The 50,580-nt window shown below is 72.8% G+C and carries 42 protein-coding genes (1 of these 42 cut by a window edge); 17 read left to right on the forward strand and 25 right to left on the reverse strand.

Annotated features, from left to right (window positions below; genetic code table 11):
* A protein-coding gene (locus MRBLMG1_RS18105; protein WP_367825083.1) for a PIG-L family deacetylase crosses the window boundary here: on the reverse strand, positions 1-579 show its 5' end (the start). It extends 1,530 nt beyond the left edge of the window; only the first 579 of its 2,109 coding nucleotides appear in the window; it begins with the start codon at positions 577-579; its stop codon lies beyond the left edge, outside the window.
* A 371-nt stretch (positions 580-950) separates the two neighbouring features.
* On the opposite strand from MRBLMG1_RS18105, the gene MRBLMG1_RS18110 reads away from it, so the two are divergent.
* Entirely contained in the window at positions 951-3,938 is a 2,988-nt protein-coding gene (locus MRBLMG1_RS18110) for a bifunctional [glutamine synthetase] adenylyltransferase/[glutamine synthetase]-adenylyl-L-tyrosine phosphorylase (RefSeq protein ID WP_367825084.1), read from the forward strand.
* 18 nt (positions 3,939-3,956) lie between these two features.
* Here MRBLMG1_RS18110 and MRBLMG1_RS18115 read toward each other — a convergent pair whose 3' ends face one another.
* From MRBLMG1_RS18115 to MRBLMG1_RS18125, 3 genes are all read right to left on the reverse strand, one after another.
* The gene (locus MRBLMG1_RS18115) at positions 3,957-4,778 is read right to left on the reverse strand and encodes a DUF4344 domain-containing metallopeptidase (RefSeq protein ID WP_367825085.1); all 822 of its coding nucleotides are present in this window, start codon (positions 4,776-4,778) and stop codon (positions 3,957-3,959) included.
* A 99-nt stretch (positions 4,779-4,877) separates the two neighbouring features.
* Positions 4,878-5,783 carry a phosphatase PAP2 family protein gene (locus MRBLMG1_RS18120; RefSeq protein WP_367825086.1) on the reverse strand — a complete coding sequence of 302 codons (906 nt, stop codon included), beginning with the start codon at positions 5,781-5,783 and terminating at the stop codon, positions 4,878-4,880.
* 75 nt (positions 5,784-5,858) lie between these two features.
* Positions 5,859-6,893, reverse strand: a complete 1,035-nt coding sequence (locus tag MRBLMG1_RS18125; protein WP_367825087.1) for a LacI family DNA-binding transcriptional regulator — start codon at positions 6,891-6,893, stop codon at positions 5,859-5,861.
* A gap of 367 nt (positions 6,894-7,260) precedes the next feature.
* On the opposite strand from MRBLMG1_RS18125, the gene MRBLMG1_RS18130 reads away from it, so the two are divergent.
* The 7 genes from MRBLMG1_RS18130 to pulA all read left to right on the forward strand — a co-directional run bounded on the left by MRBLMG1_RS18130 (position 7,261) and on the right by pulA (position 20,469).
* Complete coding sequence (locus MRBLMG1_RS18130; RefSeq protein ID WP_367825088.1) at positions 7,261-8,538, forward strand: extracellular solute-binding protein; 1,278 nt, start codon at positions 7,261-7,263, stop codon at positions 8,536-8,538.
* A gap of 46 nt (positions 8,539-8,584) precedes the next feature.
* Positions 8,585-9,595 carry a carbohydrate ABC transporter permease gene (locus tag MRBLMG1_RS18135; protein WP_367825089.1) on the forward strand — a complete coding sequence of 337 codons (1,011 nt, stop codon included), beginning with the start codon at positions 8,585-8,587 and terminating at the stop codon, positions 9,593-9,595.
* On the forward strand, positions 9,592-10,464 hold the full coding sequence (locus MRBLMG1_RS18140) for a sugar ABC transporter permease (RefSeq protein WP_367825090.1): 873 nt from the start codon (positions 9,592-9,594) through the stop codon (positions 10,462-10,464). The genes MRBLMG1_RS18135 and MRBLMG1_RS18140 overlap by 4 nt, the downstream gene beginning before the upstream one ends.
* Before the next feature lie 50 nt (positions 10,465-10,514).
* The gene (locus tag MRBLMG1_RS18145) at positions 10,515-12,194 is read left to right on the forward strand and encodes a glycoside hydrolase family 13 protein (RefSeq protein ID WP_367825091.1); all 1,680 of its coding nucleotides are present in this window, start codon (positions 10,515-10,517) and stop codon (positions 12,192-12,194) included.
* Positions 12,182-13,258: a LacI family DNA-binding transcriptional regulator gene (locus tag MRBLMG1_RS18150; protein ID WP_367825092.1), complete on the forward strand. Its 1,077-nt coding sequence runs from the start codon at positions 12,182-12,184 to the stop codon at positions 13,256-13,258. Before MRBLMG1_RS18145 ends, MRBLMG1_RS18150 begins: the two co-directional genes overlap by 13 nt.
* Positions 13,259-13,381: 123 nt before the next feature.
* Positions 13,382-15,103 (forward strand): carbohydrate-binding module family 20 domain-containing protein, encoded by a 1,722-nt coding sequence (locus MRBLMG1_RS18155; RefSeq protein ID WP_367825093.1) that lies wholly within the window; start codon positions 13,382-13,384, stop codon positions 15,101-15,103.
* Positions 15,104-15,174: 71 nt separating this feature from the next.
* Positions 15,175-20,469, forward strand: a complete 5,295-nt coding sequence (gene pulA, locus MRBLMG1_RS18160; RefSeq protein ID WP_367825094.1) for a pullulanase-type alpha-1,6-glucosidase — start codon at positions 15,175-15,177, stop codon at positions 20,467-20,469.
* Between the two features lie 36 nt (positions 20,470-20,505).
* Here the strand turns inward: pulA and MRBLMG1_RS18165 are convergent, their stop codons facing one another.
* Entirely contained in the window at positions 20,506-21,018 is a 513-nt protein-coding gene (locus tag MRBLMG1_RS18165; RefSeq protein WP_367825095.1) for a GNAT family N-acetyltransferase, read from the reverse strand.
* A gap of 66 nt (positions 21,019-21,084) precedes the next feature.
* Here MRBLMG1_RS18165 and MRBLMG1_RS18170 point away from each other — a divergent pair, with 66 nt between their 5' ends.
* The gene (locus MRBLMG1_RS18170) at positions 21,085-21,417 is read left to right on the forward strand and encodes a 5-carboxymethyl-2-hydroxymuconate Delta-isomerase (protein WP_367825096.1); all 333 of its coding nucleotides are present in this window, start codon (positions 21,085-21,087) and stop codon (positions 21,415-21,417) included.
* Here the strand turns inward: MRBLMG1_RS18170 and MRBLMG1_RS18175 are convergent.
* Positions 21,402-22,133 (reverse strand): TetR/AcrR family transcriptional regulator, encoded by a 732-nt coding sequence (locus MRBLMG1_RS18175; RefSeq protein WP_367825097.1) that lies wholly within the window; start codon positions 22,131-22,133, stop codon positions 21,402-21,404. The two genes, MRBLMG1_RS18170 and MRBLMG1_RS18175, sit on opposite strands and share 16 nt — an antisense overlap.
* 37 nt (positions 22,134-22,170) lie before the next feature.
* On the opposite strand from MRBLMG1_RS18175, the gene MRBLMG1_RS18180 reads away from it, so the two are divergent.
* Positions 22,171-22,635, forward strand: coding sequence for a hypothetical protein (locus tag MRBLMG1_RS18180; RefSeq protein WP_367825098.1), 465 nt, complete (start codon positions 22,171-22,173; stop codon positions 22,633-22,635).
* A gap of 26 nt (positions 22,636-22,661) precedes the next feature.
* Here the strand turns inward: MRBLMG1_RS18180 and MRBLMG1_RS18185 are convergent, their stop codons facing one another.
* The 5 genes from MRBLMG1_RS18185 to MRBLMG1_RS18205 form a co-directional block, all read right to left on the reverse strand.
* On the reverse strand, positions 22,662-23,723 hold the full coding sequence (locus tag MRBLMG1_RS18185) for a PDR/VanB family oxidoreductase (protein ID WP_367825099.1): 1,062 nt from the start codon (positions 23,721-23,723) through the stop codon (positions 22,662-22,664).
* Positions 23,723-24,607, reverse strand: coding sequence for a metal-dependent hydrolase (locus MRBLMG1_RS18190; protein WP_367825100.1), 885 nt, complete (start codon positions 24,605-24,607; stop codon positions 23,723-23,725). Before MRBLMG1_RS18190 ends, MRBLMG1_RS18185 begins: the two co-directional genes overlap by 1 nt.
* Before the next feature lie 144 nt (positions 24,608-24,751).
* Positions 24,752-27,025, reverse strand: a complete 2,274-nt coding sequence (locus tag MRBLMG1_RS18195) for a hypothetical protein (protein WP_367825101.1) — start codon at positions 27,023-27,025, stop codon at positions 24,752-24,754.
* Between the two features lie 190 nt (positions 27,026-27,215).
* On the reverse strand, positions 27,216-28,016 hold the full coding sequence (locus tag MRBLMG1_RS18200; RefSeq protein WP_367825102.1) for a tyrosine-protein phosphatase: 801 nt from the start codon (positions 28,014-28,016) through the stop codon (positions 27,216-27,218).
* A 191-nt stretch (positions 28,017-28,207) separates the two neighbouring features.
* Complete coding sequence (locus MRBLMG1_RS18205; protein ID WP_367825103.1) at positions 28,208-29,212, reverse strand: NAD-dependent epimerase/dehydratase family protein; 1,005 nt, start codon at positions 29,210-29,212, stop codon at positions 28,208-28,210.
* A gap of 220 nt (positions 29,213-29,432) precedes the next feature.
* On the opposite strand from MRBLMG1_RS18205, the gene MRBLMG1_RS18210 reads away from it, so the two are divergent.
* Both MRBLMG1_RS18210 and MRBLMG1_RS18215 read left to right on the forward strand, forming a co-directional pair.
* Positions 29,433-30,086, forward strand: a complete 654-nt coding sequence (locus MRBLMG1_RS18210) for a hypothetical protein (protein ID WP_367825104.1) — start codon at positions 29,433-29,435, stop codon at positions 30,084-30,086.
* Positions 30,087-30,136: 50 nt separating this feature from the next.
* Positions 30,137-31,570, forward strand: coding sequence for a PepSY-associated TM helix domain-containing protein (locus MRBLMG1_RS18215; RefSeq protein WP_367825105.1), 1,434 nt, complete (start codon positions 30,137-30,139; stop codon positions 31,568-31,570).
* Here MRBLMG1_RS18215 and MRBLMG1_RS18220 read toward each other — a convergent pair whose 3' ends face one another.
* The 5 genes from MRBLMG1_RS18220 to MRBLMG1_RS18240 all read right to left on the reverse strand — a co-directional run bounded on the left by MRBLMG1_RS18220 (position 31,571) and on the right by MRBLMG1_RS18240 (position 36,299).
* Positions 31,571-32,146, reverse strand: coding sequence for a winged helix-turn-helix domain-containing protein (locus MRBLMG1_RS18220; protein WP_367825106.1), 576 nt, complete (start codon positions 32,144-32,146; stop codon positions 31,571-31,573).
* Between the two features lie 104 nt (positions 32,147-32,250).
* On the reverse strand, positions 32,251-32,373 hold the full coding sequence (locus tag MRBLMG1_RS18225) for a hypothetical protein (RefSeq protein ID WP_402461756.1): 123 nt from the start codon (positions 32,371-32,373) through the stop codon (positions 32,251-32,253).
* Positions 32,374-32,535: 162 nt separating this feature from the next.
* Positions 32,536-33,567: a glutamine synthetase gene (gene glnII / locus MRBLMG1_RS18230; protein WP_367825108.1), complete on the reverse strand. Its 1,032-nt coding sequence runs from the start codon at positions 33,565-33,567 to the stop codon at positions 32,536-32,538.
* A gap of 156 nt (positions 33,568-33,723) precedes the next feature.
* Positions 33,724-34,893: an ARPP-2 domain-containing protein gene (locus tag MRBLMG1_RS18235; protein ID WP_367825109.1), complete on the reverse strand. Its 1,170-nt coding sequence runs from the start codon at positions 34,891-34,893 to the stop codon at positions 33,724-33,726.
* Positions 34,890-36,299 (reverse strand): hypothetical protein, encoded by a 1,410-nt coding sequence (locus tag MRBLMG1_RS18240; protein WP_367825110.1) that lies wholly within the window; start codon positions 36,297-36,299, stop codon positions 34,890-34,892. The genes MRBLMG1_RS18235 and MRBLMG1_RS18240 overlap by 4 nt, the downstream gene beginning before the upstream one ends.
* Positions 36,300-36,750: 451 nt before the next feature.
* Here MRBLMG1_RS18240 and MRBLMG1_RS18245 point away from each other — a divergent pair, with 451 nt between their 5' ends.
* Positions 36,751-37,659: a Gfo/Idh/MocA family protein gene (locus tag MRBLMG1_RS18245; RefSeq protein ID WP_367825111.1), complete on the forward strand. Its 909-nt coding sequence runs from the start codon at positions 36,751-36,753 to the stop codon at positions 37,657-37,659.
* Between the two features lie 160 nt (positions 37,660-37,819).
* Positions 37,820-38,329: a GNAT family N-acetyltransferase gene (locus MRBLMG1_RS18250; RefSeq protein ID WP_367825126.1), complete on the forward strand. Its 510-nt coding sequence runs from the start codon at positions 37,820-37,822 to the stop codon at positions 38,327-38,329.
* A 150-nt stretch (positions 38,330-38,479) separates the two neighbouring features.
* On the opposite strand, the gene MRBLMG1_RS18255 is transcribed toward MRBLMG1_RS18250, so the two are convergent.
* Positions 38,480-40,030, reverse strand: a complete 1,551-nt coding sequence (locus tag MRBLMG1_RS18255) for a PLP-dependent aminotransferase family protein (protein ID WP_367825112.1) — start codon at positions 40,028-40,030, stop codon at positions 38,480-38,482.
* Positions 40,031-40,047: 17 nt separating this feature from the next.
* Positions 40,048-40,407 carry an arsenate reductase family protein gene (locus MRBLMG1_RS18260; protein ID WP_367825113.1) on the reverse strand — a complete coding sequence of 120 codons (360 nt, stop codon included), beginning with the start codon at positions 40,405-40,407 and terminating at the stop codon, positions 40,048-40,050.
* A gap of 149 nt (positions 40,408-40,556) precedes the next feature.
* On the opposite strand from MRBLMG1_RS18260, the gene MRBLMG1_RS18265 reads away from it, so the two are divergent.
* On the forward strand, positions 40,557-40,832 hold the full coding sequence (locus MRBLMG1_RS18265; RefSeq protein ID WP_367825114.1) for a hypothetical protein: 276 nt from the start codon (positions 40,557-40,559) through the stop codon (positions 40,830-40,832).
* A gap of 56 nt (positions 40,833-40,888) precedes the next feature.
* Here the strand turns inward: MRBLMG1_RS18265 and MRBLMG1_RS18270 are convergent, their stop codons facing one another.
* The 3 genes from MRBLMG1_RS18270 to glnA all read right to left on the reverse strand — a co-directional run bounded on the left by MRBLMG1_RS18270 (position 40,889) and on the right by glnA (position 44,468).
* Positions 40,889-42,082 carry a cytochrome P450 gene (locus tag MRBLMG1_RS18270; protein WP_367825115.1) on the reverse strand — a complete coding sequence of 398 codons (1,194 nt, stop codon included), beginning with the start codon at positions 42,080-42,082 and terminating at the stop codon, positions 40,889-40,891.
* Entirely contained in the window at positions 42,079-42,813 is a 735-nt protein-coding gene (locus MRBLMG1_RS18275) for a tRNA-dependent cyclodipeptide synthase (RefSeq protein ID WP_367825116.1), read from the reverse strand. Before MRBLMG1_RS18275 ends, MRBLMG1_RS18270 begins: the two co-directional genes overlap by 4 nt.
* A 230-nt stretch (positions 42,814-43,043) precedes the next feature.
* Positions 43,044-44,468 carry a type I glutamate--ammonia ligase gene (gene glnA / locus MRBLMG1_RS18280; RefSeq protein WP_367825117.1) on the reverse strand — a complete coding sequence of 475 codons (1,425 nt, stop codon included), beginning with the start codon at positions 44,466-44,468 and terminating at the stop codon, positions 43,044-43,046.
* Positions 44,469-44,689: 221 nt separating this feature from the next.
* Here glnA and MRBLMG1_RS18285 point away from each other — a divergent pair, with 221 nt between their 5' ends.
* Positions 44,690-45,157, forward strand: a complete 468-nt coding sequence (locus tag MRBLMG1_RS18285; RefSeq protein ID WP_367825118.1) for an RDD family protein — start codon at positions 44,690-44,692, stop codon at positions 45,155-45,157.
* Positions 45,158-45,231: 74 nt separating this feature from the next.
* On the opposite strand, the gene MRBLMG1_RS18290 is transcribed toward MRBLMG1_RS18285, so the two are convergent.
* From MRBLMG1_RS18290 to lipB, 4 genes are all read right to left on the reverse strand, one after another.
* Positions 45,232-45,936 carry a DUF4191 domain-containing protein gene (locus MRBLMG1_RS18290; protein ID WP_367825119.1) on the reverse strand — a complete coding sequence of 235 codons (705 nt, stop codon included), beginning with the start codon at positions 45,934-45,936 and terminating at the stop codon, positions 45,232-45,234.
* A 10-nt stretch (positions 45,937-45,946) separates the two neighbouring features.
* Positions 45,947-46,162, reverse strand: a complete 216-nt coding sequence (locus MRBLMG1_RS18295; protein ID WP_367825120.1) for a hypothetical protein — start codon at positions 46,160-46,162, stop codon at positions 45,947-45,949.
* A gap of 329 nt (positions 46,163-46,491) precedes the next feature.
* Positions 46,492-47,460: a lipoyl synthase gene (lipA, locus tag MRBLMG1_RS18300; protein WP_367825121.1), complete on the reverse strand. Its 969-nt coding sequence runs from the start codon at positions 47,458-47,460 to the stop codon at positions 46,492-46,494.
* 113 nt (positions 47,461-47,573) lie between these two features.
* The gene (gene lipB / locus MRBLMG1_RS18305) at positions 47,574-48,383 is read right to left on the reverse strand and encodes a lipoyl(octanoyl) transferase LipB (protein WP_367825122.1); all 810 of its coding nucleotides are present in this window, start codon (positions 48,381-48,383) and stop codon (positions 47,574-47,576) included.
* A 288-nt stretch (positions 48,384-48,671) separates the two neighbouring features.
* On the opposite strand from lipB, the gene MRBLMG1_RS18310 reads away from it, so the two are divergent.
* Entirely contained in the window at positions 48,672-50,147 is a 1,476-nt protein-coding gene (locus tag MRBLMG1_RS18310) for a regulator (RefSeq protein WP_367825123.1), read from the forward strand.
* Positions 50,148-50,580: the final 433 nt, after the last annotated feature.

Genomic DNA, 50,580 nt, shown 5'->3' on the forward strand with positions numbered 1-50,580 from the left:
GAGGCTCTGCGGGCGGTCGCCGCTGATCGAGCCGGCCTCGCGCAGCTGGAGCCACACCAGCTTGACCTGGGGCTTCGCGCGCAGGGTGTCCATCTCGGCCGCGGCGCCGCCGGCGGTGGGGAGGGCGACCCGGTCCCAGACGCCGGTCCGGCTGCCGGTCGCCATCTCGGCGTACGCGGCGCGTATGCCGTTCTGCCGGGCCTCGGCGTAGCCCGCCTTGTCGGGCGCGGCGCCGGCGGCGTCGCGCGGGCGGGCGTTGACGCCGTCCGACTCGCCGGCGGTGAGGTAGACGGAGGTCAGGGGGCTGCCGGAGCGCAGCGACTGCGAGACGTCCGGGTTCATGAAGAACAGGTCGTCGTCCGGGTGCGCCACGACCTGCATCACCGACGTGGCGGCGTGCGGGGTCCGTACGGGCTTGGCCGGCGCCTTGGCCTCGTGGGCCGGCGGCCGTACGGGGGGTGTCGCCGGCCTCGCCGTCGTCACCGAGAGGAGCCCGGCGAAGGTGCCGCCGACCAGAAGGGTCGCGACGGTCGCAGAAACGATTCTGCGACGGGAGGGACGGCGGAGGCGGACAGGCATGTTCGGCGACGCTTTCACTGACGGGCGGGGCGGGGCGGGGCGGGGCGGAGCAGGGCTGGGCGGGGCATGACGGGCGGGGTGCTGCGGGACGGGGTACTGCAAGGTGCTCTCGGCCGTGTGGGGGCGTCCCGCGCGCGACGAGCGGGGGGCGCCCCGCGCACAACAAGACGGATCTTCTAGATTTACGGTTCATTCGCCCCGAAAGGGATCTTTGTGCCGGATCTCACGTGCGAGGGGGCGTGTGATGCGCCACCCCCGCGCCGGATCGAGCAGCCGTCCGGCACGACGTGATCGCCGGGCGGGGCCCCCGCGGCCCCCGCGCCGGATAGGCTCGGGCCCTTGGGGCTGACCTGCTCGGAGGGAGCGGCGGAATGACGGTGCCGGGACGCAGGAGCAGTACGTTCTCACGTCTGCTGCGGCACGGGTTCACCGACCCCTCGGGGGCCGAAAGACTCCTCGACGTACCGGAGCTGTCCGAGCTGCGGGACGACTCCGTCCTCCTGGACGCCCTCGGCGCCACCGCCGATCCGGACCTCGCCCTGCGCGGCCTGGTCCGCCTGGCCGAGGCGCAGGCCGAGACCGAGCGGCAGACGTTCACGGCCACGCTGCTCTCCGCCAAACCGTTCCGTGACCGGCTCCTGGGCGTGCTCGGCGCCTCCGAGGCCCTCGCCGACCACCTGGCCCGGCACCCCCGCGACTGGGAGTCCCTCGTCACGTACGAGGCCGCCGACCTGCACCCGGGCGTCGCCGAGTTCGAGCAGGGCCTCGCCGAGGCCACCGACGCGGACTCGCTGCGGGTCGCCTACCGCCGCTGCCTGCTCGCCATCGCCGCCCGTGACGTGTGCGGCACCACCGACGTCGCCCAGGCCGCCGCCGAGCTCGCCGACCTGGCGACGGCGACCCTGCGCGCCGCGCTCGCCATCGCCCGTACGGCCGCCCCCGCCGACGCCGCCATGTGCCGGCTCGCCGTCATCGCGATGGGCAAGTGCGGCGGCCACGAGCTCAACTACGTCTCCGACGTGGACGTCATCTTCGTCGGGGAGCCGGTCGAGGGCGCCGACGAGGGGAAGGCGATCCAGGCGGCGACCCGGCTCGCCTCGCACCTCATGCGGATCTGCTCGGAGACCACGGTCGAGGGCACCATCTGGCCGGTCGACGCCAACCTCCGCCCCGAGGGCCGCAACGGCCCCCTCGTCCGCACCCTCTCCTCGCACCTCGCCTACTACCAGCGCTGGGCGAAGACCTGGGAGTTCCAGGCCCTCCTCAAGGCCCGCGCGGTGGCCGGCGACCCGGAACTAGGCGCCCAGTACATCGACGCCGTCTCCCCGCTCGTCTGGCAGGCCGCCGAGCGCGAGAACTTCGTCCCCGACGTACAGAAGATGCGCCGCCGCGTCGTCGACAACATCCCCGTCGCCCAGGTCGAGCGCGAACTCAAGCTCGGCCCCGGCGGCCTGCGCGACGTCGAGTTCGCCGTCCAGCTCCTCCAGCTGGTGCACGGCCGCAGCGACGCCGGACTGCACAGCGGCACCACCCTCGACGCGCTGGCCGCGCTCGCCGCCGGCGGCTACGTCGGCCGCGCCGACGCCGCCCAGCTCGACGAGGCCTACCGCTTCCTGCGGGCCATGGAGCACCGCATCCAGTTGTACCGGCTGCGCCGCACCCACCTCGTCCCCGAGGACGAGGCCGACCTGCGCCGCCTCGGCCGCTCGCTCGGACTGCGCACCGACCCCGTCGCCGAGCTCAACAAGGAGTGGAAGCGGCACGCGGCCGTGGTCCGGCGGCTGCACGAGAAGCTCTTCTACCGGCCGCTGCTCGACGCGGTCGCCCAGCTCGCCCCCGGCGAGATCCGGCTCAGCCCCAAGGCGGCCGGACAGCGCCTCGAAGCGCTCGGTTACGACGACCCCGCCGCCGCCCTGCGCCACCTGGAGGCACTGGCCTCCGGGGTGAGCCGCAAGGCCGCGATCCAGCGGACGCTGCTCCCGGTGCTGCTCGGCTGGTTCGCCGACTCGGCCGACCCGGACGCCGGCCTGCTCGGCTTCCGCAAGGTCTCGGACGCCCTCGGCAAGACCCCCTGGTACCTGCGGCTCCTCCGCGACGAGGGCGCCGCCGCCGAGAACCTCGCCCGGGTGCTCTCCGCCGGCCGCCTCGCCCCCGACCTGCTGCTCCGCGCCCCCGAGGCAGTCGCGCTCCTCGGCGACCCGGAGGGGCTCAGGCCGCGCGACCGCGACCACCTGGAGCAGGAGGTCGTGGCGGCGGTGGGCCGCGCGGAGGACGCCGAACAGGCGGTCGCCGCGGCCCGCGGGGTGCGCCGCAGGGAGCTGTTCCGCACTGCGGCGGCCGACCTCATCGGCTCGTACGGCACCGAGGACAACCCCCGCGAACCCGACCCGGGCGCCCTGGTCGACCGGGTCGGCGAGGCCGTCACCGACCTCAACGCGGCCACCATCGCCGGCGCCCTGCGCGCCGCCGTCCGCGCCGAGTGGGGCGACACGCTGCCGACCCGGTTCGCGGTCATCGGCATGGGCCGCTTCGGCGGCCACGAGCTGGGGTACGGCTCCGACGCCGACGTCCTGTTCGTCCACGAGCCGCGCGAGGGCGTCGACGAGCAGGAGGCGGCCCGCGCCGCGAACCGGGTGGTCGCCGAGATGCGCAGGCTCCTCCAGCTCCCCACCGCCGACCCGCCGCTGCTGATCGACGCGGACCTGCGGCCGGAGGGCAAGAGCGGCCCCCTGGTCCGCACCCTCAAGTCGTACGAGGCCTACTACCGGCGCTGGTCCCTGGTCTGGGAGAGCCAGGCCCTGCTGCGCGCCGCGCCCATGGCGGGCGACCAGGACCTGGCCGACCGGTTCGTCGAGCTCGTCGACCCGCTGCGCTATCCCGCCGAGGGCCTCGGCGAGGACGCGGTCCGCGAGATCCGCCGTCTCAAGGCCCGCATGGAGTCCGAGCGGCTGCCGCGCGGCGCCGACCCGACGCTCCACGCCAAACTCGGGCGCGGCGGCCTCAGCGACGTCGAGTGGACGGTGCAGCTCCTCCAGATGCGGCACGGCTGGGCGGAGCCCGGGCTGCGGACGACCCGCACCCGCGAGGCCCTCCGGGCGGCGCACGCGGCCGGCCTGATCCCCACGGAGGAGGCGCAGACCCTGGACGAGGCCTGGGTGCTCGCCACCCGCGTCCGCAACGCGGTGATGCTGGTACGCGGCCGGGCCGGCGACACCTTCCCCTCCGACCCGCGCGAAGTCGCCGCGGTGGGCCGGTACCTCGGATACGGCCCCGGTCACGTCGGCGAGATGGTCGACGACTACCGCCGCATCACCCGCCGTGCCAGGGCCGTCGTGGAAGAGCTGTTCTACGGAGCGTAGGGAGGCGGGCCCCGTGCGTCAGCCCTTCAGATAGGGCTGGAGCAGGGTGCTCCACGCCCGGTCGATCTGCTCGAACTCGGCGGGGCACTGCGCGGCCCGGCTCTCGGGCAGCGGCCCGTCGGGGTTGGCGTCGGTCCGTACGGCGCCCTGGAAGCCGGCCGGGTCGGAGCCGTACAGCCAGCAGATGGCGTTGTAGTACCGCTGGGCGTCGAGCGAGTGCTCGTCCGGGAGCCGGTCGCCGACGTCGCCCTCCGCCGCGGCGAGGGCTCCCCAGGCCTCGATGGCGCTCACCGCGTACTCCTGGTGCACGGAGTCGCCCGCGAGGAGGAGGGTGGCGAGCTGGTCGGCCGCGTCCTCCTCCCGGCCGGTGGCCGGCAGGTCGTAGACGTCGATCAGGGCGTGCGCGAGCTCGTGGAAGACGACGCTGTTGGAGATGCCGATGAGGTCGTCCTCGGTGGCCCGGCTCCGCTGGGCCTCGGTTCCGGTCGTGTTCAGCTCGTCGAAGACGCCCCGGTAGTACCCCACCAGCTCGTAGCAGAAGCCGATGCCCTGGCTCTCCGGATCCCAGAAGGCGTTGATCTCGCCGCAGCTCAGGGCCGTCACCGGCACGTCCTGGGGGAGTCCGATCAGGGCGTTCGCATGGGCGGCCGCCCCTTCGAGGACCTCGTTCTCCTCCAGGAACCGCTGCTCGGCCAGGTCCTGCGCGGTCTCGGCGGGCACGTATCCCGCGACGAGGACTCCAGGGCCGGGAACGGCCGGTGCGGCGGTGGCGGTGGAGGCGCCGAGCGTCAGGAGAGCCGCGGAGGCGAGAGCGGCGGCCCATGTCCGGTGGGATCGCATCCTGTGCCTCCCGCTCGGGGTGAGGAGCGCGTGCGGGTCCGCCGGAGCCGTGGGGGCCCGAGGTCTACAGCCTCAGGATAGGCCCGCCGACCAGCGGCCTCACTTGGAGGAGCCGACCGGCCTCTCCGCTTCGGTCGCCCGGTCCGGCTCCGCCGCCGGACGCGGGCCGCCGCGGGCGACGGCGCCGACGGGCTCGACGAGGCGGGGCAGCCGGTGCGGCCGGGAGCCGTACCAGCAGTAGGAGACGCCGAAGCCGAAGGCCAGGCAGATCATGCCGCCGACCGCGTCCAGCCAGAAGTGGTTGGCGGTGGAGACGATCACGACGAGGGTGGCCGCCGGGTAGAGCAGACCGAGGATCTTCGCCCAGGGCGCCTTGGCGAGCAGGAAGATGGTCACGCCGCACCAGAGCGACCAGCCGATGTGCATCGACGGCATCGCGGCGTACTGGTTCGACACGTGCTTGAGGTTGCCCGAGGCCATCGAGCCCCAGGTGTGGTGGACGAGCACCGTGTCGACGAAGTCCTGGCCGTTCATGAGCCGCGGCGGCGCGAGCGGATACAGGTAGTACCCGACCAGGGCCACAGCCGTGGTGGCGAAAAGGACCGTGCGGAACGCCGAGTAACGGCCCGGGTGCCATCGGTACAGCCACACGAGCACACCGATGGTCACGACGAAGTGCAGCGTCGCGTAGTAGTAGTTCATCGACACGATCAGCCACGTCACCGAGTTCACGGCGTGGTTCACGGCGTGCTCGAAGGCGAGCCCCACGGACTCCTCGGCCTGCCAGATCCAGTCGGCGTTCTTGAGCGCCTGGGCCTTCTGCTCCGGCACCGCGTTGCGGACGAGGGAGTACGTCCAGTAGCTGACCGCGATGAGCAGGATCTCGAACCAGATCGTGGGGCGCCGGGGCGTGCGCGCACGCAGGCGCGCGAACCTTCCGTCGGCCACTGTGGGTGACGACGGGGTCGTCCGGTCGTCCAAACTCTTCACGGTCGTTTCACCCATAGGGAGAGAGTCTGCCAGATCCCCACCCCCCGACCGATCATCCCCCGGTCGGGTTCCGGGCGCACCCCCTCCGTCTCAGGAAGGAGTGCGCGCGGGGGACGGAGCGGAGGCCGTTGAACCACGAACGACCAGCTCAGGCATGAAGACGAACTCGGAGTGCGGGGCCGGAGTGCCGCCGACTTCTTCGAGCAGCGCGCGGACCGCGGCCTGCCCCATCGCCTGCACGGGCTGGCGGATGGTGGTCAGCGGCGGGTCGGTGAACGCTATGAGCGGAGAGTCGTCGAAGCCGACGACGGAGACGTCCCGCGGCACGTCGAGCCCCTGCTGGCGGGCGGCCCGGATCGCGCCGAGCGCCATCATGTCGCTCGCGCACACGATCGCCGTGCAGCCGCGGGAGATCAGCGCCGCGGTCGCCGCCTGGCCGCCCTCCAGGGTGTAGAGGGAGTGCTGGATCAGCGCCTCGGACTCGTCGGGGCCGAGGCCGAGCCGCTCCTCCATGCCCTTCTGGAAGCCCTCTATCTTGCGCAGCACCGGCACGAACCGCTTCGGTCCGACGGCGAGCCCGATCCGGGTGTGCCCGAGCGCGGCCAGGTGCGTCACGGCGAGCACCATCGCGGCCCGGTCGTCGGGCGACACGAAGGGCGCCTGGACCTTGGGGGAGAAGCCGTTGAGGAGGACGTACGGGACGCCCTTGCCGCGCAGCTGGTCGTAGCGCGTCATGTCGGCGGTGGTGTCGGCGTGCAGCCCGGACACGAAGATGATGCCGGCGACGCCGCGCTCCACCAGCATGTCGGTGAGCTCGTCCTCGGTGGACCCGCCGGGGGTCTGGGTGGCGAGGACCGGCGTGTATCCCTGCCGGGTCAGGGCCTGCCCGATGACCTGCGCGAGCGCGGGGAAGATCGGGTTGTCCAGCTCGGGGGTGATGAGGCCGACGAGGCCCGCGCTGCGCTGGCGGAGGCGTACGGGACGCTCGTAGCCGAGCACGTCGAGAGCGGCGAGGACGGACTCGCGGGTGGCCGCCGCCACACCGGCCTTGCCGTTGAGCACGCGGCTGACTGTGGCTTCACTGACCCCCGCCTGGGCTGCGATGTCGGAGAGCCGCGCGGTCATGAGAAGGGACTGTACCGGTCACAGCGCGTATTTCCCACCGGTTCAGGGGCACCGGGACCGGACCGCAAGGTTCGAGCCGTTGCGCAAGGTCTTGCAGTGCTTGCGGGGCTCTTTCGCGGTCCCGGAGGGGCCCTGCGAGGCCTTTCCGTGTGCGAGATGCCCGAAACCGACCCTGTCAAGCAGCTCGTCGGCAACCTTCGGGACACGCGGATGTAACGATCGCCGGTCCTTGCAGAAATTCCCCGCAAGCTCTTTCGGCGCGTTTTCATCCCTGTTACGTTCCTGGCAACCCGGAGCGCCGCGAGGGAGCGGTCGCATGAGGAAGGTTCCAGCCCCTCGTCTCCCCGGGATCATCGAAGGAGTTCACATGCGGCGTGGCATAGCGGCCACCGCGCTGGTCGCGGCCCTGGGCGTGACCCTGGCGGCGTGCGGGAGTGACAGCGGTTCCAACGACGGGGGCGCGAAGGGCTCGGGCGAGCTCTCCGGCACCGTGACCTGGTGGGACACGTCCACGGTCGGCTCCGAGGACAAGGTCTTCAAGAAGGTCGCCGAGGACTTCGAGAAGAAGCACCCCAAGGTCACGGTCAAGTACGTCAACGTCCCCTTCGGTGACGCGCAGAACAAGTTCAAGAACGCCGCGCAGTCCGGCTCCGGTGCCCCCGACGTCATCCGCTCCGAGGTCGCCTGGACCCCCGAGTTCGCCGACCTCGGCTACCTGGCCCCCCTCGACGGGACCCCCGCCCTCAAGGACGCGGACGACTTCCTCAAGCAGGCGTCGGCCTCCACCCAGTACAAGGGCAAGACCTACGCCGTCCCGCAGGTCATCGACTCCATGGGCATCTTCTACAACAAGAAGATCTTCAAGGACGCCGGCGTCGAGGTCCCCAAGACCATCGACGAGCTCAAGACCGTCTCCGCCAAGATCAAGCAGAAGACCGGCAAGACCGGCCTCTACCTGCGCGGCGACGACGCCTACTGGTTCCTCTCCTTCCTCTACGGCGAGGGCGGCGACCTCGTCGACGCCGAGAAGAAGACGATCACCGTCGACAGCCCCGCCGGCGTGAAGGCCTTCAAGACGGTCAAGGACCTGGTGGACTCCGGCGCGGCCAAGACGGACGCGACCGACGGCTGGAACAACATGCAGACGGCCTTCAAGGACGGCAAGGTCGCCATGATGATCAACGGCCCGTGGGCCGTCGCCGACACCTACGCCGGCAAGGAGTTCACGGACAAGGCCAACCTGGGCATCGCCCCGGTCCCGGCCGGTTCCGCCGGCCAGGGCGCTCCGCAGGGCGGTCACAACCTCGCCGTCTACGCGGGCTCGAAGAACCTCGACGCGTCCTACGCCTTCGCCGAGTACATGACCTCGGCCGAGACCCAGGCGACGGTCGCGAAGGAGCTCAGCCTCCTCCCGACCCGTCAGTCCGTCTACATCAAGTCGGACGTCGCGACCAACGAGATGATCACCTTCTTCAAGCCGGTCGTCGACAAGGCCGTCGAGCGCCCCTGGATCCCGGAGACCGGCAGCCTCTTCGCGCCGCTCGTCACCGAGTACACCAAGGTCCTGACCGGCCAGACCACCCCCGAGGCGGGTGCCAAGGCGACCGGTGACGGCTACCGCAAGCTCCTGAAGGACTGGAAGTAGCAGGCAGTAGCAGGCAGCAGGAAGAAGAAGGAAGGCAGGCCGGCTGATGGCTGTGGACACCCCCAGCCAGTCGGTGGTGAAGGCCGCGGGCGACAGCGCCCGCGGCCGGAGCCGCGGAACTGGTAAGTCCCGGGGCGCGGCGAAGCGCTCCCTCTCCACCCACTGGTACGCCTGGGCGATGGTCGCCCCGGTGACCGTCGTGATCGCCGTGATCATCGGCTATCCGCTGGTCCGCGGCATCTTCCTGTCGCTGACCGACGCCAACGAGCGCAACGTCGAGCGCTCCATCGGCGTCAACCACATCCCGTCCAGCTACGAGTTCGTGGGCCTGGACAACTACGCCGACGCGCTGACGGGCGGCCAGTTCCTCTCCACCCTGGGCTGGACGCTGGTGTGGACGGTGTCCTGTGTGTCCGTGACCTTCGCCCTCGGCCTGGCCCTCGCCAACATCCTCAACCGCAGGATCGCCGGCCGCGGCGCCTACCGGCTGATGCTCATCCTGCCGTGGGCCGTGCCCGGATTCGTCTCCGTCTTCGCCTGGCGCTTCCTCTACAACCAGGACAACGGCCTCCTCAACAAGCTCCTCGCGGGCGGCGGCATCGACGCGGTGCCGTGGCTCAACGACCCCACCTGGGCCAAGGTCTCGGTCATCGCGACCAACGTCTGGCTCGGCGTGCCGTTCATGATGGTCGCCCTCCTCGGCGGGCTCCAGTCCATCCCCGGCGAGCTGTACGAGGCCGCCGAGATGGACGGTGCCAACGCCTGGCAGCGCTTCCGGCACATCACCATGCCCGGGCTCAGCTCGGTGTCGACGACGGTGATCCTGCTCTCCACCATCTGGACCTTCAACATGTTCCCGGTGATCTTCCTGCTCACCCGGGGCGGGCCCGGCGAGGCCACCCAGATCCTCGTCACCCAGGCCTACAAGTTCTCCTTCGAGGTCAGTCCGCGCGACTTCGCCCAGTCGTCCACCTGGGGCGTGCTCATCCTGGTCCTCCTGATGCTCTTCGCCGCGGTCTACCGGCGAGTCCTCCGCAAGCAGGGAGAAGTCTGGTGACCACCACGACCCCCGCCCGTCACGCCGTGACCAACACCCCGATCCGCGGCCGCCGTTCGCCGCTGGCCTCGGTCGCGCTGCACGTCACGCTGATCACGGCGTCCGTGATCGCCGTCTTCCCGGTCCTCTGGGTGCTGCTGACCTCGCTGAAGCCCGCGAAGTACGCGATCACCACGGACTTCTTCAAGGAGACGACGCTCGAGAACTACACGAACCTGCTGCGGGACACCCCGTTCCTCACCTGGTTCGGCAACTCGCTGCTCGTCGCCGGTCTCACCACCGTCATCGGCGTCTTCGTCTCCGCCACCACGGGCTACGCCGTCAGCCGCTTCCGCTTCCCCGGCAAGCGCGGACTGATGTGGACGCTGCTCATCACCCAGATGTTCCCGGTCGCCGTCCTCATCGTGCCGATCTACAACATCATGGCGTCGATGGGCCTGCTCAACCAGCCGGTCGGCCTGGTCGTCACGTACCTGACGATCGCCGTCCCGTTCTGCGCCTGGATGATGAAGGGCTTCTTCGACACCATCCCGCGCGAGATCGACGAGTCGGGATACGTCGACGGCCTCACCCCGTTCGGCACCTTCTGGCGGCTGATCCTGCCGCTCGCCAAGCCGGGCATCGCCGTCACCGCGTTCTACTCCTTCATCACCGCGTGGGGCGAGGTGGCCTACGCCTCCGCCTTCATGGTCGGCGACGAGAACCTGACGCTCGCCGGCGGACTGCAGAAGTTCGTCAACCAGTACGGGGCACAGTGGGGCCCGATGGCCGCGGCCTCCGTGCTGATCGCCGTCCCCGCCGCCCTGGTGTTCCTCTTCGCCCAGCGGCATCTCGTCACCGGCATGTCGGCCGGTGCCGTCAAGGGCTGACGGCCCTGAGCACCCCGCCCGAACGCACCTCCTTACCTCCCAGGGAAGACATGACCCAGCATCTCGCCACCCCGGCCGACGCCCCCACCACCGGCACGCACACGGGCTGGTGGAGAGACGCCGTGATCTACCAGGTCTACCCGCGCAGCTTCGCCGACGGCAACGGTGACGGCATGGGCGACCTGGAGGGCATCCGCAGCCGGCTGCCGTACCTCAAGGACCTGGGCGTCGACGCCGTCTGGCTCTCCCCGTTCTACGCCTCGCCGCAGGCCGACGCCGGCTACGACGTCGCCGACTACCGGGCCATCGACCCGATGTTCGGCTCGCTCCTCGACGCCGACGCGGTGATCCGCGAGGCCCACGAACTGGGCCTGCGCATCATCGTCGACCTGGTGCCCAACCACTCCTCCGACCAGCACGAGTGGTTCCAGCGGGCGCTGCGCGAGGGCCCCGCATCGCCGCTGCGCGAGCGCTACCACTTCCGTGCCGGCAAGGGCGCGAACGGCGAACTCCCGCCCAACGACTGGGAGTCCATCTTCGGCGGCCCCGCCTGGACCCGTACGGAGAACGCGGACGGCACCCCCGGCGAGTGGTACCTGCACCTCTTCGCCCCGGAGCAGCCCGACTTCAACTGGGAGCACCCGGCCGTCCGCGACGAGTTCCGCTCCATCCTGCGCTTCTGGCTGGACATGGGCGTCGACGGCTTCCGCGTCGACGTCGCCCACGGCCTGGTCAAGGCCCCGGGCCTGCCCGACATCGGCGCCCACGACCAGCTGAAGCTGCTCGGCAACGACGTCATGCCCTTCTTCGACCAGGACGGCGTCCACGAGATCTACCGCACCTGGCGCAAGGTCCTCGCCGAATACGACGGGGAGCGCGTCCTCGTCGCCGAGGCGTGGACCCCGACCGTCGACCGCACCGCGAACTACGTGCGCCCCGACGAGATGCACCAGGCCTTCAACTTCCAGTACCTGGGCACCCACTGGGACGCGGCGGAGCTCCGTACGGTGATCGACGCCTCGCTCGACGCGATGCGCCCGGTCGGCGCCCCCACCACCTGGGTGCTGTCCAACCACGACGTCACCCGGCACGCCACCCGCTTCGCCAACCCGGCGGGCCTCGGCACCCAGCTCCGCGAGGCCGGCGACCGCGCGCTCGGCCTGCGCCGCGCCCGCGCCGCGACCCTGCTGATGCTGGCCCTGCCCGGCTCGGCGTACGTCTACCAGGGCGAGGAGCTCGGCCTGCCCGACGTCACCGACCTGCCCGACGAGGTCCGCCAGGACCCGTCGTTCTGGCGCGCCAGCGGCCAGGACGGCTTCCGCGACGGCTGCCGGGTGCCGATCCCGTGGACCGCCGAGGGCTCCTCGTACGGCTTCGGCGCCGGCGGCTCGTGGCTGCCGCAGCCGGCGACCTGGGGCGGGCTGAGCGTCGAGGCGCAGACCGGCGACCCCGGCTCCACCCTGGAGCTGTACCGCAGCGCGCTCGCCGTACGCCGCGAGCGCCCCGAACTCGGTGCGGGCGAGGACGTCGAGTGGCTGGAGGCACCCGAGGGTGTGCTCTCCTTCCGCCGCGACGGCTTCGTCTGCACCGCCAACACCACCGGCCGGGCCATCTCCGTCCCGCTGCCCGGCCGGTTCCTCCTTTCCAGCGAGGAGATCCGAGTCGTCGCCGTCGACGACGAGGACAGGGCGGAACTGCCCGCCGACACCACCGTCTGGTGGGCGGTGTGACGATCCCCCTGCCGCGGGGCGCCGGAAACGGCGCCCCGCGGCTCGCGGACATCGCGGCCCAGTCCGGCGTCAGCGAGGCCACCGTCAGCCGCGTCCTCAACGGCAAGGCGGGGGTGGCCGGCGCGACCCGGCACAAGGTGCTCGCGGCGCTCGACGTGCTCGGCTACGAGCGTCCCGTGCGGCTCAAACGCCGCAGCGCGGGCCTCGTCGGGCTCGTGGTGCCCGAGCTGACCAACCCGATCTTCCCGGCCTTCGCGCAGGTCGTCGAACAGGTCCTCGCCGGGCACGGCTACACCCCGGTGCTCTGCACCCAGATGCCCGGCGGCGCCACCGAGGACGAGCTCGTCGAGCAGCTCGTGGAGCGCGGGGTGGCCGGCATCGTCTTCCTCTCCGGGCTGCACGCGGACGCCAGCGCCGACCCCGCCCGCTACGCCCGGCTGACCGCCCGGGGCGTGCCGTACGTCCTCATCAACGGCTACAACGAGCACATCGACGCCAACTTCGTCTCGCCCGACGACCGCGCCGCGGCCCGGATGGCCGTCCGGCACCTGGTCGAGCTCGGCCACGAGCGGATCGGCCTCGCCATCGGCCCCACCCGGTACGTGCCCTCGCGCCGCAAGGCCGAGGGCTTCGCCGCCGAGCTGTACGAGCTCCTCGGTGTCGAGCGGGCGGACGCCGAACGGTTCATCAGGCCCACGCTCTTCGGCGTCGAGGGCGGCCACGCGGCCGCCGAGATCCTGCTGCGCGAGGGGTGCACGGGCATCGTCTGCGCCTCCGACCTGATGGCGCTCGGCGTGATCCGCGCGGTCCGCGCCCGGGGCCTCGAGGTGCCCGACGACGTCTCCGTCGTGGGCTTCGACGACTCCCCGCTGATCGCCTTCACGAGCCCGCCGCTGTCCACCGTGCGCCAGCCGGTGCAGGCGATGGCGACGGCCGCCGTCGGCGCGCTCCTGGAGGAGATCGAGGGAAATCCGGTGCAGCGCACGGAGTTCGTGTTCCAGCCGGAGCTGGTCGTACGCGGCTCCACCGCGCAGCCTCCCAAGGGTTCGCAAGGCCTTTCGTAACAACTTGCGCAGGGGTGTCCGGAGGGTTGACCGGGCGCCGGGGCACTCGTACGGTCACGGCTGAAAACAGTTGCTGAAGTTTTCGGCAACTTCTTGCGACACTGATGTCGTACAGGAGGAAGCATGGCCAGAAGAACCGTGGCCGCTGCACTCGCCCTCGTGGCGGGAGCTGCCGCTGTGGCCGTCACGGGAAACGCCCCGGCGCAGGCCACCCCGCCCGGCGAGAAGGACGTCACCGCGGTGATGTTCGAATGGAACTTCGCCTCGGTGGCCCGTGAGTGCACCGACCGCCTCGGCCCCGCCGGATACGGATACGTCCAGGTCTCCCCGCCCATGGAACACCTCCAGGGCGGCCAGTGGTGGACCTCGTACCAGCCGGTCAGCTACAAGATCGCCGGACGTCTCGGCGACCGCACCGCCTTCAAGAACATGATCGACACCTGCCACGCGGCCGGTGTGAAGGTCGTCGCCGACTCCGTCATCAACCACATGGCGAACGGCTCCGGTACGGGAACGGGCGGGACCCCGTTCTCCAAGTACGACTACCCGGGCCTCTACTCCGGCTCCGACATGGACGACTGCCGCTCCTCGATCACCGACTACCAAAACCGCGCCAACGTCCAGAACTGCGAACTGGTCCAGCTCCCCGACCTCGACACCGGCGAGGACCACGTCCGCGGGAAGATAGCCGGCTACCTCAACGACCTGCTGTCGCTCGGCGTCGACGGACTCCGCATCGACGCCGCGAAGCACATGCCGGCCGCCGACCTCGCCGACATCAAGTCCCGGCTGACGAACCCGAACGCCTACTGGAAGCAGGAGGCCATCCACGGCGCCGGCGAGGCCGTCTCCCCCAGCGAGTACCTCGGCACGGGCGACGTCCAGGAGTTCCGCTACGCCCGCGACCTCAAGCGCGTCGTCCAGGGCGAGAAGCTCTCCTACCTCAAGAACTTCGGCGAGGCCTGGGGCTACATGCCCTCCGGCCAGTCCGGTGTCTTCGTCGACAACCACGACACCGAGCGCGGCGGCGACACCCTGTCCTACAAGGACGGCGCCAACTACACCCTCGCCTCCGTCTTCATGCTCGCCTGGCCCTACGGCTCCCCGGACGTCCACTCCGGCTACGAGTGGACCGACAAGGACGCCGGCCCGCCCAACGGCGGCCAGGTGAACGCCTGTTACGCCGACGGCTGGAAGTGCCAGCACGCCTGGCGCGAGATCTCCTCCATGGTGGCCTTCCGCAACACCGCGCGGGGCCAGGCCGTCACCGGCTGGTGGGACAACGGCGGCAACGCCATCGCGTTCGGCCGCGGCTCCAAGGCCTACGTGGCGATCAACCACGAATCCTCGGCGCTCACCCGCACCTTCCAGACCTCGCTGCCCGCCGGCGCCTACTGCGACGTGCAGAGCAACACGGCCGTCACGGTCAACTCCTCCGGCCAGTTCACGGCCACCCTCGCCGCCAACACCGCGGTCGCCCTGCACGTGAACGCCACCCACTGCGGCGGGACCAACCCGACCACGCCGCCGACGACGACCCCGCCGCCCGCCACCGCGGGCGCGTCGTTCAACGTCAACGCCACCACGGTCGTCGGCCAGAACATCTACGTCACCGGCAACCGCGCCGAGCTCGGCAACTGGGCCCCGGCCTCCGCCCTCAAGCTCGACCCGGCCGCCTACCCCGTGTGGAAGCTGACCGTCTCCCTCCCCGCCGGAACGTCCTTCGAGTACAAGTACGTCCGCAAGGACGCGGCCGGGAACGTCACCTGGGAGTCCGGCGCCAACCGCACCGCGACCGTCCCCGCCACGGGCCAGGTCGTCCTGAACGACACCTTCCGCAGCTGAGCCTCCCCGCACGCAACAGGGCCGCCCCGCCGGGGCGGCCCTCTCTTCCCGTACCTCCAGGGAGCACCCCCGTGACACGCAAGAGAACGGCGGTCGCACTGGCAGCCGCCCTGTGCGCGACCCTCGTGCCCGCCCTCCCCGCGGCCGCCGCGCCCCGGCCCCCCGCCCCGCCGTCCGACCGGGCGCTCGCGGCCCAGCCCGCCCGCCAGGACCTCACCCGCGAGCAGTTCTACTTCGTCCTGCCGGACCGCTTCGCCAACGGCGACGCGTCCAACGACCGGGGCGGCCTGACCGGCAGCCGCACGCAGACCGGCTTCGACCCGACCGACAAGGGCTTCTACCAGGGCGGCGACCTCAAGGGCCTGACCCGGCGGCTCGACTACATCAAGGGCCTCGGCACCACCGCCATCTGGATGGCGCCGATCTTCAAGAACCGGCCCGTGCAGGGCACCGGCAAGGACGCCTCCGCCGGCTACCACGGCTACTGGATCACCGACTTCACCCAGGTCGACCCGCACTTCGGGACCAACGAGGACCTGGAGAAGCTGATCGCCGCCGCCCACGCCAAGGGCATGAAGGTCTTCTTCGACGTCATCGCCAACCACACCGCCGACACCGTCGACTACGCCGAGCAGAAGTACGGCTACCGCCCCAAGGGCGCCTACCCGTACCTCGACAAGGACGGCCGCCCCTTCGACGACCGCGACGCGATCGGGAGGACCGACGCCGACTCCTTCCCGTACACCCCCGTCGAGAAGGCGAACGCCAAGGTCCCGTCCTGGCTCAACGACCCGACGATGTACCACAACCGGGGCGACTCCACCTGGGTCGGCGAGTCCGCCGAGTACGGCGACTTCGTCGGCCTCGACGACCTGTGGACCGAGCGCCCCGAGGTCGTCGAGGGCATGAAGAGGATCTACGAGAAGTGGGTCCGCGACTTCGACATCGACGGCTTCCGCATCGACACCGTCAAACACGTCGACCTGGACTTCTGGACCCAGTGGGCCACCGCCCTCGACGCGTACGCCAAGAAGCAGGGCCGCGAGGACTTCTTCATGTTCGGCGAGGTCTACTCCGCCGACACCACCGTCACCGCCCCCTACGTCACCCGCGGCCGGCTCGACGCCACCCTCGACTTCCCCTTCCAGGACGCCGCCCGCGCCTTCGCCTCCCAGGGCGCCGGCGCCGACCGGCTCGCCAAGGTCTTCGCCGAGGACTACCGCTACACCACCGACAAGGCCAACGCCTACGAGCAGGTCACCTTCCTCGGCAACCACGACATGGGCCGCTTCGGCACCTTCCTCAAGCAGGACAACCCGAACGCCTCCGACGCCGAACTCCTCGACCGCACCCGGCTCGCCAACGAGCTGATGTTCCTCTCCCGCGGCAACCCGGTCGTCTACTCCGGCGACGAGCAGGGCTTCACCGGCGCCGGCGGCGACAAGGACGCCCGCCAGCCCCTCTTCGCCTCGCGGACCGCCGACTACCTCGACGACGACCAGATCGGCACCGACCGCACCCACGCCACCGACGCCTACGACACCACCCACCCGGTGTACCGGTCGATCGCCGCGCTCGCCCGGCTCACCCGCGGGAACCCGGCCCTCCGCGACGGCGTCCAGCAGGAGCGGTACGCCGAAGGATCCGTCTACGCCTTCTCCCGCACCGACGCCGAGGCGCGCACCGAGTACCTCGTCGCCACCAACGGCGCCACCACCGCGAAGACCGTCACCCTCCCGGTCGACTCCGCGAACTTCCGGGTCCTGTACGGGGGTCAGGGCGCGGTCGCCGCGAAGAACGGCGCGGTGACCGTCACCATCCCCGCCCTCTCCTCCCTGGTCCTCAAGGCCGACCGCGCCCTCCCCGCCCCCGCCGCGCAGCCGGCCCTGGGCCTCAGGGCACCGGCCGCCGGAGCCACCGGCACCGTCGAGCTCACCGCCGACGTCACCGGCGGACAGCTGAACCGGGTCGTCTTCGCCGCCCAGGTCGGCGACGGCCGCTGGCAGACCCTCGGCACCGCCGACCACGCCCCCTACAAGGTCACCCAGCACGTGACCGCCCCCGCCGGCACCGCCCTGCGCTACAAGGCCGTCGTCGTCGACTCCGCCGGACGCACCGCGAGCGCCACCGCCGCCACCACGGCCGGAGCGCCCCCGGCGCCCGAGAAGCCCGTCGCCGTCGAGCGGACGTACGCCGTCGTGCACTACCGGCGCGAGGACGGGAACTACGACGGCTGGAAGCTGAAGGCCGCCGGCCAGGAAGCCGCGTTCACCGGCCGCGACGCCCACGGCGCCTTCGCCTGGGTCAAGGTCCCCGAAGGCGCCGCCACCCTCGCCTACACCGTCGAGAAGGACGGCGCCGCCGACGGCCCGCAGCGCGCCGTCAACCTCGGCCGCACCGGCGAGGTCTGGATCACCCAGGGCCAGGACGGCCAGTCCGACACCGCCCCCGCCGGCACCCCGCAGGACAAGACCAAGGCCGTCATCCACTACCAGCGGCCCGACGGGAACTACGACGGCTGGGGCCTGCACACCTGGACCGGCGCCGCCCAGCCCACCGACTGGTCCAAGCCGCTCATGCCGGTGCGCTTCGACGCGTACGGCGCGGTGTACGAGGTGCCCCTCACCGAGGGCGCGACCTCCCTCTCGTACATCCTCCACAAGGGGGACCAGAAGGACCTGCCCACCGACCAGTCCCTCGACCTCGCCACCTACGGCCACGAGATCTGGGCGCTCTCCGCACAGCAGAAGTACCTGCTCCCGACCGTCGGCGGCACCCCCGCCCTCGACCTCGGCACGTCCGAGGCCCAGTGGATCGACAGGAACACCGTCGTCTGGAAGGTGAAGCCGACCGACGCCACCAGCCAGCAGCTGGTGTACGCGAAGGACGGCGGCCTCGCCGTCACCGACGGCGCCCTGAACACCGAGGGCCAGTGGCTCCGGCTCACCCCCTCCTCCCTCAGCGACGCCCAGAAGGCGAAGTACCCGCACCTCGCGGCGTACCCCGCCTTCACCGTCGACCCGCGGGACGCCGACCGCGTCCGCGACTCCCTGCGCGGTCAGCTGATCGCCACCCAGCGCGCCGCCAACGGCGCCCTCCTCGCCGCCACCGGCGTCCAGACCGCCGGCGTCCTCGACGACCTGTACGCGGCGAAGGCCACGAAGGCGACCCTCGGCCCGGTCTTCACCGGCGGCCGCACCACCCTCTCGCTCTGGGCCCCCACGGCACAGACCGTCGCCCTCGAACTCGACGGCAGGACCGTGCCCATGCGGCGCGACTCCGGGTCCGGCGTCTGGTCCGTCACCGGCCCGAAGTCCTGGACCGGGAAGCCGTACCGGTACGTGGTCCAGGTCTGGGCGCCCAGCGTCCGGAAGGTCGTCGTCAACAAGGTCACCGACCCCTACTCCACCGCCCTCACCACGGACTCCGCCCGCAGCCTCGCCGTCGACCTCACCGACCCGAAGCTCGCCCCCCAGGGCTGGCGGAACCTGACGAAGCCCGCCGCCGTGCCGCTGCGGGACGCCCAGATCCAGGAACTCCACATCCGCGACTTCTCCGTCGCCGACACCACGGCGAAGGCCGACCACCGGGGCACCTACCTCGCCTTCACCGACAAGGACAGCCAGGGCTCGCGGCACCTCAAGGCCCTCGCCGCCTCCGGCACCTCCTACGTCCACCTCCTGCCCGCCTTCGACCTCGGCACCGTCCCCGAGAAGAAGTCGGACCGGACCGAACCCGCCTGCGACCTGAAGGTCTACGCCCCCGACTCCGAGGAGCAGCAGGCCTGTGTCACCGCCGCCGCGGCGAAGGACGCCTACAACTGGGGCTACGACCCGCTGCACTACACCGTCCCCGAGGGCTCCTACGCCACCGACCCCGAAGGCACCCGCCGCACGGTCGAGTTCCGGCAGATGGTCCAGGCCCTCAACGGCGACGGCCTGCGCACGGTCATGGACGTCGTCTACAACCACACCGTCGCCTCCGGACAGTCCGACAAGTCCGTCCTCGACAAGATCGTGCCCGGCTACTACCAGCGCCTCCAGGCCGACGGCTCCGTCGCCACCTCCACCTGCTGCGCCAACACCGCCACCGAGAACGCCATGATGGGCAAGCTCGTCGTCGACTCGGTCGTCACCTGGGCGCGCGACTACAAGGTGGACGGCTTCCGCTTCGACCTCATGGGCCACCACCCGAAGGAGAACATCCTGGCCGTCCGCAAGGCCCTCGACGCCCTGACCGTCGAGAAGGACGGCGTCGACGGCAAGGCGATCGTCCTCTACGGCGAGGGCTGGAACTTCGGCGAGGTCGCCGACGACGCCCGCTTCGTCCAGGCCACCCAGAAGAACATGGCCGGCACCGGCATCGCCACCTTCTCCGACCGGGCCCGCGACGCCGTCCGCGGCGGCGGCCCCTTCGACGAGGACCCCGGCGTCCAGGGCTTCGCCTCCGGCCTCTACACCGACCCCAACTCCTCCACCGCCAACGGCACCCCGGAGCAGCAGAAGGCCCGCCTCCTGCACTACCAGGACCTCATCAAGGTCGGCCTGACCGGCAACCTCGCCGCCTACACCTTCACCGACACCGCCGGGCGCACCGTCAAGGGCTCCGAGGTCGACTACAACGGCGCCCCGGCCGGCTACGCCGCCGCACCCGGCGACGCCCTCGCCTACGTCGACGCCCACGACAACGAGAGCCTGTACGACGCGCTCGCGTTCAAGCTCCCGGCGGGCACCTCCCCGGCCGACCGCGCCCGCATGCAGGTCCTCGCCATGGCGACGGCGACCCTCTCGCAGGGCCCGGCGCTCTCCCAGGCCGGCTCGGACCTGCTGCGCTCCAAGTCCCTCGACCGCAACTCCTTCGACAGCGGCGACTGGTTCAACGCCATCCACTGGGACTGCCGCGACGGTAACGGCTTCGGCCGCGGCCTGCCGCCGGCCGCCGACAACAAGGCCAAGTGGTCCTACGGGAAGCCGCTGCTCGTGAACCCGGCCCTGACGGTCGGCTGCGAGCAGATCGACGGCACCTCCGCCGCCTACCGGGACCTGCAGGAGATCCGCACCACGGAGCCGGTGTTCTCGCTGGCCACCACCGGACAGGTCCAGTCGGCGCTGAGCTTCCCGCTCTCCGGCACCGATGAGACCCCGGGCGTGATCACCATGCGCCTCGGCGACCTGGTCGTCGTCCTCAACGCGACCCCGCGGAGCACCACGCAGAAGGTCGCCGACCTGGCCGGGAAGGGCTACGCCCTGCACCCCGTCCAGGCCGCGGGCTCCGACACCGTCGTGAAGTCCGCCTCCTACGAGACCGCCTCGGGCACCTTCACGGTCCCGGCGCGCTCGGTGGCGGTGTTCAAGGCCGCGAGCTGACCGTCGGCCGAACCGGGCCCTGGCGTGACACCCTCGTCACGCCAGGGCCTTCTCCCTCAGCGTCACCGTGTACCGCCGGCCGTCGGCGCCGACCTTCTCCAGGTGCGGGACGACGGCCGCGTACCCGGCGCCCTCGTAGTACGTCCCCAGGCGCGGGTTGCGCGTCTCGCAGTCCAGCCGGGCCAGCGTCCGCCCCGAGGCGGCGATCCGCTCCTCCGCGTGCGCGAGCAGCGTCCGCCCCGTGCCCGCCGGCGCCGCCTCCCGGTCGGTCATCAGCCGGTGCACGTACCCCGCCACCGGCGGCTGCGGCCCCCAGACCTCCGGGTCCTCCCACCACAGCTCGTACGCGCCGACCACCCGGCCCCCGTGGGACGCCAGCCACACCTCGCCCCCGGCGATGCGCGCGCGGAAGTGCTCCGCGCCCTTCCCGCCCGGTTTCCACTGGTCGATCCCGTTCCGCACCATCCAGTGCGCCACCTCGTCGAACAGCCCCACCAGAACGTCCAGGTCGCGTGCGTCCGCCCGCCGGAAGGCCACTTGTGTCGTCATGGCGATCACCGTAAAGGTGTGGCCAGACATCCGACAGCCGTACCCCTCTGGCCGGGAGTGACCCTCATGCCGCAGATCACCGTCGACTACTCCGCGCCCCTCGACCGGCGCGGCTTCGCACTCGCCCTGCACCCGCTCGTCGCCGAGACCGTCGACTCGACCGTCGAGGCCTGCAAGACGCGCTTCCGGGAGGTCGAGGAGCTCGTCGTCGGGGACGGAGCCACCGACGACGTCGTCGTCCACGTCGAGATCGCCCTGCTGCCCGGCCGCCCGGACGCCCTCAAGGCACGGCTCGCGGAGGCCGTCCTCGACCTGCTGCCGACCTACCTCAAGGAGACGGAGGGCATCCGCCTCACCGCCGAGGTCCGCGACCTCGACCCGTCCTACCGCAAGCGCTGATCGGGCACGACCGGCGCCGCCCCGACGGCGGGCACCAGGGTGACGAGCCGGGCCACCAGGTCCGCGAAGGGGCCGTCGGCCGGCTCGTCGGCGAGGATCCCGAGCAGGATCCCCGCCATGTCCGCGTCGTAGGCGGCACTCACCGCGGCGAGCGCCGCGAAGTCGTGCACGAGCTGCAACTCCAGCTCCGCGCGCGGGACGCGGCGGCCGTCCAGCCACAGCAGCGCCGTCGACTCGGCGAGCGACACCCAGGACCGGACGACCAACTCCAGGCGCGCCGAGGGCTTCTCGACCTCCAGGTGCGCCAGGATCTGCTCGTACGCGGCCTGCCGCACCTCGTCGATCATCGCGTTCGTCGTCGACGAACCCACCGCGGGACCGCCGCGCATCAGCGCCGCGAACCCCGGCCCGTGCTCGTCCACGAAGTCGAAGAACCGGCCCATCACCCGCAGCAGCCGCGCCCCCAGCGGGCCCCGCGGCGGCTCCACGAACCGGTCCGCGAGCTCGTCGGCCGCCCGCCGCAGAGCCGCCTCGTACAGGCTCTGCTTGCCGGGGAAGTAGTGGTAGACCAACGGCCGCGAGATCCCCGCGGCCGCGGCGATCTCGTCGATGGACACCTCGTCGGGAGAGCGGTGGCTGAAGAGTTCGAGTGCCACCCCGATCAGCTGCTGCTTGCGCTCCTCGACGCCCATCCTGCGGCGTACCCCGGTCGTCATACGAACAGCCTAACGGGGTCCGTTACGCTCCTGCTTCATGAGCGCTTCCGACCAGGACACCACGGCGACCAAGGCCACGGAGACCGACGAGGCCACCGAGCCCGACGACATCGACGACAGCGGCGAGGACGCCGACATCGCCGACGCCGCCGAGGACGCCGCCGATGGGGTCGACGAGGCCGACGAGGACGACGTACTCGACGAGGACGATGAGGACGATGAGGCCGGCGAGGCGGTCCCCGGAGAGGGCCTCACGCCCAAGCAGGCGCGGCGGCTCCGCGTCGCCGCCGCCTCCGTCCTGCTCGTCGCCCTCGCCGTGGTCCTGGTGGTCCGCCTCGCGAGCCGTACGTCCGTCCTGGTCGTCGGCGTGTACGGCCTCGCGATGATCCTGTGCGGCGTCGTGATCGAACTCTCCCGCAACGGCCGTACGCGGCTGGCCACATGGCTCCTGGCGGGAGGCCTGGCCGCCGCGCTCGCCTTCGACTGGCTGATCCTGCCGTAGTACCCCGTTCAGCCGCAGCACCCCGTTCAGAGGTCCAGGACGAGCCGCTTCCCCGCGCAGCGCGAGACGCAGATCAGCATCGAGTCGTCCCGCTCGGCATCCGTCAGCAGCTCGTCCCGGTGCTCGATCTCGCCGTCGAGGACCGGCTGGCGGCAGGTGCCGCAGAAGCCCTGCCGGCAGGAGTACATGATTCCCGGCAGCTCCTCGCGGACCGCGTCGAGGACCGACTGGTCGGCTCCCACCGTCAACGTACGGCCGGATCGGCGGAGTTCGACCTCGAAGGCGGTGCCGCCGGTCGTGGCCGCGGCCGAGAAGCGCTCGAAGCGCGCCGTCCGGCCCTCCGGCATCGCCGCCGCCACCGCGTCCATCAGCCCGTCGGGGCCGCAGCAGTAGACGACGGTCCCCTCCGGCAGCCCGCCGAGCGCGCCCAGATCGGGGAAGCCGGACTCGTCCTCGGCGACGACCGTCACGCGGTCGGCGCCGAGCCGCTCGACCTCCTCCAGGTACGGCATGGTGGCCCGGCTCCGCCCGCAGTACACGAGCCGCCAGTCCGACCCGGCGGCCCGGGCGGCGCGCACCATCGGCAGGACCGGGGTGACGCCGATGCCGCCGGCGACGAAGACGTACGCGGGGGCGTCGACCAGCGGGAAGCGGTTGCGGGGTCCCCGGATCTCGACCTCCACGCCCTCGTGGAGCTGCTCGTGGACCTCGCGCGAGCCGCCGCGGCCGCCCTGCCCCTCGTCGACGAGGCGGGTCGCCACGGTGTACGCGCCGGTGTCGGCGGGGTCGCCGCACAGCGAGTACTGCCGGACGAGGCCCGACGGCAGGACGAGGTCGATGTGCGCGCCGGGCTGCCAGGCGGGCAGTCCCGCACCCTCCAGGCGCAGTTCGACGACCCCCTCGGCGGGCGTGGCCCGGCCGGTCACGAGGGCCTTGCGGGGGACGGTGCTGCCCCGGCCGTACCCGGAGACGGGCTCGTCGAGGGCGGGCATCGGCCAGAGCGGCGCGGTGGACATCCGGCTGCGGACGGCGCGGCGGACGAGCAGCGCGGCCCCGGCGGCCAGGACGACGGTGGTGAACCGGGGCATCAGCGGCCTCCGTTGGCGCCGGGGGAGGAGGCCAGGTAGGCCATCGCCTGCGCGGTGTCGCCCTCCTGCGAGGGGTGGTAGGCGCGGGAGAGGTAGCGGGGGATGGAACGCAGCATGTCGGGGGTCGACGGCAGCACGCCCTTGCGGCCCCGGCGGACGAAGTCCGCGAAGGAGGCCTTCGGGTCGAGCAGGCTCGGGTCGTTCTCCATGAAGAAGCGGATGCCCCGCTGCCACAGGAAGACCAGCGCGGAGAAGGCGAGCGCCCAGGTGCGGGCGCGGCGCCGGTAGCCGCCGTCGAGGTGCATGAACAGCTCGAAGGCGACCGAGCGGTGCTCGACCTCCTCCGCCCCGTGCCAGCGGAGCAGGTCCAGCATCGTCGGGTCGGCGCCGACCCGGTCGAGCGCGTCGGCGTTGAGCACCCAGTTGCCCAGGAACGCGGTGTAGTGCTCGATCGCGGCGATCATCGCGACCCGCTCCATCAGCCACCAGCGGCGCGGCCGGCCGGGCGGCAGGGTGCGGTCCCCGAGGAGCTTCTCGAAGAACCAGTCGACCTGCGCGGTGTACGGCGTGGGGTCGAGGCCCAGCTTCCGCAGGTGGGGGAGGACGTCGTCGTGGGCCTGGGAGTGGATCGCCTCCTGGCCGATGAAGCCGATGACGTCCTCGCGCAGCCGGTCGTCGGTGATGTACGGCAGCGCCTGCTTGTAGACGTGCACGAACCAGCGCTCACCGGCCGGGAGCAGCAGGTGCAGCACGTTGATGGTGTGCGTGGTGAAGGGGTCGCCGGGTACCCAGTGGAGCGGGGTCTCCTCCCAGTCGAAGGAGACCTTGCGGGCCTTGAGCTCGACGTGTTGCGACGCCACCGGGGCAGGCTGCGTATTAGACATGTCGTCAATGTACTGAGGGGTAGGTCCGGGCAACAGGCCCCTGCAGCGCCTTTTTCCGGCCCGCGCCCCGCGCGCGTGCCCCCGGCCCCGGCCCGGTCGCCACAGGTTCCTCCGCCCTGGTCGCCGCAGGTTGCTCCGCCCCGGTCACCGCAGGGCGGCGCGCCGCGTGCCGTCCCCCAGCGTCCCGTCCAGATCCGCCCGAGCCCCCGCCTTCGCCCGCACCGCGAGCACCGGGCCGTCCGAACGGCCCTTCACCCCGCCCGACAGCTCCAGGGCGGTGAACTCCGCGCTGCCCGCCGCCAGGACGTACCAGCCGCCGCGCGGCGCCTGCCACAACACCCCCGCCAGGACCCGCGGATCGCGCACCCCGCACGCGGGCGACCCCTCGGAGCGCGCCGCGAGCGCCGCCGGCACCTTCGCCGACGGGACCAGGAACTGGGCGAGGACCCGGGCGCCCGTGCCCCGCCAGGTCTCCGCGCGCGTGCACAGCCAGGTGCCCCGCCCTGCGCCCTCCGGCAGCTGCTGCCGCGCGAACCGCCAGGCGTTCACCGACCGCACCCCGTGCGCCCGCACCGCCGTCAGCTGGCACGCCGTCCGCGCCCACGCCTCCCGCGCCTCGCGTCCGGTCGCGTCCACCGGCGCCGCCGGCGGGCCCCACAGGAGCCGGGCGGGCGCCAGCTCGCCGAGGTCCGACAGGAGCCGCAGCCCCGAACCGTCCCGCACCTGGAGGGCGTTCCAGCGGACGCAGCCCTTCGCCTCCGCCGGACTCGGCACCGGCTCGGTCACCCCGTACGTGTCCCGGGCCAGCGGCCACGGCTCCTTGGCGGGCGCCAGCAGGTCGCGCACCGCCGTGTCCCGCACCCAGGGGGCCGTCAGATAGCGGACGTTGCCCGAGGCCCTGGACAGGACGAGCGCCGTCGAACCGGCCGTGTCGGCCCCGTCCGTACGCGCGAAGTCCAGCGCCGCCCCCGCCCCCTCCCGGAGCGGCTCCGCGTAGCGCACCACCCGCAGCCCGTCGTGGAAGAGCACCACCCGGGCCCCGTCCACCACCCCCGCGAACAGCAGCTGCGGCGATCCCATCGGCGGCCCCACCGGCGTCCCCGGCGTCGCCGACGACCGCACCGAAAGCCCGGGCCGCGCCCACACGGCGAGCGCCCGCCGCACCAGCGCGCCGTCCCCGAGGAGACCACCGCGCGCGGGCCACACCGAGAAGTCCTGGCGCGTCGAACCCGGCCACGCGGCCGGATCCACCCGCTTCACCGCCCCCGGGTCGAGCGCCGCCTCGGCCGCCGGATTGCGCGCGTACGACGGCGCCGCAGCACCGTTTCTTCCCCACCCGTCCCCCGGCAGCCCCAGCAGCATCCCGCAGACCGCCAGCGCCGCCACCGCCACCAGTGCCGCCCGCCCGTGCTGCCGCCGCCGCATCAGATCCGTCGGCCGCGCCTGCAGCGCGCACGGATCGAACTCGTCGGACTCCAGCAGCGCCGCCCCACTCACCCGCCCGGCCCGCCCGCCCCCGAGCGGACCGGGCGCACCGCCGGCCCCACGGGACCCGAGAGGGGCGGCACCGCCGGCTCCGTCGGGACCCGCACCACCGGCTCCTGAGCCGTCCCCACCGTCGCGGTCCGCCCGGAGGCCGGGGTTCGGCGCGCCGGTCCCGGTCCCGCCATTCCCGCCGCGGCCGCCCTGCCCGCCCTGCCCGCCCTGCCCGCCCTGCCCGCCGGGCCGGCCCCGGCCCCGCCCAGGACCGGCCTGCTCGCCGACCCGCTCGCCGGATCCACCGGGGGTGGCCCTTCCGGCCGGACCGGAAGGGGCGTCGTCCGCGGAGTCCGGCGTGTCCAGTGCGTCGAGGGCGTCCAGGGCGTCCGCCTCGGCCAGGGCGGCCCCCGGGTCGTCGACGCCGACCGCGGCGAGGACGCGCAGGACCTCGGGGTCGCCCTGGCGCTCCAGACCGCGCAGGACGTAGGCCGCGCGGCCGGGGCCGGAGAGGCGGGACAGGTGCTGGTCCAGGGCGAGTTCGTCGGCGCCGCCGACCCGGGGGAAGAGCCGGAGGCCCCACACGTGCGGGAGCAGGGGCGGGAACTGCGCCCGGCGCGGCAGCGCGAGCCGCCGGAGCGGCAGTCCGGCGACGAGTGCCTGCCGCAGCACCTCGCCCCGTACGTACGCGTACCCGGGATCGACCGCGTCCTCGGCCCGGCGCGGCCCCGGCAGGGAGGCGGGGCCCGGCACCCGGCGGCGCGGCAGTGAGCGCTGGACGAGCGCGTGCGCGGTCAGGACCCGGCGGTTGCGGCCCAGCGACGGCGGCAACACGAGATAGGCGATGCGCACGAGACGCGGATAGCGCTCGACGAGCGCGGCCTCGGCCTGCTCGACGTCGACGGGGCCCACGGGCGAGGGAACGAGATCCTGGGTGCTCACGTTCAGCAGAACGAGCGATTCTTGCGATGGTCACCCCGGCCCCTGGGCGGCAGGCGGGCACCGCCGGGGTCGCGCGGGGGCGCCGCGCGGGTGGGGAGTCGGGCCGCGGTGGCCGTCGGAGTCAGGCCGAGGTGGCCGTCGGAGTCAGGCCGCGGTGGCCGTCGGAGTCAGGCCGCGGTGACTGTCGGAGTCAGGCCGCGGTGACCGTCAGCCGCTCCCGGATCAGCGCCGTCACCTCGTCCGGGACGCCGAGCCCCTCCCGTACGTACGCCTCCATCGAACCGTGCCGGACCTTGACTTCGTCGAGCGCCGCGTCCAGGTACTCCGGCAGCACCCCGATCAGGTCGAGGGCCAGCTGAGGGTCGCCGCCCTGCGCCGTGAACCCCTCGATCATCGGCGCGAACGCCTGTCGCACCGCCGGATTCACCGACAGGTACTCGCCCCGCACCGTGTCCTCGTCCGCGCCGAGCAGTGACAGCACCACCGTCGCCGCCCAGCCCGTCCGGTCCTTGCCCGCCGAGCAGTGGAACAGCAGCGGCCCGGCCCCCGGTGCGCCCAGCTCGCCGAGCAGGGCGCGGTACGACGCGCGGGCGGAGTCCCCGGACACGAACGTCCGGTAGGTCCGCGCGAACGCCTCCCGCACCCGGCCCCCGCCCAGGTGCTCCTCGGCCAGCGCCGGGTCGGCGAGCAGCTTCTTCAGCCGCGCGGCGGGCGGCAGCCCACTGCCGGCCAGCTGGTCGGAGAGCACGTCCGCGACGAGCCCCCGCGCACCGGCCGGGAGCCGGTCGGGCCGCTCCAGGCGCTCCCGCTCCGTCCGCAGGTCGACGACCGTGCGGATGCCCAGGTCCGCCACCGCCGGCTCCTCCGGGTCGAGCCGGTCGAGCTGCGCGGAACGCAGGACCCGGCCGGCCCGCACGGCCCGCCCGTCGCCGAGCGGCAGACCGCCGAGATCACGGAGGTTGGCGACGGAGGTGGCGGGGATGGCGGGCATGGCGTCGGCTCCTCCGGTTCGTACGCGTTCGTGTCGACCGTAGTGGATCGCCAGGAAACGGGCAGATCGTGACGATCCGTACGGGCAGATAGCGACGATCCGCACGGGCAGATCGTGACGATCCGTACGGGCAGATAGCGACGATCCGCACGGGCAGATCGTGACGATCCGTACGAGCGGACGCGGGCGCCTCACTCCCCGGGAGCCCCCAGCTCGGCCAGGACCTTCGCCTCCCGTTCCGGGGAGAGGCCGACCGGCGGCCGGTCCGGGCGCTGCGGCGCGGTCCCGCCGATCGACCGCAGCCAGGCCCAGGTGTCGGCGACCGTCTCCGCCACCGGCCGGCAGCGCAGCCCGGCGGCGACCGCCCGCGAGACGTCGGCGGCGTGCATCGCGTCGTACATCTCGCCCGGCGGCACCCACACCGGCAGCTCCGTCCAGGGCTCGACGCCGGCCGCGAGGACCGCGTCCGGCGCTGTCCAGCGCAGTGCGGCGTCCGAGCCGGTGACGCGCACACAGGCGTCGAGGAGCTCACCCATGGTCGTGTGCCCGGCAGGCGAGATGAGGTTGTACGGCCCCGAGAGCCCGGCCTCCACCGCGTCCAGCGTCCACACGGCCAGGTCGCGGGCGTCGATGTACTGGAGCGGCATGGTCTCCGGGCCCGGCGCCAGGACCGGGCCGCCGCGCGCGATCCGGCCCAGCCACCAGGGGAGCCGGCCCACGTTCTCGTAGGGGCCGATGATCAGGCCCGCCCGGACGAACAGCGTCCGTTCCGGTCCGAAGGCGGCCGCGGCGGCGAGTTCGCCGCCCCGCTTGGCCTCCGCGTACGGCACGTCCCCGTCGTCGGGCGAACCCTCCACCAGCGGGCCGTCCTCCGCGAGTCCGGCCGCCGCGGGCCACGTGTACACGGACCGGCTCGACACGTACGCGTAGCGCCCGACCCGGTCCGCGAGCAGCCGTGCCACGTCCCGCACCGCCGACGGCGCGGCGGACCAGGTGTCCACGACGGCGTCCCAGGACCCCGTTTCGAGGGCGGCCAGGCCCCCCGGGGCCGTGCGGTCGCCGATCAGCGACACGACTCCCTCCGGCGGCGTGTGGCGGCCCCGGTGGAAGACCGTCACCTCCCAGCCCCGGCCGAGCGCCTCCTCGACGACCGCGCGGCCGACGAATTCCGTACCTCCGAGCATCAGCAATCTCATGATCCGAAGCCTGCCCGGCCGGGCGGGCCGGGGCGAGGGGGTTCCGCTCCCGGAGGATTCCGCCAGGGGAGGAACCACGCCCGGAGGCCGCCTCTCCGGCCACCCGGCCGGGGTGACAACATGGTCGGCGATGACGCATGCCCGGTCGCCGCTGCGCGCCCTGCGAGCCGTACTCTTCGCGGCGGTCTGCGTCACCCTGGCAGCCATGGGGCATTCGTCCATGTCTGCGCACCCCCTTCGGGCCTCCACCCTCCTCGCCGCCTTCACCGCCACCACGGCGGTCGCCTGGGCCGCCGCCGGCCGCCACCGGAGCACCCCGACCATCGCCGGCGCCCTCCTCGTCCTCCAGGGCGCCCTCCACCTGAGCTTCTCGACCGCCGCCGCCCACCCGGCCGCGGCCACCCCACCCCCGCCCCCCAACGCCCTGCCGCACGCGATGCCGGGGATGGCCGGCCACGCGCACGGGATGCCGGGGATGACCGACCATGCGCACGCGATGCACGGGATGACCGACCACGCGCACGCGATGCCGGGCATGGCCGATCACGCTGCGGCGGCCGTCGCCGCGCAGCCCGCGTCCGGGGCCGGGATGGTCGCCGTCCACCTCCTCGCCGCGCTGCTCTGCGGCCTCTGGCTGGCCCGTGGCGAAGCCGCGTTCCTCGCGGTCGCCGGGGCCGCCCTCGCGTACGCGTTCACCCCGCTGCGCCGACTGACCGTGCGCGTCGGCGTGCCGGACGCCCCGCGACCGCCGCACCGCCGGCGGCGCCGGAACGCCCGCCGCCCGCACGCCGTCGTCCTCGCGCACACCCTGTCCCGGCGCGGCCCGCCCCGGCTGTCCGCACCCCACGCCACGACCCTCGGAGCGCACGTCTGACCGGGGGTCCCTTTCCCCTGTCTGCACCGAACTCCTAGGACAGCCACGTCATGACGACCGTCCACGATCCCGCACGCCCGGACACCCCCGAGGCGCCACCGTCGGAAACCGCCCCCGAGCCGCGCACGTCCGGCGGCACCTGGAGCGCCCTGCGCCCCCTCGTGATGCGCCTCCACTTCTACGCGGGCGTCCTCGTCGCCCCGTTCCTCCTCGTCGCCGCCGTCAGCGGTCTGCTGTACGCGCTCTCCTTCCAGGCCGAGAAGGTGTACTACGCGCACGAGCTGGAGGTCCCCGTCGGCGACACGACCCTGCCGCTCTCCCGGCAGGTGGAGACCGCCCGCGCGGCCAACCCGAACGGCACCGTCACCGCCGTCTGGCCCGGCGCCGAACCCGGTGCGACCACCCGGGTCCTGATGGCCGACCCGGACGCCCCCGAAGGCGCCTCGACGGCCGTCTTCGTCGACCCGTACACCGGTGAGGTGCGCGGGCAGCTGCCCAGCTACGGCGGCTCCGGTGCCCTCCCGCTGCGCACCTGGCTGGACGAGCTCCACCGCGACCTGCACCTCGGCGAGTTCGGGCGCAACTACAGCGAGCTCGCCGCGAGCTGGCTGTGGGTGATCGCGCTCGGCGGCCTGCTGCTCTGGCTCGGCCGCCGTCGCCGCAACCGGCGTGCGCTCGTCCTGCCCGAGCGGGGCCCGAAGTCCCGCCGCCGCACCCTGTCCTGGCACGGCTCGGTCGGCCTGTGGGCGGTGACCGGCCTCGTCCTGCTCTCCGCGACCGGCCTGACCTGGTCGCGGTACGCGGGCGAGAACATCGGCACCGTGCAGGACGGTCTCGGCGGCGCGACCCCCACCCTGACCGCCACCGTCGGCGGCGGTGCCGGCGGCTCCTCCGAGCACGAGGGCCACGGCGCCGGCCACACCCCGGCCGCTCCCGCCGCGGGCACGGACACCGGCCTCGACAAGGCCGTCGCGGCGGCCCGCGCGGCCGGCATCGACAGCCCGCGGATCTCCGTCGTCCTGCCCGCCGAGGGCAAGGGGTACGTGATCAAGGAGACCGACACCCAGTTCCCGCTCCAGCTGGACTCGGTGGCCGTGAACCCGGCCGACGGCGCGGTCCTCGACCGCCTCGCCTTCGCCGACTACCCGCTCCTCGCGAAGCTCACCCGCATCGGCATCGACGCCCACACCGGCGTCTTGCTGGGCCTGTTCAACCAACTGGCCCTGGCCGTGCTCGCGCTCGCGCTGATCCTGCTCATCCTCTGGGGCTACCGCATGTGGTGGCTGCGCCGTCCCGGCCGACCGGTGGCCCGCGGCGCCTGGCGGAAGGTCCCGGTGACCCTGCTGCTGCCGCTCGCCGCGGCCACGGCGGTCGTCGGCTGGTTCGTCCCGCTGCTCGGCCTCAGCCTGCTGTTCTTCCTCGCCGTGGACCTCACCCTCGCCGCCGTGGCGAAGGTGAGGGCGCGCCAGGGCCGAACCGCCTGATCAGGGCGTGTACTTGTAGCCGACCCGCCGCACGGTCTGGATCGTGTGGCGGTGCTCGGCCCCCAGCTTCCGCCGCAGCCGCGCCACGTGCACGTCGACCGTCCGGCCGTCGCCGACGTGCCCGTACCCCCACACCGTCGTGACCAACTGGTCCCGCGTATGCACCCGGTGGGGATGGGCCACCAGATGCGCGAGCAGCTCGAACTCCAAGTACGTCAGATCGAGAGCCTGTCCGTCGACGACGGCGATCCGCTGCACGTCGTCGATGCTCACCGGCCCCTGCTCCTCGGCACCCGCGGCGGCCGCGGGCCCGGGCACCGGCGCCACCGGCAACTGCGCCTGCTGGTCCGCCGGTACGAGCACCAGGTACCCGACCATCGGCGGCCGTCCCGGCAGCGCCGGCAGCGTGTGCTGCGGCGCCGGCACCAGCGTCGCCCCGGGCGGCAGGAAGCTCGCCACCTGCGCCAGGTCGACGACCTCGTTCGGATCGACGGCCCGCAGCCGATGCCGGCCGGGCCGTACGGCGGTCAGAGGGGAAGCGGTGGAAGCGGTGGAAGCGATCTGGGTGTGCACCATGGAGAACTCAGCTCTTTCGCGCGAGGAGGGACGGACATGCGTCGAACGCCAGTCGTCATGCGCGTCAGCCGAAGGCCGTGGATCGGACCGTACCGATCAGGGCTTTAGAGGGCCGACGCCTTCATCGCGCGGCAACACACCCGGTCGAAGTCGTGGTGCTGCCGGGAGGGCCAGAACGGCTCGAGGTCGTGACGACCCGTCGCGGTGTCGTTCTTCATGATGGCCATATCCCTATTGAACCAGAAGGGAATGCCTCCGACGAGCCTTTCGGCAGTCGAACACCGTGTCATCCGTCCCACATGACGGAAGGGGCGCCCACCGTGTGAAACGGTGGGCGCCCCTTCCGGAGTGCGCGATCAGACGCTGATCAGGTGCTGATCGGTTGCGGATCAGACCTGGCCGGCCGCGGCGAGGGCCTCGCAGCAGGTGTCCACGATGAGGCGGGTCACCACGTACGGGTCGACGTTGGCGTTCGGGCGGCGGTCCTCGATGTAGCCCTTCTGGTCCTGCTCGACCTGCCACGGGATGCGGACCGAGGCGCCGCGGTCGGAGACGCCGTAGGAGTACTCGTCCCACGGGGCGGTCTCGTGCAGGCCGGTGAGGCGCTCGTCGATGCCGGCGCCGTAGTTCTTGACGTGGTCCAGCGGCTTCGAGCCCTGGCCGAGGGACTCGCAGGCGGTGATGATGGCGTCGTAGCCCTCGCGCATCGCCTTGGTGGAGAAGTTGGTGTGCGCGCCGGCACCGTTCCAGTCGCCCTTGACCGGCTTCGGGTCGAGGGTGGCGGCGACGTTGAAGTCCTCGGCGGTGCGGTACAGCAGCCAGCGGGCGACCCACAGCTGGTCGGAGACCTCGAGCGGGGCGAGCGGGCCGACCTGGAACTCCCACTGGCCGGGCATGACCTCGGCGTTGATGCCGGAGATGCCGAGACCCGCCTTGAGGCAGTTCTCGAGGTGCGCCTCGACGACCGGGCGGCCGTGGATCTCGTCCACGCCGACGCCGCAGTAGTAGCCGCCCTGCGGGGCCGGGAAGCCGTTGACCGGGAAGCCGAGCGGGCGGGTGCCGTCGAAGAAGGTGTACTCCTGCTCGATGCCGAAGATCGACTCCTGGGAGGCGTACTTCGCGGCGACCTCGGCCAGCGCGGCGCGGGTGTTGGACTCGTGCGGCGTCATGTCCGTGTTGAGGACCTCGCAGAGCACCAGGATGTCGTTGCCGCCGCGGATCGGGTCCGGGCAGACGAAGACCGGCTTGAGGACACGGTCCGACGCGTGGCCCTCGGCCTGGTTCGTGCTGGAACCGTCGAAGCCCCAGATCGGCAGCTCGTCGAGAGCGAGGCCCTCACCGGCGATGATCTTCGTCTTGGAACGAAGCTTCGCGGTCGGCTCGGTGCCGTCGATCCAGATGTACTCAGCCTTGAAGGTCACGGGTCTCATCCTTTGGCGTGCTGCTGCGGGGTTCCGTCGCGGCTCGCGGCACTGCGAGAAGCTGCGGTGTCTGCGCTGACTGCGCTGTTTGTGTTCGACCGCAGCTTCGCAACACGGGATTTCCCGTCGGTTGCCCGTTTGTGAACCCCGTGTTACTCAGCTTTCCTGATTTTCGCGCAGCCGCTGTGCGACGACGTGCGCGTCGAGCAGCCCACCGAGCCCCGCCGCCCGGACCCGCCGCACGACCTCCCCGTACGAGGTGCCCAGGGCCTCCGCCGTCCGCCCGAGGTGCCAGTCGGCGTCGGCGAGCCGCCGCAGCAGGTACCCCTTGCGGATCTGGGCCTCCGACAGCCGGAAGCTCTTCAGATAGGCCGTCCGCCCCTTGTGGTCGGTGATCAGCTCGCCGATGTGCTGCTCCTGCCCGCCCCGCAGGAACGGCGGCAGGAACCGGTACAGGTCGAACGACCCCATCCGGTACACCCGCTCGAAGGCGTACGGCGTCTCCAGGAGGTCGCGCGCCATCAGCCCGTCGTGCGCCACCGCCCAGGCCCGCTCCTGCTCCCGCGCCGCCGCCCGCAGGTCCGCGAGGGTACGGACGCCGCCGGCCCCGTCCCGGATCCGCGCCGTGAACTCGGGCACCGGGGCGCCGTAGTACGCGTACTGGTGCACCAGCTCCCCGTACAGGTCCTCCACCAGCGTCGGATGCAGCAGGCGGTAGTCGTCGGGGTGCGGCACCACGAAGGACGCGGCCAGCGAGTCGGCCACGTACAGCAGCAGCCCGCACTGGCCCGGATGGAGCTCGAAGATCCGCAGCGCCTCCGCGAGCCCCGGCACCGACCACCCCGCGTACGCGGCCTCCGCGCGCGGCGAAAGACCGCGCCGCAGGGCCTCCCGCGACCAGTCGTCCCACACCACCGACGGCCCGCCGAAGTGCAGCGCGAGATACCCCTCCAGGGCGAGGTGGAGCGGCAGGAACCGCAGCCGCCGCTCACCCTGGCGCCGCTTGGCCAGCCGGTGGACGCGTCGCACGGGCACGCTCGGCGGCGCGCCCTCGCCGCCGAGCACGGTCCCGTACGCGGCCTGCTCGGCACCCGTCCCGGCCCCCGCCCCGCCGCCCGTCCAGTCGGCGACGAAGCCGTGCGGGACGTAGGAGGTGTACGAGGTCCGGTCGCCGAGGGCGACGGAGGTCGCGCCCCACCCCTCGTACACCTCCCGGCGCAGCCGCAGCCCCGCCACCGGCTCGGCCCGCACCAGCGGCACGAGCCGTACCCCGCCCCACACCTGCGCCGGGCGCACGTCGAGGCCGGTCAGGTCGATGCGGGTCATGCCCCTGCCCCCTTCAGGAAGAGCTCCACCCGGCGGTCGAGATAGGCCCGCAGCTCCGTGAAGCCCGTCCGCCCCTCGGCGAACTGCGCGATCTCCACCAGCGCCGCCAGGTCCTCCGCGTCCCGGATCCCGGCCGTCGGCACGCTCGGCGCGAGCCGACGCACGTCGAAGCCGTCCGCGTCGTATACGGGGTTGAGGTGGACGACACTCGTCCGGCGCCCCGGATCGAGCCGCGCGCGCCACACCCGCAGGACCTCTCCCGCGAGCCCCGGCGGCGCGTTGTCCCAGCCGTCCGACACGATCACCACCCGCTCGGGGCCCGTCTCCAGGGCGTCCAGGATCCGTGTCCCCAGCGGCGTCGGCCCGTACGGCCGGACGAGCAGCGGATCGTCCCCGCCCGAGGTCCACAGCGCGGTGTACGCCCCCGGTGCCGCGAGGGCCTCCAGGAGGAAGTGCCCGCCCAGCGCGACCGCCAGCGGCCGGCGCCGCTTCACCGCCGAACCGGACGACGAGAAGCTGTCGTCGAGCACCGCAGTCACCCGCCCCCAGCTCCCGGCGTACGGCCCCGCCGCGCGCCGGGCGGACGCGCGCAGCGCCCGCGTGAGCTCGGCCCGGCGCTCGACCCGCTCGCCGAACGGCAGCCCCAGGACGTACAGCGCGAGCCGGGTCAGCGGCATCACGGACAGGTCCGTCCCGCCGCCCGCCGCCCGGTCCGTCCTGAGCCGTTCGAGACGGGTCATCCGGGGCGCGATCCGCTCCAGGAACAGCGCACGGGGCACCCCGTGCTTCGCGGCGAACCCCTCGGCGACCGTGAACGGCAGCTCGTACACCGCCGACTGCTCGTAGTGCGCCCGGCGGTGCGCGTCGAGGGTGGCGTTCCCGTACCGCACGCGGCGGCCGGGCGCGAAGAGGAAGTCGCCGGTCTCGGGGTCGGCGGGACGGCCGTGGACGTGCCGCAGGGCGGTCTTCACCCCGCTGCGGTACTTCACCGCGTCCAGCGCCGGATCGGGGCGGGCCGCGAGCCACGCGCGCACGATCGCGCGCGTGCGCCGGTTGTTGACCCCGGCGGCCCGCAGCGCGCGGAACAACCGGTAGACCCGCTGCGGCGGCAGGAGCGCGAGCCGCGCGGCGATCAGCCGGCCCTCGGCCCGCCTCTCCTCGACCCCGCCGGCCTCCCCGGCGGTGCGCAGCAGCCCTTCGATGATCAGGGCGGCGTTGTGGTGGTTGACGTCGAGCGCGAGGGCGGCCGCGTACACGGGCCGGTAGTTGATCCGCACGTACTCGTGGAGGAAGAACAGCGAGAACCGCTGCTCGGCGGCGGAGGAGCGGAACTCCCGCTGGCCGGTGGCGGTCACGGCGGCGTTCACGAAGAGGAGCACGTCCTCCGCGGCGACGAGCTCGGACACGGCGCTCCCCCTTCTCGCATGGAAGCCGGCCGGGGAATGAGGGCGCGAACAGCGAAGACGTTGCTTCAGAGGCAGGTTCCGGAAGTCGCGCCGGAGTCCCGCGGCCGGCGGAGGAACGCTAACACCGGCGTGGGGGAGGCCTGCCAGCGGTTTTCCGGCACGGCGCCCCTGGTCCCGTCCGTCGCAGCCGCTTCGTCCCGTCGGTCGGACGGCTCCGTCGTACCGTCGGTCGGATGCCCCGTCGGTCGGACGCCCCGTCATCCCGTCCGCCGGATGCCCCGTCCGCCAGACGCCCCGTCATCCGGTCCGCCGGACACCCCGTCGTATCCGTCCCTCGGACGCCCCGTCGTCCCGCCCGTCGGCACCCCCCACCCGCCCGCGCAAGCCCCGACGTGCGTCCGTCGCACGCCCCCCGGGCCCGACTGTCGGCGGCACCCGGCAGACTGGTCCCATGGCGAAGAAGCCGGGCGCGAAGCCCCGTATCGGACTCCTCGGAACCGGCCCCTGGGCCGCCCGTACGCACGCGCCCGCGCTCGCGGCGCACGCGGACGCCGAGTTCAGCGGGGTGTGGGGCAGACGCCCCGAGGCCGCGGCCGCGCTCGCCGCCGCCTCGGGCACCCGCGCGTTCGACGACGTCGACGCGCTCTTCGCGGCGAGCGACGCCGTCGCCCTCGCGCTGCCGCCGGACGTCCAGGCACCCCTGGCGGTACGGGCCGCGGAGGCCGGCTGCCACGTGCTCCTGGACAAGCCGGTCGCCACCACGGTGGCCGGGGCCCGCACGGTGGCCGACGCGGTCGAGGCGGCCGGGGTCGCCTCGGTGGTCTTCTGCACCCTGCGGTTCGCGGAGCCGACCGCCCGCTGGATCGACGAGCAGGCTGCCGCGGGCGGCTGGTTCCTCGGCGAGGCGCACTGGCTGGGCTCCCTCTACGGCCCCGGCTCCGCGAGCGCCTACGCCGCGTCCCCCTGGCGGCGGGAGAAGGGCGGCCTCTGGGACGTCGGCCCGCACGTCCTCTCGGTCTACCTGCCGGTCCTCGGCGACGTCACCGCGATCACCGCCGTGCCCGGCCCCGACGACACCCACCACCTGGTCCTCCGGCACGCGTCCGGCGCGAGCAGCACGGCCACCCTCACCCTCAGCGCCCCGCCCGCTGCGGCGGAGGCCGCCCTCACCCTGTACGGCACCTCCGGCCGGGCCGAACTGCCCCGCTGGGACGGCGCCGTCACCGCCTTCGCCGCCGCCGTCGACGCCCTCGTCACCGCAGCCCACTCCGGCGCACCCCACCCCTGCGACGCCCGCTTCGGCCTCCGGCTGACCGAGATCCTCACCGAGGCGGAGCGCTGCGCGGCCGACCACGCCTGACGGCAGCGGCGAGGGTGCTCCGGTCGTCCGGGCGGTCGCGCCCGACGGCAGCGGCGAGAGGGCCCCGGCGATCCGGGCGGTCGCGCCTGACGACAGCGGCGAGGGGGCCCCGGCGGTCCGGGCCGTCGCGCCTGACGATGGTCGCGAGGGGGCCCCGGCGATCCGGGCCGTCGCGCCTGACGATGGTCGCGAGGGCGCTCCGGTCGTCCGGGCCGTCACCTCCGCCGACTGGCCGCTCTGGCGGGAGGCACGCCTCGCCTCCCCCGCCACCTCGCCCGAGGCGTTCGACACCCGGCTCGCCGACTGGGCGCACGGCGGGGAGGAGCGGTGGCGGGCCCGCTTCGACGATCCGGCCGGGTACGGCGTTCTCGCGGCCCTCGGAGCCCGGCCCGTCGGCCTCGCCGCCGGGCTCCGGGCACCCGACGGAGTCCCCGAGCTCCGCTCGGTCCGGGTCGCCCCCGACACCCGCGGACGCGGCCTCGCGGCCCGCCTGGTCACCGCCGTCGAGACCTGGGCCCGCGCCACCGGCGCCCCCGCACTCCGCCTGGCCGTGCTCGCGGCCAACGCCCGGGCCCTTGCCCTGTACGAGCGGCTCGGCTACACGGCGCACGCCGTGACCGCCGCCGAGACGATCATGCGGAAGCGCCTGCGGCCTCAGGGCCGAGGCTGAGACCGGACGGAGCCGCGCCGTACGTAGGGCGTGGGTCTCAGGAGTGAGGCCGGACGGAGCCACGGCGCCGTGCGCAGGGCGTGGGTCTCAAGAGTGAGACCGGAGGGAGCCCCGGAGCCGTGTGCAGGGCCGGGGCACGGGGCCGGGGCCTCAGGAGCGGGATGCGACGGCCTCCGCCAGTGCCGTGCACAGGGCCTCCAGGGCGGCGCCGTACAGACGTTCCGGTGGGGTGGCGTAGCCGACGACCAGGCCGGCGGGGCGGGGCGGGCCCGGGGCGTCGGGGTGGCGGTAGGCGGCGAGGCCCTCGACGGCCACGCCGTGGCGGGCGGCGGCGGCCAGGGCGGCGGGCTCGCTGCCGGGGGGCAGCTCCAGGACGGCGTGCAGACCGGCGGCGATGCCCGTCACCCGTACCTCAGGCACCCGTTCGGCGAGGGCCGCGACCAGCCGGTCGCGGCGGCTCCGGTGCCGCTGCCGCATGCGGCGGACGTGCCGGTCGTACGCGCCGGAGTCGACGAAGTCGGCGAGCGTGAGCTGCTCGGTGGCCGAGGAGTACGGCTCGCGCTCGCCCTTCGCGGCGACGACACCGTCCACGAGCGCCGCCGGCAGGCACATCCAGCCGATCCGCAGGGCGGGGGAGAGGCTCTTGCTGACGGAGCCGACGAGGACGGTCCGTTCGGGGTCGAGGCCCTGGACGGCGCCCACCGGCCGCCGGTCGTAACGGAACTCACCGTCGTAGTCGTCCTCCACCACGAGCCCGCCGGACCGCCGCGCCCACTCCAGGACGCCGGCCCGCCGCTCGGGGTGCAGCGGCCCGCCGGTCGGGAACTGGTGGGCGGGGGTGAGCAGTACCGCGCCCGCCGCGTCGGGGATCTCGGCGACCCGCGCCCCTTCCTCGTCGACCGGCACCGGCAGCGTGCCGACACCGGCCTCGGCGAGCAGCGCCCGGTGGTACGGCAGTCCGTACGCCTCGACGGCCCACGGCCCCGCCTCACCCACGACCCGGGCGAGCAGCCGCAGCGCGTGCGCCGCACCCGAGCACACCACGATCCGCTCGGGCCCGGTCCGCACCCCCCGTACCCGCGCGAGGTACGAGGACAGCGCGTTCCGCAGTTCGACCCGCCCACGAGGGTCGCCGATCCCGAACACCTCGTGCGGCGCCGCCGTCAACGCCCGCCTGGCCGCCACCAGCCACGCCCCGCGCGGGAAGGCCCCTGGGTCCGGCTTCCCCTGAACCAGGTCGTACGGCTCCGCCTCCGGAGCAGCCGTCCGCGCCGCGCCGGAGGCGGGCACGGCGCCACCGCCGGCACCGCGGGCCCCGGCCCCTCGGCGTGCGGCCGGGGAAACGTCGGCCACGCGGGTGCCCACCCCGTGTCGGGCGGGGGGCGACCCCTCGGCGCTCCCGTCGGCCGCCTGCGTCCCCGACCCCTGGTGGGCGGTCGACCAGCCTTCGGAGACCCCCTCGGCCACGCGGGTCCCCGAGCCCTGGCGGGCGGTCAGCCAGCCCTCGGCGACCAGCTCGGCGTACGCGTCGGCGACGGTGTTGCGGGCGATGCCCAGGTCGGCGGCGAGCGACCGGTAGGGCGGGAGCCGCGTACCGGGGGCCAGCCGCCCGCCCCGTACGGCCTCGCGCAGAGCCCCGATGAGCGCCGCCCGCCGACTGCCGCCCGCGGTGAGGTCCAGATGCAGATCGCTGCCGAGCACGATGTCGTCGATCCGGGTCAGCGGGACAGCGCGTCCCGCACGGCGTCCTCGGTCCGGCCGACGACGGCCGTGCCGTCCTCCGCCGTGATGATGGGCCGCTGGATCAGCTTGGGGTGCGCGGAGAGCGCTTCGATCCACCGCTCCCGGTTCGCCGCGTCCCGGGGCCACTCCTTCACCCCGAGCTCCTTGGCGGCGTCCTCCTGGGTCCGCGTGATGTCCCACGGTTCCAGCCCGAGGCGCTCCAGGACCCGCCGGATCTCGTCCGGCGACGGCACGTCCTCCAGGTAGCGGCGCACGGTGTAGTCGGCGCCCTCGGCGTCGAGCAGGGTGAGGGCGCTGCGGCACTTGGAACAGGCGGGATTGATCCAGATCTCCATGCCGCACACGGTACCCCCCACACCTTCCGCCACCACCCCCCAAACCCCATCTGGCCAGGGGCGATTGTCAGTGGGGGTCTCTAAAATAGGGGGTGAAGGTGAGGGTCCCGGGGAGGGCCCCCATCCCACCGTTCGCCAGGAGGTAGCCCATGGCTCTCGCCGTGATCCGCACGCCGTCCATCGAACCCTGGAAGCCCCTCCAGCGGAAGCCCCTTCCCGCGGGCCGGCCCCGCGAGTGGTACGTCACGCACAACCGGCGCCTCAAGGCCATGCGCCTCGCCATCGCCCTCCTCGACGCGGGCGTCTACCTCCCGTCGAAGGCCACCAACACGACCATACGCACCACCGCCGAGACCATCGGCATCCACCCGCCCTCCGACACCACCTGCCGCATGGTCCGCGCCCTCATCCGCTACGGCCGCTGATCCCGGAGAGGCGCTGCCCGGCCGTGCCGGGCAGCGCCGTCGTCGGATCCCGCCCGCTACCAGGCCACCGGCAGCCGCTCGGGGAGCCGCTTCATGAAGTTGGTGCGCCACACCAGTTGCTCGACCGGCACCGCGAGCCGCAGCCCCGGCAGCCGGTCGAGGAGCGTCTCCAGGGCGATCTCGGCGTGCCGCTTGCCGAGCGCCGTCGCCGGGCAGTAGTGCCGTCCGCCGCCGAAGGAGAGGTGCTCGGCGGCGTTCTCACGGTCCGGCCGGAAGACCAGCGGGTCGGGGAAGCGCTCCGGGTCGTGGTTCGCGGCTTCCACGAGCACCAGGACCAGTTCGCCGGCCCGCACCTCGACCTCGCCGAGCCGCACGTCCTCCAGGGCGAGCCGCGGCAGCCCGTCGCCGATCGACAGGTTCACCCGCAGCAGTTCGTCCATGGCTCCGGCGACCCTCGGCACGCCGCCGGCGGTCAGCGCCTCACGCACGTCCGGCCGGGTCAGCACCGACACCAGCGCCATCGTCAGGAACCCGGCGGTGGAGATCACCCCGGCTCCGAACAGGGTCACGCCCACCGTCGCCAGCATCTCGTCCGTCAGGTGCGCGTAGTCGGGATCCTCGCGCAGCGCCGCGAGCTCCGCCATCAGCCCGCCCGTCGCCGGATCGTCCAGGCGCTCGGTCATGTAGGCGATGTCGCGGTCCCAGTGGAGCCGGGCCGCCTCGATCTCGCGCGGTGCGTTCATGAAGGCCACGTCCAGGCTGCGCAGCAGCCGGGGCCCGTCCTCCTCCGGGATGCCCAGCATCCGGCAGTGCAGCCCCGCCGAGTACGGATCGGCGTAGGCGCTCCGCAGCTCCGCGGGCGCCCCCTCGGCGACCAGCGCGTCCACCAGGGCCCCGGCCCGCGCCCGCAGCCACTCCTCCAGGCCGGGCGCCTTCGGGTTGATCGCCTTCATGACGGCCTTGCGCAGCCCGGCCCCGGTGATGTTGCCCATGTTGTTCACCACGTGCGGCGGGATCGTCAGCGCGTACTGCCGGGGCGCTCCCGGCGCCGAGGTGTCCTTCAGGCTGAACCGGGGGTCCTCCAGGACCTGGCTGCACAGCTCGTGCGAGGAGACCAGCCAGGCCTCGGCCCCGGCGATCGTGCGGACCTTCCGGACCGGTTCGGCGCGCAGCGCGTCGATCTCGGCGGGCAGCCGGGTCCCGTCCCAGTCGAAGGGGAAGGCCGGCGGGGTCTGGACGGCGACGCTCATCGGGCGGCTCCTTCGACGGTGGTTGCGGTGTTCCCGGCGGGCGGGAGGATGCCGTGGCCCTGGTTGCGCGAGGCCCGGAGTCCGGACCCCCGCCCGTACAGCAGATCGGCCAACGGCAGCGCCTGGTGGTAGCAGTTGAGCGAGGACGGCACCCCGAGGATCGCGGGCGTGTCCAGGAAGAGCGGCACCTCGGCGCAGATGTACGCCCGGCACACCTCCCGCTGCCGCTCGTCGGTCCGCTGTCCCGGCTCCAGCTTCCCGGCCAGGAAGATGCCGGTCAGGGCGTCGCAGGTCTCCCGCACCACGGGGTCCGCCGCCACCGCGTCGAGCACCGTGCGGTGCAGCTCGCGGTAGGCCGGGACGTCGCCGAACTCCGACATCCCGCGGGCCCGTACCCGTACCCCCGTGGGGTCGGCCTCGGCCGCCGCCGCCCCGACCTTCGCCCGCACCCCCCGCAGGTTCTTGACGGCCTTGCGCCGCGCCTCGTCGGCCCCGTACCCCAGCGCCTCGTACATGTCGGCGACATGCAGATCGGTGTACACGAGATCGACCTGATCGAAGTGGTCCACACCCCAGCGCGTCAGCTCGCGCAGCCGCTGGGCCGTGAAATAACTGTTCCCCGGGGAGACGCCGATGACCACGTGCGCGCCCTCGTCAGCGATGACGCGGCAGTGATCGGTGTACGGCTGCAGTCGAAGTGTCTCCGCAGGGGCCAAAGCCGCCTGAGTCACGTAGGCAGTCCTCATCGCGCCAGCTAGTCCCGGCGGAGCCCTGTGCTCCGGGTGTGGCGGCAGCGACGACGAGACGCTATCGATCAGTCGCGGAGAGTGAAACCCGTACTCGCGGGTACGCACGATAGTTCGTCAGCTGTTCGCACTTCTGCCTGGAAACGGCCGCCGGCCGTGGCCCTCCCGGAGGGGGAGGGACACGGCCGGCGGTAGCTCGTTCGGAGCCTCGCGGTTTAGAGGTCGAAGTAGAGCTCGAACTCGTGCGGGTGCGGGCGCAGCTGGATCGGGGCGATCTCGTGGGTGCGCTTGTAGTCGATCCAGGTCTCGATGAGGTCGGAGGTGAAGACGCCGCCGGCCTGGAGGTACTCGTTGTCGTCCTCGAGGGCGTGGAGGACGGCCTCGAGGTTGGTCGGGACCTGCTGGACGTTGGCGTGCTCCTCGGGAGCGAGCTCGTACAGGTCCTTGTCGATCGGCTCCGCGGGCTCGATCTTGTTCTTGATGCCGTCGAGGCCCGCGAGGAGCAGGGCGGAGAAGGCGAGGTACGGGTTCGAGGACGGGTCCGGCGCGCGGAACTCGACGCGCTTGGCCTTCGGGTTCGAGCCCGTGATCGGGATGCGCATGGCGGCGGAGCGGTTGCGCTGCGAGTACACCATGTTGACCGGGGCCTCGAAGCCCGGGACCAGGCGGTGGTACGAGTTCACCGTCGGGTTGGTGAAGGCGAGCAGCGACGGGGCGTGCTTGAGGATGCCGCCGATGTAGTAGCGGGCGGTGTCCGAGAGGCCCGCGTAGCCGGTCTCGTCGTAGAACAGCGGGTCGCCGTTCGACCACAGCGACTGGTGGACGTGCATGCCCGAGCCGTTGTCGCCGAAGATCGGCTTCGGCATGAAGGTCGCGGTCTTGTTGTTGCGCCAGGCGACGTTCTTCACGATGTACTTGAAGAGCATCAGGTCGTCGGCCGCGGCGAGCAGCGTGTTGAACTTGTAGTTGATCTCGGCCTGGCCGGCGGTGCCGACCTCGTGGTGCTGGCGCTCGACCTGGAGGCCGACGTTCTCCAGCTCCAGGGAGATCTCGGAGCGCAGGTCGGCGAAGTGGTCGACCGGCGGGGCCGGGAAGTAGCCGCCCTTGTAGCGGACCTTGTAGCCGCGGTTGTTCTCCTCCGCACCGGTGTTCCAGGCGCCGGCCTCGGAGTCGATGTGGTAGAAGCCCTGGTTCGCCGAGGTCTCGAAGCGGACCGAGTCGAAGACGTAGAACTCGGCCTCGGGGCCGAAGTACGCGGTGTCGGCGATGCCGGTGGAGGCGAGGTACGCCTCGGCCTTCTTCGCGATGTTGCGCGGGTCGCGGCTGTACTGCTCGCCCGTGATCGGGTCGTGGATGAAGAAGTTGATGTTCAGCGTCTTGTCGCGGCGGAAGGGGTCCACGCGGGCCGTCGACAGGTCGGCGCGGAGCGCCATGTCGGACTCGTGGATCGCCTGGAAGCCGCGGATGGACGAGCCGTCGAAGGCGAGCTCCTCGGACGGGTCGAACGCCGTCGCGGGGATCGTGAAGTGCTGCATCACGCCCGGAAGGTCGCAGAACCGGACGTCGACCATCTTGACGTCGTTGTCCTTGATGAACTTCTGGACCTCGTCGGCGTTCTGGAACCCGTGCTTCTCGGACATCCAACTCCTCCTACTCCCGGCCCGGGGAGGGGCGGGGTTGCAGCTCGGTCGTGCGGCCAGTGCGGTGGCACACGCTGGACCCGACCATAGGCAGACGGGATTTCTCAAGCATGACCCAATTGTTTCGTCGAAGTTAACCGGGGTGGGTGCCATCGCGCGCGCCGCAGCGGTACGCGTACCCGGGCCGAAGTGATCAAAAACGGGCGCAGTACCGTGGTCGGGTGGACAACAGGCAAGCACTCGGATCTTGGCTCTCCGGCCCCCGCGCGGCGGCCGAGGACGCAGGCGTCGACTTCGGATACCGCGGTCAGCAGCTCGGGCTGCCGGAATTGGGGCCCGGTTCGATCGCCCGCCCCGGGCGGCGCCTCGGCGCCCTGGCCGTCGACTGGGGCCTCTGCATGCTGATCGCATACGGCCTTGTCACCGACGGCTACGACCAGGCGACGGGCAACTGGGCCCTCGGCATCCTGCTCGTCCTGAGCGTGCTGACGGTGGGCACCGTGGGCTCGACGCCCGGCAAGCGCCTCTTCGGCCTGCGCGTCGTCTCCGCGCACGGCGGCCGGCTGGGCCTCGGGCGCGTCGCGGTCCGCTCCCTGCTCGTCTGCCTCGCCCTCCCGGCCCTCATCTGGGACCGTGACGGCCGCGGCCTCCACGACCGCCTCTCCGGCGCCGTCCAGGTCCGCATCTGACCCACTCGCGGTACGCGTACGAGGAAGGCCCCGGACCGCTCGGTCCGGGGCCTTCCTCGTACGGAATCGTCGTGTCAGCGCGTCTTTCCGCCGCGCGGCATCCGCATGCCCTTCGGCATCGGACCCTTCGGCAGCGGCATGTTGCTCATGAGGTCGCCCATCGCCCGCAGCCGGTCGTTGGCGGCGGTCACCTGGGGGCCGGTGAGCACCCGCGGCAGCTTGAGCATGGTCGTACGGACCTTCTTCAGCGGCACCTGTCCCTCACCGTCGCCGACGATGATGTCGTGCACCGGCACGTCCACCACGACGCGGTTCATCCGCTTCTTCTCGGCCGCGAGCAGGGTCTTGACCCGGTTCGGGTTGCCCTCGGCTACCAGCACGATGCCCGCCCGGCCGACCGCGCGGTGCACGACGTCCTGGCTGCGGTTCATCGCGACCGCGGGGGTCGTGGTCCAGCCGCGTCCGATGTTCTGGAGCACCGCCGCGGCAGCGCCCGGCTGGCCCTCCATCTGTCCGAAGGCGGCGCGCTCGGCGCGCCGTCCGAACACGATGGCCGCCGCCAGGAGCCCCAGGACGAAGCCCAGGATGCCCAGATAGACCGGATGACCGATGAGGAAGCCGATCGCGAGGAGGACACCGAGTACGACGATGCCCACGCCCGCGACGACCAGACCGACCTTGGGGTCGGCCTTCCGGGTCATCTGGTACGTGAGGGCGATCTGCTTCAGTCGCCCTGGAGTCGCAGCGTCAGCGCTGCCCGTGTTTGCCTTCCTCGCCATGTCCTGAAGTTTACGTGGCCCGCGAGGTCCGACCGGACGCGGCCTCCATCACATGCTGGGCCTCGACCCGGTCGCGGGCGCGGCGGCGGTCCTCCAGGACGGAGTTCCAGGCGTTGCGCCGGGCGGTGCGCTGTCCGGCGCCCAGGAGCAGCGCCTCCACGGCCTTCAGGGCGTCGGTGACGGACGGGATCGCGGTGACGCGGACGTGCGTCGATGCGGCCGGCATGTCGGGGTCCTCTCTCGAATGCGGGTGAGACGAGGTGGGGGGAAGCGAGCGGGTGGTGGCGGTGAGTGCATCCAAGCTCACAGATCGGTGTTACCAGGGCGTGACCCGGTGGTCAAACACTGATGAAACGTTGATGCGGCCGGTCGGACCAGTCGGGAACGCGCGATGCGGCCCGTACGCCCCCGCTGAGCTGCGGGGCCGTACGGGCCGCATCGAATCCGGCCACTACTGACCGGTAACTACTTGTGCTCGGATTCACACAGGGCTCGGGCGCCCCGGCGTCACGCCTCGGGCGGCCCGGGTGGCACCCCAGCGCCGCGCGTGGCGCCTCAGACGGCCTGGGTGGCGTTGTCGACCGCGCCGCGCTTCTCGATCGCCTGCTGGAAGAGGCGCCCCGCGCGGTACGAGGAGCGGACCAGCGGGCCCGACATCACGCCGGAGAAGCCGATCTCGTCGGCCTCCTCCTTCAGCTCCACGAACTCCTGCGGCTTCACCCAGCGCTCGACGGGGTGGTGCCGGACGGACGGACGCAGGTACTGGGTGATCGTGATGAGCTCGCAACCCGCGTCGTGCAGCTGGCGGAGCGCCTCGCTGACCTCCTCGCGGGTCTCGCCCATGCCGAGGATCAGGTTCGACTTCGTGACCAGACCGTAGTCCCGCGCCTTCGTGATGACGTCCAGGGACCGCTCGTAGCGGAAGCCGGGACGGATCCGCTTGAAGATCCGCGGGACCGTCTCCACGTTGTGCGCGAAGACCTCGGGACGGGAGGCGAAGACCTCCGCGAGGAGCTCCGGCACCGCGTTGAAGTCGGGAGCGAGTAGCTCGACCTTGGTCCGGCCCTCGGCGCGGTCCGCGGTCTGCTGGTGGATCTGGCGCACGGTCTCCGCGTACAGCCAGGCGCCGCCGTCCTCCAGGTCGTCGCGCGCGACGCCCGTGATGGTGGCGTAGTTCAGGTCCATCGTGACGACCGACTCGCCCACGCGGCGCGGCTCGTCACGGTCCAGCGCCTCGGGCTTGCCCGTGTCGATCTGGCAGAAGTCGCAGCGCCGGGTGCACTGGTCACCGCCGATGAGGAAGGTGGCCTCGCGGTCCTCCCAGCACTCGAAGATGTTGGGACAGCCCGCCTCCTGGCAGACCGTGTGCAGGCCCTCGCTCTTCACGAGGCTCTGCATCTTCGTGTACTCCGGACCCATCTTCGCGCGGGTCTTGATCCACTCGGGCTTGCGCTCGATGGGGGTCTGGGCGTTCCGGACCTCCAGGCGCAGCATCTTGCGTCCGTCGGGGGCGACTGCGGACACATCGGCTCCTGTAGCTTCGATTCTTCGGCGCACACCAGGGTACGCCGTTGGTTCCCATGCCTTACTACGTCTGGCCAACCTCTGGCCAGGGCCCTGCATTCCTCCGGGGTTCCTCAGGCCGAGGCCGGTTCCACCGGGCGCTCGATCTCGCGGGGCTTCAGCTCCGCGTGCTCCAGGACCTCTCGCAGATGGCGCTCCGCGACCGGGAGCACCTCCTCGATCGCGAGGTCCCGGCCCAGCTCGTTGGCGAGCGAGGTCACGCCCGCGTCGCGGATACCGCACGGGATGATCCGGTCGAACCAGGCGTTGTCGGGGTTCACGTTGAGGGCGAAGCCGTGCATGGTGACGCCCTTGGCGACCCGGATGCCGATGGCCGCGAGCTTGCGGTCCTCACGGCGCTGGCCGGCGTTGGACGGGGCGTACTCGGGGCCGTTCAGCCGCGGGTCGAACTCCTCGTCGGTCAGCCGGGGGTCGAAGTCGAGGGACAGCCCGCCGAACGACGGCCGCTGCTCGACCGGGTCGCCGAGGACCCAGACCCCGCTGCGCCCCTCGACCCGCGACGTCTCCACGCCGAACTCGGCCGCCGTACGGATCAGGGCCTCCTCCAGGCGGCGCACGTGCGCGACGACGTCCACCGGGCGGGGCAGCTTCATGATCGGGTAGCCGACCAGCTGGCCCGGGCCGTGCCAGGTGATCTTGCCGCCGCGGTCCACGTCCACCACCGGCGTCCCGTCCAGCGGGCGCTCGCTCTCCGCCGTGCGCCGCCCCGCCGTGTAGACCGGCGGGTGCTCCAGGAGCAGGCACGTGTCGTCGATCTCGTCGGCGAACCGCGCGGCGTGCACCTCGCGCTGCTTGTCCCAGGCCACCTGGTAGTCGACGGCCTCCGCGCCGAACCCGAGACGGACGAATCGCAGCTCACTCACGGCCATGCCTCCTCCTGGGTGCCGTGCACCGGGGACCGGGGATCATCCCGGGCCGGAACGGCACCGTGCGTCATTCGCGCCCATGCAACTGTACGGCGGCGATGCGGACACCCCTCCGGCAGGTGACCGGGGGCGCCTACGTCAGCGATGCCGTCAATCCTCACACGATCGGATGAATGTGGGGCGAAGGTGGCGGTACGGGCCGTGGAGACCGCTAAATTCGCGCCGTTCCATGAGGGTCCGACGGGGCTGCCGCCGGGACCCGGAAGGCAGGAGACCGCACAGCTGATGACGGAACGACCACCGCAGCGCATCCCGAACCGCCAGCTCGCCGCGCTCATCGCCGAAGCCGGGTTCTCCAACGCGGGCCTCGCCAGACGGGTCGACCAGCTCGGTCTCGAACACGGCCTCGACCTGCGGTACGACAAGACCTCCGTGACCCGCTGGCTCCGCGGGCAGCAGCCGCGCGGCACCACCCCCGCCCTCATCGCCGAGGTCTTCACCCGCCGCCTCGGCCGCCGGCTCTCCGCCCAGGACCTCGGCCTCGACGCCTGCGCGCCGGTCTACGCCGGCCTGGAGTTCGCGGCCACCCCCGAGGAAGCCGTCGACATCGTCAGCGGCCTCTGGCGCAAGGACTCCGGCAGCCACGCCGAACTCCGCAAGATCGCCTTCACCCCCGCCGGCCTCGTCGTCCCCAGCCGCGACTGGCTGATCGGCCGCGCCGACGACCGGGTCGCGCGCGGGGAACCCGCCCCCACCGCCCCCAGGCCCCCCGCAGGCACACCCCCGCACGACCCCCGGGTCCCGGCCCAGGGCCGCTTCTCCGTACCCCGCCAGCGCGGCACGGACAGGGGGCCCGGCCAGCGGGTCTCCAGCGGCGACATCGCCGCCCTCCGCTCCGTCGGCGAACTCTTCCGCACCCTCGACCACGCCTACGGCGGCGGCCACGCCCGCCAGGCACTCGTCCGCTACCTGGAGCACGAGGCCGAGCCGATGCTGCGCGGCACGTACGGCGAGTCCGTCGGCCGCCGCCTCTTCGCCGCCGCCGCCGACCTCACCCGGCTCGCCGGCTGGACGTCGTACGACATCGCCGCCCACGGCCTCGCCCAGCGCTACTTCGTCCAGGCCCTGCGCCTCGCCCAGGCCGCCGGGGACCGGGCCTACGGCTCGTACGTGCTCCTCACCATGAGCTGCCAGGCCGTCTACCTCGGCCACGGACGCGAGGCCGTGCAGCTCGCCCGCGTCGCCCAGCAGGGCGTCGGCCCCGCAGCGCCCCCCGCCGTCCAGGCGATGCTGCACGCCATCGAGGCCCGCGGACACGCCGTCCTCGGCGAGGCCCGCGCCTGCAGCGCCTCCCTCGTCCGCGCCGAACGGGCCCTCGAAGCGGCCCGACCCGGCGACGAGGTGCCCTACTGGGCCCGGATGTTCGACGAAGCCCAACTCGCCGACGAACTCGGCCACTGCCACCGCGACCTCCAGCAGTACCGCCCCGCCGCCCAGCACGCCGAACGCGCCCTCCAACTCCGCGCCCCCGGCTTCGCCCGCAGCCGCCTCTTCTGCCGGGTCGTCCTCGCCACCTCCCGCCTCGCCCTCGGCGAACTCGACCAAGCCTGCGCGCTCGGTGCGGAGGCCGCCCAACAAGCCTCCGAAATGCGGTCCGCCCGCGCCGTCGAATACGTCCGCGACTTCGAGCGCCGCCTCGAGCCCTACCGCGACGCCGCCGCCGCCCGCACCTACCGAGACCGAGTAGCCACCCTCAACTGACCCCCTCCCCACGGCGCCCGAGCCCCGCGACCCTGCGCCCCCCGGGCCCGAACCCCGCGCCCCTGCCTCTGTCCCGGGCCCGAGCCCCGCGACCCTGATCCGTCCCAGGCCGGGCGCCCCGGCCGAGCCCCGAGCCCCGCGCCCCTGATCCGTCCCAGGCCGGGCGCTCCGGCCGAGCCCCGAGCCCTGCGACCCTGATCCGTCCCAGGCCGGGCGCTCCGGCCGAGCCCCGAGCCCTGCGACCCTGATCCGTCCCAGGCCGGGCGCTCCGGCCGAGCCCTGGGGCCCCGGCACCCTCGGGGCGTGCCCCCGCCCCGGGGCGGCCCGCCCAGCGGCCGAGCCCCCGAGGTCGGGCGCCTGCCCGGGCCCGAGCCCGCGACCCTGCGCCTGACCCGAGCCCCGTGGCCCGGCGCCCTCGGGCGCCCCACTGCCC

This window comes from Streptomyces sp. LMG1-1-1.1 (genome assembly GCF_040815545.1).
Classification (GTDB): domain Bacteria; phylum Actinomycetota; class Actinomycetes; order Streptomycetales; family Streptomycetaceae; genus Streptomyces.

What these genes read in the sequence shown, in the direction of transcription:
- glnA (WP_367825117.1), bottom strand. Translation starts at nt 44,468, where the DNA reads ATGTCCGAGAAGCACGGGTTCCAGAACGCCGACGAGGTCCAGAAGTTC.
- MRBLMG1_RS18220 (WP_367825106.1), bottom strand. Translation starts at nt 32,146, where the DNA reads ATGGTGCACACCCAGATCGCTTCCACCGCTTCCACCGCTTCCCCTCTG.
- MRBLMG1_RS18290 (WP_367825119.1), bottom strand. Translation starts at nt 45,936, where the DNA reads ATGGCGAGGAAGGCAAACACGGGCAGCGCTGACGCTGCGACTCCAGGG.
- MRBLMG1_RS18135 (WP_367825089.1), top strand. Translation starts at nt 8,585, where the DNA reads ATGGCTGTGGACACCCCCAGCCAGTCGGTGGTGAAGGCCGCGGGCGAC.
- MRBLMG1_RS18190 (WP_367825100.1), bottom strand. Translation starts at nt 24,607, where the DNA reads ATGTCTAATACGCAGCCTGCCCCGGTGGCGTCGCAACACGTCGAGCTC.
- MRBLMG1_RS18225 (WP_402461756.1), bottom strand. Translation starts at nt 32,373, where the DNA reads ATGGCCATCATGAAGAACGACACCGCGACGGGTCGTCACGACCTCGAG.
- MRBLMG1_RS18200 (WP_367825102.1), bottom strand. Translation starts at nt 28,016, where the DNA reads ATGCCCGCCATCCCCGCCACCTCCGTCGCCAACCTCCGTGATCTCGGC.
- MRBLMG1_RS18125 (WP_367825087.1), bottom strand. Translation starts at nt 6,893, where the DNA reads ATGACCGCGCGGCTCTCCGACATCGCAGCCCAGGCGGGGGTCAGTGAA.
- MRBLMG1_RS18130 (WP_367825088.1), top strand. Translation starts at nt 7,261, where the DNA reads ATGCGGCGTGGCATAGCGGCCACCGCGCTGGTCGCGGCCCTGGGCGTG.
- MRBLMG1_RS18295 (WP_367825120.1), bottom strand. Translation starts at nt 46,162, where the DNA reads ATGCCGGCCGCATCGACGCACGTCCGCGTCACCGCGATCCCGTCCGTC.
- MRBLMG1_RS18165 (WP_367825095.1), bottom strand. Translation starts at nt 21,018, where the DNA reads ATGACGACACAAGTGGCCTTCCGGCGGGCGGACGCACGCGACCTGGAC.
- MRBLMG1_RS18260 (WP_367825113.1), bottom strand. Translation starts at nt 40,407, where the DNA reads ATGGAGATCTGGATCAATCCCGCCTGTTCCAAGTGCCGCAGCGCCCTC.
- MRBLMG1_RS18120 (WP_367825086.1), bottom strand. Translation starts at nt 5,783, where the DNA reads ATGGGTGAAACGACCGTGAAGAGTTTGGACGACCGGACGACCCCGTCG.
- MRBLMG1_RS18205 (WP_367825103.1), bottom strand. Translation starts at nt 29,212, where the DNA reads ATGAGATTGCTGATGCTCGGAGGTACGGAATTCGTCGGCCGCGCGGTC.
- MRBLMG1_RS18170 (WP_367825096.1), top strand. Translation starts at nt 21,085, where the DNA reads ATGCCGCAGATCACCGTCGACTACTCCGCGCCCCTCGACCGGCGCGGC.
- MRBLMG1_RS18310 (WP_367825123.1), top strand. Translation starts at nt 48,672, where the DNA reads ATGACGGAACGACCACCGCAGCGCATCCCGAACCGCCAGCTCGCCGCG.
- MRBLMG1_RS18265 (WP_367825114.1), top strand. Translation starts at nt 40,557, where the DNA reads ATGGCTCTCGCCGTGATCCGCACGCCGTCCATCGAACCCTGGAAGCCC.
- MRBLMG1_RS18175 (WP_367825097.1), bottom strand. Translation starts at nt 22,133, where the DNA reads ATGACGACCGGGGTACGCCGCAGGATGGGCGTCGAGGAGCGCAAGCAG.
- MRBLMG1_RS18145 (WP_367825091.1), top strand. Translation starts at nt 10,515, where the DNA reads ATGACCCAGCATCTCGCCACCCCGGCCGACGCCCCCACCACCGGCACG.
- MRBLMG1_RS18110 (WP_367825084.1), top strand. Translation starts at nt 951, where the DNA reads ATGACGGTGCCGGGACGCAGGAGCAGTACGTTCTCACGTCTGCTGCGG.
- MRBLMG1_RS18245 (WP_367825111.1), top strand. Translation starts at nt 36,751, where the DNA reads ATGGCGAAGAAGCCGGGCGCGAAGCCCCGTATCGGACTCCTCGGAACC.
- MRBLMG1_RS18270 (WP_367825115.1), bottom strand. Translation starts at nt 42,082, where the DNA reads ATGAGCGTCGCCGTCCAGACCCCGCCGGCCTTCCCCTTCGACTGGGAC.
- MRBLMG1_RS18235 (WP_367825109.1), bottom strand. Translation starts at nt 34,893, where the DNA reads ATGACCCGCATCGACCTGACCGGCCTCGACGTGCGCCCGGCGCAGGTG.
- MRBLMG1_RS18210 (WP_367825104.1), top strand. Translation starts at nt 29,433, where the DNA reads ATGTCTGCGCACCCCCTTCGGGCCTCCACCCTCCTCGCCGCCTTCACC.
- MRBLMG1_RS18115 (WP_367825085.1), bottom strand. Translation starts at nt 4,778, where the DNA reads ATGCGATCCCACCGGACATGGGCCGCCGCTCTCGCCTCCGCGGCTCTC.
- MRBLMG1_RS18180 (WP_367825098.1), top strand. Translation starts at nt 22,171, where the DNA reads ATGAGCGCTTCCGACCAGGACACCACGGCGACCAAGGCCACGGAGACC.
- MRBLMG1_RS18215 (WP_367825105.1), top strand. Translation starts at nt 30,137, where the DNA reads ATGACGACCGTCCACGATCCCGCACGCCCGGACACCCCCGAGGCGCCA.
- MRBLMG1_RS18185 (WP_367825099.1), bottom strand. Translation starts at nt 23,723, where the DNA reads ATGCCCCGGTTCACCACCGTCGTCCTGGCCGCCGGGGCCGCGCTGCTC.
- MRBLMG1_RS18155 (WP_367825093.1), top strand. Translation starts at nt 13,382, where the DNA reads ATGGCCAGAAGAACCGTGGCCGCTGCACTCGCCCTCGTGGCGGGAGCT.